Source organism: Shewanella algicola, assembly GCF_014648035.1.
GTDB classification, from domain to species: Bacteria; Pseudomonadota; Gammaproteobacteria; order Enterobacterales; family Shewanellaceae; genus Shewanella; species Shewanella algicola.
On sequence record NZ_BMQI01000012.1, the window covers coordinates 1 to 57,671 of the forward strand.

Below are 57,671 nucleotides of genomic sequence, written 5' to 3' on the forward strand. Positions count from 1 at the left end.
TGCGTGGAATTTAAGTGTTCACGATAAAACCGGAATCGGTGTTCACCATCACCGGAATACGCACTCTGCGCAGGGTAGCGCTTAAAAATAATAATAAATGCAATGCAAACAAAGCCCCAAAGCAAACTATGCTTTGGGGCTTTAACTTATACAATCCTTATTAGCATGAGATCTATTTTTGGCTGCTTCACTAGGACCCAGTAAAATGAAAATGATTGCTGGTGCAGTCATCTACATCAAAGGTATTTGAAGCTGTAATGGGGTTTATGATACCGCCAGGAAGGGGCAAACTTTTCAGTTTGGTCTTCTTTGTTAGTCTTTCTAAAAGTATGACTGAATGGATGTTGGAGGTAGACGTTGTCGAGCGCACATGTTTTTTTAATAGGTCATCAAAAGACTGTCTCGAATACCGCACCGATAATTTTCACCAAAAGAGCCGATTCTAATGCGGATTGATATTATACCCATTCAACCATTCACTCAGCTATGAAACATCAAGATCGGTTTGCTCTAACCAATACATAACTTTGTGTAAAAAAGCAGCTTTATCAATAGGTTTAGAAATAAAATCATCCATTCCCACTTTTAAGCACGCCTCGCGATCTCCTTCCATTGCATCGGCGGTCATCGCAATAATAGTCACTTCAGCCATCAGCTCACCAGCCTCACCACGCCGAATTAATTCAGTCGCCTTGTAACCGTCTAATATTGGCATTTGTCCATCCATTAACACCAATTGCAATTGGCTTTTATGCTCAATATTGTTTAGAAATAGACAAACCTAAACCGGTACCACCAAAGTCGCGAGTTATCGAACCATTCGCTTGAATAAAGGGCTTAAAAAGCTTTTTTTGCTGTACTTGAGAAATACCAATGCCATTATCGGTAATCGAAAACTCCACATTGATATTATCTGATTCATCAGCCCGTGTGCTGACCTTAACAATGACATAGCCTTCAGTTGAAAATTTAATCGCGTTACCAATCAAATTCACTAACACTTGTTTGATTCGATAAGGGTCACTGATTAACTTGCAGTGTGTTAATTCAACACTATCAAGTAATAAAATGAGGCCTTTTTCTTCGGCTTTAAGGGACATCATATTAATGACACCACACACATTGTCGAGCAAATCGAATGCGTCTAATTCGACTTGTAAATTGCCAGATTCAATTTTCGACAGATCTAACAGGTCATTAATTAATACCGTTAATGTCGCAATGCTATTTTTGGCCATCGCTAAATAGCCTAATTGCTTCTCTGATAAGTATTCACGTTTAAGTAATTCAACCATACCCCCGATCCCATTTAGCGGCGTGCGGATCTCATGGCTAATATTGGCAACAAATTCACTTTTTAGCTGGTTTGCCGAAATGGCTTCAGTCGTTGCTGTTTCTAATTCTTGCGTACGTTGAATCACCTGTTGCTCTAGAGACTCATTCATTTGCAGGATTTTTGTCTCACTTCTTCGCGAGTCAGTTACATCTCTAATAATGGCTGAAATGCTACTCATGTTTTTATTGTTCACCGCGATTACAGGCGACAAATTCACCGACAATACTTTGTTTTGAGCGCCATGGGACCGCGATTCCAATGTCACAACCATATGTTCTTTAGCATCAAATACTCTAGTAATTAAGGCTCTATCTAAAACCTTGTGCCCACCGGCCTCACCAACAGCATCCAGTAGGCTAGTATTCAGAGCCTCCTCTTCAGATAAACCAAATAAAAAGGTTGCAGATTCATTCCAGCTCAAAATCATGCCTTGGCGGTCAATACTGACTATGGCATCAGACGAGCCAGCAACGATCGCTTGATACAATGACTGATTATCATAGAGCACCATTATTTTATTAAGGTATTTTTGATACGTCTGTACCACGGCCACCAGCACTAACAAAATCACCAACAAAAGTAACATCATCATGTTACGTTGTTGAGCCCAAAGCGCATCAACTGCTTGTGCGGGGAGTAAACCTATAACGGTTAATTGTCGCTCTTCGTGTGTGGATAAAGAAAAAGATTTACCGATAGCCCAAAATGGTTGGTCGTCCAAGCTCACTTGTTGAATTTCACCCTCAAGAGGTAAAGGTGCTTGACCCGTTTGTGCCTGCCATGTTGAGTCTGGAATGTGTAAATCAAAACCAAAACTGAGTGCGGGATTGGGTGCAGTAATAAAATAGCCACTCGAATTTAAAATGGCTAATTCAAATAATGAATGTTTAAAGTCGCGTTGTAATTGCTCTAATAAAAAGCTGGCATCGATGTTTATAATCACAAAACCGAAATGCTCGCCTTGTGGGTCATAAAAAGGTTTGGCCACTCTAAACGTTGGCCAAATAGGGGTTTCAATCACCCCATATTCTCGATTTAAACTAATGTCTGAAATGTAGTTTTCATCTGATTTTAAGCTAGAGATAGCTGAAAAATACTCGCTAGAGCCTTTCTCTTGTAACAAGCTATCTGGTACTACAACAATTTTGTCGTTACGGCGCTCTACCCTGACAATCTCTCGGCCGTTATTTAACCGACTAATAAAGCGAACTTGGCGCACTTCAGGGTTAGTTTGAACAAATGCACTGAACATGTGTTGCAGTCGCCCCTGCCATTGCTGCCGAGTTGTTCCATCAATAGGATCAATGCCATTATTTTGCAGCGCCTGACTTAGGCCATTAACAGAAGGGCTCGCGCGTAAAAACAAGACTTTATTAGCGTAATCAGTAAACACCTTGTCCATTTCTTGCGCCGCGGTGTGGCTCAATTGTACTAAGGTTTTTTTATTACTCTCAATAATGGTTTGCTTTGCAATACTTGAATACACCAGAAAAAAAAGTAAGCAGCTACATCCAATGGCAAAATAACCTAAATAAGACAAGGTTTTATATCTGGCCTTATTATCACTATTCAACCATTGTTTGATCATAGTTACCCTTAAACTCAATTAACCCTTATGCTGTAAAATAAAGGCATTAAAGTCGCTAGCACTGAGCGGTCGACTAAACAAATACCCTTGTCCCATTAAGCAATCGAGTTCAAGCAACGCTTGCCGCTGTTCGTTAGTTTCCACACCTTCAGCAATCAGCGCTAACCCCATAGACTGCCCAAGGGAAATAATGGTTTTTACAATTTCATAATCATGCTTGTTGTTTAGCATATCCTTAACAAAAGACATGTCGATTTTCATGACATCAACATTAAACTTTTTCAAATAAGCCAAACTAGAATAGCCTGTACCAAAGTCATCAATAGAAATCTTTATTCCTAAAGACTTAAGTTGATACAACTTAGTTTGCATGTCAGCCGCATCAATCATCAACGCTGTCTCAGTGATTTCTAACTCAAGTAACTCAGCAGGTAATTGGTAATCATGGAGCGCTTTTTCAATAATATTGGCAAAATGAGGGTCAGCAAATTGTGCCACGGCCACATTGACCGAAATAGGAATATTTAAGCCCATATTTAACCAGGACTTAGCCTCTTGGCAAGCTTTGTATAACACCTGTTTACCCAGTTTGATGATTAAGCCGGTTTCTTCCGCTAAAGGAATAAACTCATTCGGGGAGATAAAGAGCCCTTCGCTATCGGTCAGTCTAACAAGGGCTTCTGCACCAACAATTTCATTGGTGGCTAAATTTATTTTGGGCTGGTAATGCACAAATAACTCATCATGAATAATGGCATTACGCAAACAAGTTTCCAGTTGATGGCGCTCACGTATTGAACTCTCTAAATCATGAGAGAAAAAGCTAAAGCGATTACGCCCTTCTTGCTTCGCACGATACATCGCCACATCAGCATGGCGCATCAATTCTTCAGCATCTTTAGCGTCATTAGGAAAAACACTGATCCCGATACTGACCGACACACTGAACTTTTGTTCTGCCAAAACAAAAGGTTCATGCATTGCTTCTACTAATTTTGTCGCAAGTACCGACGACGCTTCAACAGAATGTGCATCGCTCATTAAAATAACAAACTCATCGCCCCCCAGCCTTGCTAACGTGTAAGACGGTGGAATTAACGAACGCAGTCGCTGCGCCATTAAACAAATCATTTCATCACCCAGCTGATGCCCAAGCGAATCATTTAAATATTTAAAATGGTCAATATCCACCAATAGCGCCGCAGCTTTATTGCCAAATGACTCAGCCGCTGAACAGGCCACACTTAATCGGTCTTGCAATAAAATACGGTTAGGTAAATCCGTTAATTGGTCATGGTTTGCAAGGTGGCTCATTTTCATCGCCATTGCCATTGCTTCACTGACATCATGAAACACCATAATGGCACCAATGACTTCGCCATTTTCATTACGAATAGGTGCTGCCGAATCTTCAACAGCAAAAACTTGTCCACCTCGGGCGGTTAACTGGCTATTTAACGCCATAGCAACAATACGCTGCTCTCTCAATGCAATGTACAAAGGGTTAAGCAGTGTGTGGCGTGTATTAGAGTCACGCAATTGCATAACGGTTTCAATTTTTTGATGCAATGCATCCTTAATCCGCCAGCCCGTCATACGCTCAGCAATCGGATTCATAAAAGTGATTAACCCTCTGGTATCGGTGGCAATGACCGCATCGCCAATTGAGTTAAGCGTGACGCGTAAGCGCTCTTTCTCTGAATACAAAGCCTGTTTGGCATGCTTTACCTCAGACACATCTACCAGCGTGACTAAGTAACCATCAATACCCACCGCCGATTTCATTTTTGACTGAAAGACTTCGTAAAAACTCATACCAAGTTGATTTTTGACTGTGACAATATACTTCAACGGCTCAGAGGTGGTTTGTTTTTGGTGTCTCAGTACTGCGGCGCTTAATTCAGGAGGAAAAATAGTAGAGATATGTTGACCATCGATATGCCCGATTAACGTTTCAAACCAGTTACCAGAGTAATCATTGCTGAATAAGTTGTTGCCCGAAGAATCCCAATAAGTGATCAACATAGGGACTTGATTCACGAGTTGTTGTAATTCTTCTTTCGCTTTAACAATAAGGTGGTTTTGCTGCCTAAATTGAAGTTGCGTATGCACACGTAAACAGCAAATAGAGGCATTAAACGGTTTGGTAATAAAATCTACACCGCCACTTTCGAGTGCCAAACGTTCAAACTCAGGCTCGGTATGACCTGTAATAAAAATAATGGGGATATCACTGTAACGAGGATCCGCTTTAAGAGCACGACAAACTTGCCAGCCATCCATATCGGGCATTTCGATATCAAGTAGAATGACGTCGGGTTTAATTTTATCGATTAACGCAAATGCATTACTGCCCGATTCTGAAAAATATATATTGCCAAGAGGAGATAAAATATCTTCTAAAACAAATATATTTTGAATATCATCGTCAATAATCAAAATACGATAAACGGTATTGGTGTAACCCGATAACAACATGATGCGGTAACTCCTTTTTTCTTAAAACAACATCCATTTACACAAAACATATGGTGTAAGCTTTTTCACTTTACTGATTTTTACATTGAATTAACCACTAAAAAACAGTTAGGTTAACTTAGTTTAGCTGTGTAACCACTTTTATACATCGAAAGTTCATTACAGGTAGCAGAATGCTTAATCGTTTAACAAAACAAACGCAAACCAAAAGCTATAAATGGGCAAACTTTACGTCAATAATACTCTTATTAACAGGATTATTCATCGCAATAATGCTCAAGAATAATATTGAAATACAGAACGACGCACTGATTAAATCCAAGTTAACCCAACACAGTAATCAAGTCAGCCAGGAGGTTAAAGACCGTATTCAAAAATTTGAATACGGCTTACAAGGATTGAGAGGCGCCATCAATACAACAGGATTTGAGCATTTTAATTATCAGCAAAATTTAGCTTACTTTCAAAGCCGAGATTATCCAAGAGAGTTTCCTGGTGCACGTGGGTTTGGAGTGATTAGTGTTACACCAAAAGCGCAATTAAATGCATTCTTGCAAAAGGCGAGTCAAGATCGTCAGCAAGCCTTTACCTTAAAACAGCTTAATACCTCTCAAGACCCGCTTTTTATTGTTAAATACATCGAACCTGAGCAACCTAACATTGAGTCTCTAGGGTTAGATATTGGTTCAGAGCCTAATCGTCGTAGAGCGGCATTGTCTTCCGCAGTGGCCAATTCGGCCTTACTGACAGCGCCAATCACCTTAGTGCAAGCAGACAACAAAATAAATCATGGATTTCTGCTATTACTGCCTATATACGATGCGCCCAACAAGTCGAATGTCATGCCTGCTGAGCTACTTGGCTGGGTTTATGCTCCGTTGCTTATTAATGATATTTTAAAAACAATAACCGAACAGCAAAATAATCTAAACCTGACCATTAGTGATATCAGCCCAACCGAAAATGTGCCATTTTTCACCTCAACCACCTACAACAGTAAAAATGATCAGCTCGTACTTGAAAAAAGCCATACCGTTGAAAACATCATTGAAGTATATGGTCGTCAATGGGCAGTTCAATTAACCCCTGAAAAACAATGGCTTGCAACAATGAACTTACCCAACCCACAACAAGTATTTGGTATTACCCTCAGCAGTACTGTATTTCTGATTATTGTTTTGCACATGTTTTTGCGCTACATCACTCGGAGAATGGATAGTGTTAGACAAAAAATATCGTTATCTTCTTTTATCGAAAACTCATCGGAATGCTTAATCGGTGTCGACAGTGCTTTTACTATCCTCAACTGGAATCAATCTGCAGAAACTATTTTTAACTTGCAAAAATTTGTTTCAGAAAAAAAACCTATTATTAATTACTTAAGTGATGGTATTAGCACCGATGTCCTGATTGCCTATTTTAAAAAGGTCGCTCGAGGCAAGCGAATCAATAAAATTGAATTTTCTCATCAGGTACATGGCCACGCAGATACGCGTTCATTAGTATTAACGATTACGCCATTGCTCAAAAACAATCTTTTTTTAGGTGCCAGCTTTACCATCAACGACGTATCTGAATTCAAAGCGTTACAAACCCAATTACAACAACACAATACTGAGCTTAAAACCAAAGTTGATGAAAACACCATTGAAATAGAGCAGGCAAACTTATTTCAGCAAAATATCCTCAATAGCAGTCAAGTCGTTATTATTGCAACAGACGCAACAGGGGTGATTACCTTTTTCAGTAGCGGCGCGGAGCAACAACTCCGTTATAATGCAGATGAAATTCTGGGTAAAAACTTAACAAGTTTCATGAGTGGAGTCGCCCAGGCAAATAGCGACTTACCATCAAATACCGAAATAACCAACCACACACCGCCAATTGACGGTAAAGATAACAATCTATTCAACTATGTAGAACAGCAATTACAACAGCAGCAACACCTCTCTTTTACGTGTCGATTAAAGCAAAAATACGGCGACTACAAACAGGTTAACTTGCATGTTTCAGCGATGAAACGGCGGCGCTTAGGCACTACAGGATTTGTTTTTTTTGCAGAAGATTTAACCGAAAAAAATGCATTACGAAAACAACTTAACTTAATCAGTGCAGCAGTTGAACACTCTCACAGTATTCTGCTTTGGTTAACTTTAGATGGAATCATTGTCCGCAGTAATCCATATGCCAACAAAGAACTTGGATACAGTACTAACGAGATGCTCTGTCAGCATATCGACAACTTACTCACGCCTAATACTGAACAAACATGGGAAGACACTAAACTCAAACTGTTGAACAGTCAGCACCAAGGTATGGCATATCAATTCATTACAGCGCAAAAGGACATTCTAAGGGTACAATTATCAGCAGAATTATTAAGCAGTGATAATACTGAATACATTTTTATCGAAGCCAAACAAGTTAACGGGCAATCACAGATAAGTGACAAGCAAATGAACAGTTTCACAGCAATAGCTAACAGCCCTAAATTGGCCAATCCCACTAATGTGTCTGCCTCAACAAAGGCACAAAGTGAATCGAGCATAACACCAATACATCAGTTAGCGCCTTCAGAACCTGTTATACCTGAAATACCGGTTACATCCAAAAGCGCTCTTACACCACAAACCTCAGCAGCACCTGATGATGCAACCACAATAAAGGACAATGCGCTTGACTCATTTTGTCATCAACATCACATCGACTTTACTAAAGCGCTAACTCGTCTCAGTGGCAATAAAACTGTCTATGCTAAAGCGCTGGAGTTATTTATCAACGACCTCACTGAGTACTCAGCAATAGAGACATTAAAAGCTGATGATAACTCAGGGCTAAAAATGATGTTCCATACTTTAAAAAGTTCTGCGGCAACCTTAGGCTTTAATGCGCTAGCCCTGTTTGCAGGCCAACAAGAAAACATGATTAAAACGGGCGATCAATTTAATAAAAAAGAGATGATTAACGAGTTCGCTCTACAGGCTAATATGGCGCTTCCTACTGCCAAAGATTTGTTACAACTGCTGCAAAGCAAGTTGCCGCAAAAAGCCCCCATACAACCGATTGACTCTGCCCCCCAAGTAACCGATGAATATTTGGCGACATTTGAAATATTAAGAGAAGAACTCCAGCTCTTTAATATGAATGCTTCAACGACCTTGCTCAAAGTGGCACCCACACTAAATGCCATCGCACCAGATAAATATTTGGCACTCGAGTCAGAAATGAAAGTGTTAAATTATCAGCAAGCTGAAGTTATCCTTAATGAGCTTTACCCAATATTAATTGAGCGCATGGATAACTGAATTGAATCAACCATAGTGATCAATAAATAATTTGCTGTTAAAAAAATAGCCATCGAATACTTGGGTTAATACTTTTGAATTACGGTAATCATTCAGAGTTTAAAAAAATTGAAATATTAGCAATATTTTCCTCCAATTTTATATACACTCACTACACTTAGGCTTACCGAACTCCAACAGACAATATTTAATGACGATACCGCTTACAAGGTTTATATACAGAGTGTTTATGCTGGGCATCATAGCCTGCTTAACCAGTTGTGAGCCTTCAAACAATGCATTGACTTCTGAAGCATTACAAAAACCGATTAAAATAGCCGTATCTAACACTCCATTATCGGCACCATTATTTATTGCACAGCAACAAGGTTATTTTAAACAAAATAATTTAAACGTTGAATTAGTCAGATTTAACGGTGGAGTAAAATGTTTTAACGCCATGGTTAATCATGAAGTTGACTTTGCCACCTCGTCAGAAACCGTTGTGATGTTTAATAGCTTTAAACGCACCGACTTTTCTGTATTGGCCAGCTTTGTTGAATCAGATAATGACATCAAGTTACTCAGTCTTAACCCGCAAAAATATAAGCACCTCGACAATCTAGCTAATGCTCGAATTGGTATAATAAAAGGCAGTGCCAGTGAGTTTTTCTTAGACAGTTTATTAATTATGTACAATAAGACTCAACAGCCAATACAACGCATCTATTTAAGCTCAGAACAACTGTTACCCGCCCTATTAAATGACAAAGTGGATATTATTTCGGCCTGGGAGCCACTAAGTTATTTACTCTCTAAAAAAATGTCACGCTCGCCCGAAATTATTAACAGTCGTGGTTTGTACCATTTATCATTTAATCTTATTGGCCTAAAAGATTCTCATATTGAAAAAGATCAAAAATTGTCATTACTCAAAGCCATTAATCAAGCCACTGAATTTCTCAATAAATCTCCCAAACAAGCGCAACAGAATATTAGTCAAGTGCTCGAAGTAGACGCTCAACAATTGCAATATTCGTGGAGCGACTATACTTTTAGACTGTCGCTGAGTAATGCTCTGTTTTCTAATATTCAAACTCAAAGCCAGTGGGCAATAGACAATCAATTAGTTCCACGAGAAAACCGTGTCGATTTTAGACTCATATTTGATAGACAACTTCTTGAAACCTATACAAACCAAGAGGCGGGTTGGTAAATCATGATGTTATCTAAGCGCCTTAAACTCACTGCGATGCTTTGCTCAATACTGACCTTTGTTGTTGGATTGTCGTTGGTGCAGGTACATAATTATCAACAACAAATTTATCGTCAGCTTAACTACTCGATGAAGCTGCAACTGAAAATTGACAGTTTGCGCAGCCAACTTTGGCTGTATCAAGAATACACAGATGAACAAGGATTGACAGAACTGAACAATCGACAAGCTGAATTAGCCTCTGAGTTGTCGCAAAACATTGATTGGGATCCACAGCAAAAGCTCATTATTCAAAATATTAATCGGCTTAATACCAATGTGAGAACCTTAATTAATACTCAAAATAACTACCATAATCCGCAAGCCGCTCAACCCATCACACTGGCAGCAGAACGTTTATTTAAAGCCAAGTACAGTATGGTCATTGAAGAGATGACCGAAGAAATGTTTCGTTTACATCAATTTTCAGTCACCCAGGCCAAAACCAAGCAACAAACCCTATTATGGTTAGTCGGAGCCATATTACTGATGCTCGCATTATTAGTCACAGCATGGTCATTTATGACCTTAACCCGCTTTAAAAAAGGTTTAGCATCGTTAAATAGCGGTATGGAGGCTCTCGCCTCAGGTGATTTAACCAGTCGAATTGTGTTTAGCGATGCAGACGAGCTGTCTGCACTGGCCCATAACTTTAACTTAATGAAACAATCACTCACTCAAATTACCGTTAAAAAAGATAGCCTTAAACAGGAGGTTGACCGGCAAACCCATAAGCTCATTGAACAACAAGAACGGCTTATTTTTTTGGCGGAGCATGATGAATTAACCGGCATATATAATCGCCGTGCTTTTATTAAAAAAATCGACAACGCCATTCCCAGAGACTTACGCTCAGATAATCAAGCGGCTTTATTGTTTATCGACCTCAATAAATTTAAGCAAATTAATGATTCACTCGGTCATAGCATTGGTGATGAAGTCATAGTCACTATTGCACAGCGCTTAATAAAAAACCTCAGGTCAACGGATATTGCAGGCAGGCTCGGGGGAGATGAATTTGTTGTCTGGCTCGATTTAATCAGTGAGCCAATTAATATCGATCAAAAAATTGAGCAACTATTAAACACCATCAAAAAACCGATCAAAATTGCAGACAACACCTTTGAAGTAGGGGCAAGCATTGGTATTAGCATATTACCCAAAAATGGACTCAGTAGCCGCGAGCTTATTAGCGCCGCAGATACAGCAATGTATCAAGCCAAAGCCAATCATAACCTCGACTATTGCTACTACACCGATGATCACGGAGTCACGATTTTAGCAACCTCGTAAGTTTGCGTATTCCAATCAAAATAATATTCAACGCCTTGCCACTCGTAAACCGTACCATTGTCGGTTTGAATCACTTTGGCGTTTTCAGGTAAGCGACTCAAGCCACTGCTCACTTCAGTGTATGTTGTAGTTTGCTGCGGCGCAGCATTAACCGTAACAGGCTGCTCAACCGTGCGATATTGAGTACTTGGTATCGGGTTTATTACACTGTATGGGTAAACACCCCGATAATGATTAATACCCCATCCATAATTAAAGTGGCTATTAATGCCATTGCGCCAACTAATACCAATACTTGGGCCCCAACCGTAATTGTTCCAACCCAGTCCCCAGCGCCAAGGGTTGTATCGAGTATGAGATTGACGATGCTTAGGCCGATGATGCTGTCCTCTCACAGAGTGAGACTCACGGTTAAGTCGTTCATCATTCAGTGGTGCTTTAGCCTGTACAGGTAAAATGGCACAGACACACAAACAGGCACTGACAACAGCTGTGCTCAGTAATACTCGGGAATTGTTTATGTTCATCACTCACCTCTCACAAGCGCATCGATATAAGTTATTTTACGCTAAGTCCGGATAAAGTCGATATCCACCATTTTGCTTAACCCTATATTAGAAAAATGCTATAGTGCGCGCCATATTGGATTTGATATTCAGGCGGTAACCATGAGTTTTAAGGATTTACGCAGCTTCATAGCGCATTTAGAAGCCAGTGGTGAACTCAAACGTATTAGTCACCCTGTTGACCCTTATTTAGAAATGACTGAGATTGCTGATCGTGTTTTACGATCGGGCGGTCCCGCGCTGTTATTCGAAAACCCAACCAATCACACCATGCCGGTATTGGCCAATCTATTTGGCACCCCAAAACGTGTTGCTATGGCATTAGGTAAAGACGACCCCATTGCACTGCGTGAAGTGGGTGAATTATTAGCATTTTTAAAAGAGCCTGAACCACCAAGCGGCTTTAAAGATGCGATTGCTAAAATCCCGATGTTTAAGCAGGCATTAAATATGCCGCCCAAAACGGTACGCAATCCCCCTTGTCAGCAAGTGGTTAAAACCGGAGATGAGGTTGATCTCACAACTTTACCGATCCAACATTGTTGGCCAGGAGATGTTGCGCCATTGGTCACCTGGGGCTTAACCATTACCAAAGGTCCGCGCCAAAAACGTCAAAATTTGGGGATTTATCGTCAGCAACTATTGGGTAAAAACAAACTCATTATGCGCTGGTTAGATCACCGTGGCGGCGCGTTAGACTTTAAAGACTTTAAGCAACAACATCCCGGCGAACGTTATCCAGTGGTAGTGGCATTAGGCAGTGACCCTGTCACGATTTTAGGTGCCGTAACCCCTGTACCAGATTCAATGAGCGAATACGCCTTTGCAGGTTTACTGCGCGGCGAGCGCACCGAAGTTTGTAAAGCCATTAGCTGCGATTTAGAAGTCCCTGCCACCAGCGAAATCATTTTAGAAGGCTATATCGACCCGGATGAAACCGCGGAAGAAGGCCCATATGGCGATCACACTGGTTATTATAACGAAACCGACTCATTCCCAGTATTTACGGTAACCCATATCACTCACCGTAAAGATGCGATTTATCACAGTACCTATACCGGCCGTCCACCTGATGAACCTGCCATGTTGGGTGTTGCATTAAACGAAGTGTTTGTGCCGATTTTGCGTAAGCAATACCCTGAGATTGTCGACTTTTACTTACCGCCAGAAGGCTGTTCGTATCGCATGGCAATCATATCCATTCGCAAACAATACCCAGGACATGCCAAACGGGTCATGATGGGCGCGTGGTCTTTCTTACGCCAATTTATGTACACTAAGTTTATTGTCATTGTTGACGAAGATGTCAATTGCCGTGATTGGCAGGATGTCATTTGGGCCATTACGACTCGTATGGACCCAACCCGCGATACCATGCTGGTTGACAATACCCCAATTGATTATCTCGACTTTGCCTCGCCAGTGGCAGGCTTGGGGTCAAAAATGGGCTTAGATGCTACAAACAAATGGCCAGGTGAAACCACCCGCGAATGGGGCACACCAATTGTGATGGACCCTGAAGTGAAACAAAAAGTGGATCAAATTTGGGATGATCTCGGCATAGACGACATACCTACATTATAGCCAAAGTGATCCCCCTTAGAGGCGATTAGCTATAATGAAGCGATTGAAGATATTTAAAAAGGGCATAAAGGACGTTAGATGAAAACCATTCGTTGTCAGATTGAAAAAGTCACCCCGTTTAATGACGCGGTTTACCAAGTATTGTTGAAACCAGAAACCGCCTTTGACTTTAAGGCTGGCCAATACTTGAGTGTGGTCATGGGTGAAAAAGACAAACGTCCTTTTTCTATTGCTTCTGCACCTAATGCTGAATTAATAGAATTACACATTGGCGCTGCAGTAAGCGAAAGCTACCCAATGCAAGTAGTAGAGCGTCTAAAAACCTCAACGCATATCGACATTGAAGCCCCAGCTGGTGACGCATATTTACGTAGCGACAGCCACAGACCACGCATTTTAATTGCCGGCGGCACAGGTTTCTCTTACATCAAAAGTATTGTTGAGCAACAAATAGCTAACGGTGAAACCGTCAACACTAAGTTTTATTGGGGTTGCCGCAATGAAGATGCCATGTACTATCAAGAAATTGCCCGTAAATGGCATACAGAAAACGAATGGCTAGAGTTTATCCCAACCATCGAAGAAGTCAGCGAGACCTGGCAAGGTAAACAAGCTAACCTGCTTGAACAGATTAAGCATGATTTTATCAGCTTAAATGGTTACGACATTTACATCGCTGGCCGTTTTGACATGGTAGGCGCTGCACGTGAGTTATTCCGCGAACTTGGTGTTGAAGAAGCACACTTATATGGCGATGCTTTCGCATTTATTAAATAAGTATTGAGCGTCTGTTATGGCTCACTACGCCCATAAAAAACCGGCAATCTTGTCGGTTTTTTTATCGCATTCAATTTATTATTTTTAAACATTTTTACGATTAAGGTAGCCCGATGAAACTCAGCCAATTAACTCAACCTATTTTTGACCACCTATACCGCGATATCTTTGAGTTTCGCAGCACCTTTGATTTACCCGTTAACGATTCAACAAGCCTTGATGATCAGGCCGACACCCTACACACCTCATTAATTATTGAGGAAATGACCGAGTTGACAGAAGCAGATTCGCGTATTGAACAAGCAGATGCAATTGTAGACTCTGTCTATGTATTAATGGGTCGTCTAGTGCACCTAGGTGCCGCTCAGGTGAGCGATCGTATCGAGATAAGCTATCTTATCGATTTACTATTGAACGTGGCTAAAAACCGCGAAATCGATTTCATTAAATGTTGGGATGAAGTCCACTCTAGCAACATGAGTAAAGTGTGCCGCAATGAGCAAGAACTTAATGAAACCATAGCCCATTACGCCCAACAAGGTGTTGAGATTGTTGGCAGCAAAAAAGGCGAGTTTATCATCGCTAAGTGCGCTAAAGATGTCGATATGGGGGGGAAAGTTGTTCGCCAGGGCAAAGTGCTAAAGTCAATTTATTACCGCCCAGCAGACTTAACGAGCCTAGTGCAAAATTAATAGAACTCATTTACCCCATAAAAATGCGCTTATAATGCGCATTTTTTATGGGGTTTATGCCGCTTACGATAATTTAGCGCTATTGAGCGTATTCATTAACTGCTGCGGCTCATCGACACTCAAATGTATCACTGTCATCGGTTCGGGTAACTGCCCCATACCGCCATGGTAAATAACCGGGCGATTTAGCTTAATAGTGACGTTACTTTGCCCCCCACCAATACTTATCGTCTCAGCATCCTCCTGATTTATTTCGGCTAACGGCTGATTTGTGACATCGGCAATATCAGTAAGGTTAATCACCATAAAGCCCCACAAAGAATTGTTAATCACTAAGTTATCTCTCATTAAATACAACGAGTAATAACGCGACAATCTGTGGTTAGCCACCATAGACATTAATGTGTAGCCAATAATGCTCGAGACAATAATCGCCACCCACTCGCTCCACGACACCAGTAAAAAATAACTGCTACATGATGCAATAATGCAACCGGTTAACATCAACCACACATGCCAGCGTGCGGCACTCTTAAGGTTAATGTTGGCAATGGCAGGCGGATGATTGCGTGAAAACCACGGAATAGCATAAAACCAGTTTGTAGCTTCGCTCGCCATAATCAGCGCAATCGTTAAACTTTTATCATCGCCTTCACGATAGGTTTCAACCGCGCCCACTCTAGGGTCGCCCTTAAGCTTGCGTACCTTTAATAATCCACGCACTACACTCACAATCAAATACAATTCAATAATGAGTAACACGGCAATAATCGGGTAGCGTAACCAGGCTATAAATTCAAAGTAGTGCGCTATTTCAGCAGGAAAGCTTAACCGTGCAACCAGGCTGCTTAAACTGAAAATAACAATTATCTTCCACTGTTTTTGAGCACCCTTTTTAATAATGCAATACCAATAACCCAATGGCAGTAATATAAAATACAGTGCAGAAATAAGGTACAAAGCTCGTTTGTCTGCATCGTTAGCTAACGTCTCTGGCGTCCAGTTAACACCTATCACGAAACTGAATATCATTAAGGCTAAAAAAACTAACCGGTACTTTATTGTTGCTCTCATTCAATACTCATCCTTGGGCTATTTTAATCACATTAATACCGTGTTCTAAGTAACCTAAACTCAGGTTAAGTATTGATATTGGGGTAATATGAATTTAAACAAGTTGTTAACATAACAATAAACCCGCCCTGCCACGAGGTAGGTTGCATACTAAGTTGTTACAAGAAATGACCGATACCTATGAGCTCGCTTTATCTAGCTTAAGTTAATCAGTACGTTTAAATAGCCACGACAAACCGTGAATCGCTGTCGTTGGAAACGCCATTGCATGATCTGCTTCTGGGATAACCAAGAGTTTTAATTGCAATGTACCCGCGTGAGTGGAGGGGTGAGAGTGAAGGGTTTGATAAAACGCCTGCGCGTCGGCCACCATTTGATGATTATCGTGGGTATAAGGCGGTCTTTCTAATTCGCCAATACCAATAAAGACCTTAGCGGATATGGCGCGAATTTGGCTAACGCCTTGAATAAATTGCTTTAACAAGTGCTTATTATCAAACCACAATGAAGGGCTGCCCAGCACATAGTTGGTAAATAATGTAGGTTGCTCCAGTAACACATATGCACCAAATAACCCTCCGAGCGAATTCCCCATAAAGGTATTTTGCTGGGTATCTACTCGATATTGATGTTCAACAAAAGGCATTACAGTTTCGCGTATAAAACGGAGGTGTCGCTTTGCCTCACCCGTGTTGAGCTTCCAGCTAGAGTCATGGCTTGGGGTATAATCTCGAATACGACTCGAGGCCCCTTTACTGCCCTTTTGATAGCCAATAGCGACCAAAATCGCCTGATGCATCACATTGCTATTCATGGGGAATCGCGTTGCGCCAGAGACCACTTGCATACTGTACATGCCATCTGTCATGTAGATAACAGGGTAATAGTGCGTGCTATTTTGCTGATAATTTTTAGGTAATTTGATCATCAACTGATAGTCACGACTGTCATCTTTAAGGGTAAATTGCTGGGTGCGGGGAATATTAACTACAGCAGCTGACGCATATGCTTCGGCCCACTGACTCGCAAGTTGTGATGGTACATTGTGGCTGTTTTCAGCACTAACAACCAAACTATACAGTGATAAATAACCACAGCACAACAAGCCAACAAAATGGTATAGCGTATTCATCATATTCAAGCATCCATGCCCATATTAGTAACGAACTAAACGAGATAATCTAGCGACAGTGCGATAAACAGTACCATCCCAGCCCAGTTATTATTTAAAAATGCCTTAAAACAAGGGGCACGTTCTCGGCGGTAAATTAACCCTTGCTGATATACTGCAAAACCAATAAAGCTCACAATGCCTAAAGCGTAAATCATGCCACGCTCGGCCATCAACCCAGCCATCACAAAACAACCTAAAGCCGCTAATTGAAACAAGCCGATAATATGTCGATCAAAGCGGCCAAATAAAATCGCGGTAGACTTAATCCCCACCTTTAAATCATCATCACGATCGACCATGGCATACATGGTGTCGTACGCGACAGTCCAGCACCAATTAGCCATAAACAGCCACCATGCTTCGACTGGGACCTCGCCTAATTGCGCGGCGTACGCCATCGGTATAGACCAACTCCACACTATGCCTAAAAACATCTGTGGCATATTGGTTACCCGCTTCATAAACGGGTACATTATGGTCAAAATAATCCCCACAACCGATAGTTGTACCACCAACATATTAAGCCAAAGCACTAAACTAAATGCCGCTAAACCAAGCACAACAAATAAGCTTAATGCCTCTTTGGTGCTGACCTCACCTGACACCAATGGTCGCATATTAGTACGCTCAACATGGGCATCTAAATTGCGGTCTGCATAGTCATTAATAATGCAGCCATTAGCGCGCATGATCACCACACCAATAATAAATATAATCAGCACTTTAGTATCTGGCATACCTTGGGCAGCCAACACCAGTGCCATTAAACATGGCCAAAATAAAAGTAGTGTGCCAATGGGCCTATCAATGCGCATTAAGCGGGCGTAGGCCCGTAATTTGTCAGATAATGACATTGATGTTGTCTCTCCGTGATATTGCACACTCACTCCTTAACAGCGTTCTAACTTAGCCAGTGACACTAACAACCATTTACTGCCAAAATCACTAAAATTAACTTGTACGCGGGCTTTTTCACCAGCCCCTTCAAAGTTAGTCACAACCCCTTCGCCAAACTTAAAGTGTTTCACTTTTGAACCTACTTTGTAACCCGTTGAGTTTATGCCGCTTGGCGCTTTAGAAGCAGTGCTTGAACGCGCAGGAAAGCGTTGACTTATCGAAGGAGCAACCTGAGCTCGTAAGCGAATTTGCTCAACAAACTTTTCAGGAATTTCATTAATAAAACGTGACGGACTGGCATAATCTTCACGGCCATAAATTCGCCGAGACTCGGCATAACTAATGTAAAGTTTCTGCATTGCGCGGGTCATACCGACATAACAAAGACGGCGTTCTTCATCTAAACGGTCGCCTTCATCAAGGGCCATTTTGCTCGGAAAAATGCCTTCTTCCACACCGGCCATAAACACCATAGGAAACTCAAGACCTTTGGCCGAGTGCAATGTCATTAGCTGCACGGCATCGGTAAAGGCATCAGCTTGCCCTTCGCCTGCCTCTAACGCCGCGTGCGACAAAAAGGCATTTAGCTCGCCCATGTCTTCAAGCTCTTCTGGCATTTCAAAACTACGTGCAGCGGTGACTAATTCATTTAAGTTTTCAATCCGCGCCTGGGCTTTTTCGCCTTTTTCTGCTTCATACATCGCCCGCAAGCCAGAGCGTTCAATCACACTATCGGCCATGCGATACAGCAACATATCGGCAGTGTCGGTGCGCATTGAGACAATGAGCTCTAAGAAACCATTCACGGCATTGGCAGCGCGCCCAGCAAGGACTTTTTCTTCTAACAAGCGCACACTGGCTTGCCATAAGGTTAACTGATGCAGCCTTGCGGTTGAGCGCACAATATCGAGAGTACGGCCGCCAATGCCACGAGCTGGCGTATTAACGACACGCTCGAATGCGGCATCATCATCTTTGTTATTAATAAGACGCATGTAACCCATAGCATCTTTGATTTCCTGGCGTTCGAAAAAGCGTAAACCACCGTAAATACGGTAAGCTAAGCCTTTATGTAAAAAGGCTTCTTCTAACACACGAGACTGCGCATTTGAGCGGTACAAAATCGCACATTCGCTTAAGCTGCCGCCTTTTTCTTGCCAGTCGCTAATGCGGCCAACAATAAATTTCGCTTCGTCCATTTCATTAAAAGCACAATAAACTGAAATAGGTTCGCCATCTTTATCTTCGGTCCATAACTCTTTACCTAAACGGTCAGGGTTATTGGCAATCACCGCGTTAGAGGCATTCAAAATATTCGCAGATGATCGATAATTTTGCTCTAATCGAATTGTTGATGCGCCGGGAAAATCTTTTAAAAAACGGTGCAAGTTTTCAATTTGTGCACCACGCCAGCCGTAAATAGATTGGTCATCATCACCCACAATCATCACATTGGCAGTATTACCGGCTAATACACGGATCCATGCATATTGAATGGCGTTAGTGTCTTGAAATTCGTCCACCAAAATATGACGAAAGCGTTCTTGATAATGGGCTAACAAATGCGGTTTATTAAGCCACAACTCATGAGCACGTAATAAAATTTCGGCAAAATCGACTAAACCCGCACGGTCGCAAGACTCTTGATAAATCTTATAAATATTGAGTAAGTTTTGTTCAATCGGAAAGCCACCCGCATCAATATGCTTAGGGCGTAAACCTTGGTCTTTTTTACCGTTAATATAGCCTTGAGCCTGACGCGGAGGATATTGCTTTTCGTCTAAATTAAGGCTTTTTAAGATGCGTTTAAGTAAACGCAACTGGTCGTCAGAATCAATAATCTGGAAGCTTTGCGGTAAATTGGCATCTTGATAATGAGTGCGTAATAACCGGTGAGCGAGACCATGGAAAGTGCCTATCCACATCCGCCCCATATTAGTGCCGACCACTTTTTCCACACGTTCACGCATTTCTGCTGCGGCTTTGTTGGTAAAAGTCACCGCCAAAATAGAATACGGACTTTGTTGCTCCACTTGCATTAACCACGCAATACGGTGGGTTAACACACGGGTCTTGCCACTGCCTGCACCCGCTAACACCAACATATTTGAAAGTGGCGCGCCGACTGCCTCACGCTGCTTATCGTTTAGGCCGTCTAATAATGATGATACGTCCATTCTTCCTCCCAGAAATCTGCGTGGCATTATATATCAATTAGCCCATAAATAGCGTGCAATAGTTTGCCTATTTGCACAATGATTGCGCAGATACATCAATAACAAAACCGTCACTCGCAACCACCAGCATTGCACTAAATTGACAATGGCAGACACCAAAATTACTATACAAATGAATATACTGACTTAGGCTGACACATTGAACATCAAAGATTTAGAGCTGTTTATTGCCGTGGCAAAATTAGGCAGCTTTTCTAAAGCGGCACAATCGCTCAACACTCGCCGTGCACTGGTCAGCCGCCGCATTGCCGAGCTAGAAAAGCAACTCGGCGCCCCCCTGTTTACCCGCACCACCCGAGTGATGACATTGACCGCATCGGGTAAACGCTATTTAGCCCAAATAACCCCATTGGTTCACCAACTTAACCATGCTGGAGATGTATTTAAGCACCGTCATGATGACGTTCAAGGTAGATTGACCGTTGGTTTACAGCCGTTTGTTGACAAGTTAATCGACCGACACATTGCTCATTTCATCCATACTTATCCGCAAGTACAGTTAGAAATAATGATTGTGCCAGGGCACCATCAAGACATTAAACGCTTAAACTTAGACTGCATGATTAATACCGGAAATGTCAGTAAAGACAATATCAGTAAGCAAAAACTCATGACTTTTGAGCGAAAAATGTATGCCAGCAGAGTGTATTTAGAAAAGTCATCTGTGATTGAAACGATTGATGATTTGCACTATCACTCTTTAATGGGCTATCGCTCTGCCGAAGGTATTTTAGAGCACCAATGGCAGTTTCAGCATGCTCAAATCAGCGCAAATTACAAAGTCATCTGCAGTGATTACAACTCCCTTTACCATTTTTGTTTAGGTGGCGCAGGCATTACTCTACTGCCGAAAATCATTGCGGTTGATGCCGTGGAGAACCAGCAATTAGTCAATGTATTACCTGAACTCAGCGCCGGTTTTACTGACATTAATATTCTGTACCCAAAAGACAATCGCTTGTCTGCCGTCGCAAAAGTGTTTACTGAGCACCTCACTGAAACCGTTAAATTAGCTTAAAGCCATATATCCTAGACCAACCAACAGCCAAAAAAAATGGGTCAGCAATGCTGACCCATTTGGTGTTTTATTCATTTATTTATTTTTTAGCAGTTTGTTTTTTATCGTCTTTTAGCCCAATACTGTCCATCCAGTATTCAAAGTTAACCAGATTACCTGGTAATACAATACGGCTGTCTTTTTTACTTAAGCCATCAAGCTGACGCATATATTGCTCGCCAAGCTGCATGCGCAATGCACTTTGGCCACCTTCAGCTGAAATAACCACGGCTAAACGCTCAATCGACTCAGAGGTGGCTTTTGCCAAGGTTAAAATCTCTTGCGCTTTACCTTCTGCTTCATTAATACGACGCTGCATTTCACCTTCTGAGCGGTTAATGGTTTCAGCCATTATACCTTCAGAGCGATTGATTTTACTTTGCTTGTCACCTTCACTCTTGGCCAATAATGCTCGGCGCTCACGTTCTGCATTCACCTGCATTTCCATGGCATTTTTTACCGTTTCTGGCGGGGTAATATTTTTAATTTCATAACGGTGCACTCTCATGCCCCACATAGAACCAGCTTCATCGAGTACTTCAACGACTTTGGCTGAAATTAAATCACGCTCTTCAAAAGTACGGTCTAAATCTAAGGTACCGATAACCGATCGCGTAGTGGTTTGAGCCAACTGAATCGCGGCATAACGGTAGTCGGTAATACCATAACTGGCTTTAACCGGATCGGTAACCGAAATATAAATTACTCCATCAACTTCAACGTTAACCTCATCACTTGAAAAACATTCTTGTGGTGGTACGTCGATGGTTTCCTCTTTTAAATCGTGAATATAGGCCACTTTATCAATAAATGGGATAAGTGCATGAAAGCCCGCGTCTAAGGTGCTGTGGTACTTACCTAAACGTTCAACAATATAAGCTGACTTAGTCGGTACAAGACGGATTGATTGAAACAACTTAAGCACAAAAATAGCAAAAATTGCGCCCCAAATAATCATGACAGCAAAGTCAGTATCTACTCCATTAATTGACATTAGCGTGCTCCTTTTGCTGATGGACTGCTTACCGCGTGGGTCACTTGTTCCATGCCTTCAAAAAAACCTTCAAGCTTGGCCATTTCAGCCGGAACCACCGAGACTTGAGCCTCAGTTAAAATCTTGCCCACTTGGCCAATAAATTGTTCTTTAAGCAACATATTCATTGCATCATTGCCACCGTTGATGGCTAATGCCTTACAAATCATTTCCATGCCTTCTGCTTTTGCATTGGCCACAATTGAAATTTCTTGTCCGGTACCAATGGCTTCATTAATACGTCGTTGTTTTTGTCCCTCTGATAAATTAATGGCTTCTTGACGCTCACCTTGCGACATATTAATCATCGCGGCTTTTTCAGCGTTGGCCAAAGTGATTTCAGCGCGCTTGCTACGCTCTGCTTCCATTTGTTTTTCAAGAGTATGAATAACATGACGAGAGGGGGTAATATTTTTAATCTCGTAGCGTAAGACTTTAATTCCCCACGGGTCGGAGGCCTTATCGATTTCGCGCACAATCGACTCATTCAAACTGTCACGCTCTGAAAAAGTTTGCGATAAGGTTAACTTACCGATTTCTGAACGCATCGTGGTTTGCGCCAAGTTAACAGCTGCGCGGCGATAGTTTTCAATCCCATAACTGGCAAGCTTACCATCCATCACTTTGAGGTAAACCAGGCCATCAACTTCAAGCTGTGTATTGTCTTTTGATATACAACTTTGTGGTGGTACATCTAATACTTCTTCACGGGTATCATGACGATAAGCCACCCGATCCACAAACGGCACTAAAAAGTGAAACCCGGGCGCTAATACAGTACGAAACTTCCCCAAACGTTCAATCACATGCACTTCGCGCATAGGCACGATGAGCATCAACTTGTATAAAATGAATAAAATAAATAAAAATGCGATGGTTAACACAAACATACTCACTCCTTTATTAAAATGTGGTTTACGCTTCCCTAACCCCTGTAAACCTATATTGAGTCGATAATGGGTTCAACCACAAAACCGATGTTATCGCGGCATATAATTCTCACTTTAGTACCGACTTTAATTTCTGTTCCATCACCCAACGCAACCCAATCTGAACCAAAACAATGGATTCTGCCTGTTTGTTGCCCTGGGCCAATGGCTTCTTTTACGGTGGCGACTTGATTGTATAAATCGACTTCTTCATCGGTATTAGCGACATGGGAATCACCCCCGACCAAACGTTGCGTTACGTGCCTAAAGCTCAGTAACAACACCATTGAAGCCATAAACCAAAGCGTCATGCTTTGCACAAAACCTTCAATGATCCCCAGCGCTAACGCTGAAGCAACAATCACACAGGCTGCGCCAAGTAAAATGACGATGCCTCCCGGAACAATAATTTCCGACAGCATTAATAACAGCCCTAGCACGAGCCAAACCGCAATCGGATTAGAAAGCTCCATAAATCCTCCTCATAAAATGAGCATGCCTTGTATTCACTATATCAGCTGGTTTTTATTAATGCGACATATTATGTCAAATATTCATTACGCATAGTGTAAACGGCTCATCAACATTCAGTAACATAACAGTATCAACCAGTTATCCCAAGGTTTGATGTCACATCATGATAAGCAGAATTTCAAAAAGAGACTTTTCGGCAAACAAAACACTGAAACCTCACGATTTATCATTGTTTTTATTGTGCTCATTATCAATTTTGAATATATTGCGCCCCATTGTGCACAATCTAGAATAATACCCGCTAAATTTAGTTCTCGATTGATGTAAAATTTGCCATACAGATGCATTACAACTGACTTTATAACCGGACTTAAAATGAAAAAAATCTGCTTTTTAGCTGCATTAATTGCCTCACCGACTGTTTTAGCCAATGATGTAATCCAATGGTGGGATGCCAGTGCAACCGTATTACACGGTGATGACTATGACTTGGCACCATCAGACAGACAAACCACCATCACATTAGAAGTTGCCGGCGGTTGGACTTACGGTGATGGGTTTATTTTTCACGATTTTATCAACTTTAATGGCAACAATGGTGGTGACGATAACAGCCATTATGGTGAAATTTCACCGCGTTTTAGTGCCAGTAAAATACTTGGTGAGCCAGTTGAGTTTGGTGCGATTAAGGATATGTCTATTGCCTTAACTTACGAGCACGGTGATGGCCCTGTTGAAAGCATGCTGTACGGTGTCGGTGTCGATTTTGACATGCCATTTTTCAGCTACTTACAACTGAACACTTATCGTCGTGATGCAATCAGCAACGGCAACATCAGCGATGGTTGGCAGTTTACTCCTGTCTTTAGAATCGACATGCCTATCGGCAATGCCAATATTATTATTGACGGCTATATTGATTGGGTATTTATTGCTGACAACAACGGCTACGATGAAAACCTGCACTTTAATCCACAGATTAAATACGATTTAGGCAAAAGCTTATTTGGCGAGCACAAACAAAATAAATTGCTCGTGGGTTTTGAGTACGATTACTGGCAGAGCAAGTACGGTGTTAATGGTGTTGACCAAAATACTTACTCAATTATCGCCCAATATCATTTCTAATTAGCAAAAATGAATCAACAAAAAAGGTGCCGATGCACCTTTTTTTATTGATTTACGATAACACCTGCAAAGGAAATTAAAGTAGTTTTTTCGCTGCTGCAACAACAATAGATACCGCACTAACTTCGGTTTTCTTCATTGTAGCTTCATCAGGAATTTCTTGCTGTGTACGGTTTACAATTACACCCGCAACGCATGCTGCGCGCCAACCTTGAGTTGCACACATAGTGAATAACGTTGCTGATTCCATTTCATAGTTCAGCACGCCCATTGACTGCCACTCTTTCATAGAGCCAACATAACGCTGAGTGATTCGACCTGAAACAGTATCGTAACGCTCCTGACCCGGATAGAAAGTATCAGAAGATGCGGTAATACCAATATGTGGTTCTAAACCTGCGTCACGACATGCTGCAACCATAGCCGTTGTACAAGTAAAATCTGCTGCTGCAGGAAACTCAAGTGGAGCAAAATGTAAGCTAGCACCATCTAAACGGACTGAAGCTTGAGTCACAATCACATCACCAACATTAACATGCGGTTGAATTGCGCCTGTAGTACCAACGCGTAAGAAAGTTGTCACACCCAGCTGTGCTAACTCTTCTACTGCGATAGAGGTTGAAGGACCACCAATACCAGTTGAACACACAACCACTGGCTTACCATCGATGTAAGCTAAGTAACTAGTGTATTCACGATGGCTAGCAAGGAATGTTGCGTTGTCCATTAGCTCCGCAATACGCTTAACACGTTCTGGATCACCAGGAACGATTGCCAAGGTTGCACCATCTAACATTTTTTTGGTTAATCCTAAGTGAAATACATCGGACATTTTGAAAACCCCTTTCATTTTTGAATATTAAATTCTTATATCCCAGACTTTAACCTAGTCTTTAGGAGGATAAGGTTAACTTGATCACATATAAATTCATAATAGTTAATATTGTTTCGTTAAAATATTACCAATATATGACCTATTCCCACCAAATACATGTACTTGAGCATAGTTGAAAGCCGTTAAAAACAACAAATGATTTATCTATTTTAAAAAGCATTAACGTGATTTACATCAAGTTAACGTCAACTTGCTAAAACCGAGAAACAAAAAAGGACGCTAAGCGTCCTTTTTGACTCAAGGTAATCTGATTACAGATAATAGTCTTTTAACGGTGGGAAGCCATTAAAACACACTGCGGAATAAGTGGTGGTATAAGCTCCAGCAGTTAACCAATACATACGATCGCCAATGGCTAAATCGGTTGGTAAACCATAACTGTAATGCTCATACATAATGTCAGCACTATCACAGGTTGGGCCGGCAATAACACACTTATCTAGCTCACCCTTACGTTCAGTATAGATAGGGAACTTAATCGCTTCGTCCATGGTTTCAATTAACCCTGAAAACTTACCGACATCGGTAAATACCCAACGCTCGAGTGCGGTATGTGATTTACGAGAAATCAACACCACCTCAGACACCAATACCCCTGCATTCGAAATTAATGAACGTCCAGGTTCTAAAATGATTTCAGGTAACTCATCACCAAAATCTTCTTCTAAAAAGTGCTTAATCTGCTGTGCGTAAACACCTAGTTCATTGGTTTTATCCATATAGTTGGCAGGGAAACCACCACCTAAGTTGATCATCTTCAGTACAATGCCGTGTTCTTCTTTTAAACGGTCATAAATACTTTTGACTTTACCAATGGCTGAGTCCCACGCACCAATATCACGCTGCTGTGAACCCACATGGAACGAAATACCGTGTGGCTGTAGGCCAAGCTCTTTTGCCAATACCAATAAATCGTAAGCCATTTCATTTTGGCAACCAAACTTACGTGATAAAGGCCAATCTGCCGTATGTGTGCCTTCAGTTAAAATACGCACATACACTTTGGCGCCCGGAGCTTCTTCAGCAATCATACGTAAATCGGCTTCTGAGTCAGAGGCAAACATGCGTACTCCTTGCTCATAAAAAGAGCGTACATCAACGCGCTTTTTAATGGTGTTACCGTAACTGACTCGATCGGTTGATACGCCAATAGAAGTCACCATTTCAAGTTCATAGATTGAGGCGATATCAAAGTTCGAGCCTTTGTCACGCAGCAAAGTCAAAATCTCTTTGGCCGGATTTGCCTTAACCGCATAATAAACGTTTGCGAAAGGAAAATTCTTAACCATGTCATCGTATTGTTTCGCAATGATTTGGGTGTCAATAACTACAAATGGCGTTGGCTTATCTTTAGCAAATGCCTCAATGCGGTCAAACGTGTCCTTGTCATAATAATCTGCAACATCAATCGATTGAAATTGGCTCATTAGGCCAGTGCCTCCTGTTAGTTGGGCAATATATAGTGCGTTTTGGGGTTTGTAAAAACATGCGCAGTAAACGATATTTTCACCCAATACGCAACGAATTTTTATGCACAAATTATAATTTTTTATTCCCAGAAAATATCATTAAAACTCAATGACCTATTTAACCCTTGTGCCAACAGCATGCCGAGTTTAATCACGTGTAAAGTATAGATGCTATTTAATAAAAAGAGCCTAAAACTCGCAATGTGTTGCCATATCACTTTTAGCCGTTTACCCATCACCCACTTTAACGCAGGTGGATCAATGGATTTTGTTTCATTGAAGTTTGATGAGGTAAGAACTTCGTTTGCAGCGATAAAACGGCAACGATCAAGCTCAGTGGTAGGTTATATACTCAATGGAAAAATACTTAAAATAGAATATTTAACCGTTCAAAAAACCGATCGGCTAAATGCATTTGCAACCTCAATCGTTGAAATTAGCATTTAGCAGAACCTGAAGCTTAAATGCTTAAATGCTTAAAATCTCTAAAAATATCATTACTTATGGGATATTAAGCATATTTTTGGCAAAAAGTGCGATTTTTTATGCAAAACAAGCTTAAAGAACTATCATTCTAAAGTTTTATTGCTATAGTAACCTTTGTGAATTTACAAATTAACGTTTGTAAATATTCAACCTTGGGCTCGTTAAGCTAAAACCTAATGAGGTAAATAACTTAGCTACGTTTTTCTGCAATCCAGATAACTTAGGTGAAAAGGATTATGACTCAGGTCGCATATCAAATTAACGATCGTCGTAACACGGAAGTACTAAAACATGATGAACACTGGGATTTAACGACAGCAGATCAAAAACTCGCATTGTATGATTTGCATCGATTTGGATATCGCCTACTGTTTGTTCGCAACATGCTCACCGGGCCTGTGGCCGTGATTAGTCAACAAGACGATATCGCTGCGATTTATGCCGATGGTGAAGTAGACCTTCGCCCAAAAATTACCCTGCGCGAATACCACTAAGCAGTTGCAACAAATAAAAAAACCTACGATTACTTTATCGTAGGTTTTTTTGTGTCTTGCTGTTTGTCATCGTTACGCTTTACGCGTCAGCTTATATACCGCTTCATTTAACCAAGGCACCTGCTTATTAACAAAGCGAGGGTTATCGGCAAGCACATCGGTACACTCGAGTAATTCAACGGTAAAATAGGGGGCTAAATGAGTTTCAACCCAATCTGGGCTGACAGCAAACGGTGGGCCCTTTAAGGTATCTTGTGGGTAGTCTAGAGTAATCAGCAAACCGCTCACATTCGCGGGGATAAGTCTTGCTAAGGCAACCGCATATTGTTGACGCATCGCTTCTGGCCAGGCAATCAATGCGGCGCGATCATAAAAACCACCAATATCAGCGGTTAACGATTCTGGTAATGTAAAAATATCGCCCTGATAAATTCTAACTTCGTCTGCACAAAAAACATTATGCTCTGCGATTTGCTCGACCAGGCAAGGTAAGTCGTTTTCGTTAAAAAACTGTTCAACCGCTAATGGATTTAATTCACAGCCCAATACGCCATGGCGAAGTTCAGCCAAATAACACATGTCTAGCGATTTACCGCACAATGGTACAAACACATTGCTGGTTTCTGTTATTGCCAAACCTGGCCAGTATTTAACAAGAAACGGGTTAACCTGTTGTTGATGAAAACCAATTTGTTGTAATTGCCATTTTTGATGCCAAAAGCTCGGTTCCATGATGCTCTCTTTAGTCTATTAACCAATATTGCAGGCTACTTTAAAGACTAAAAAAAACAGATGCAACTTATGCCTTGCCATCCAAGGTCGATTGCACTTGTCTTAACCAGCGGCAATTTTCACACTGACATTTACGGCGCGACATATGATGAGGGCTCAAATTAGAATCAATAAAATCTACGGCTATCAACAATTGCTGTTTAAGCTCTTCAACAGATTTCATTTCTAATGCGACCATTTCATCATTATGATTAATCCATAGGCACTCTTCACCTTGATGGCAGGTAATGCATTCTTCATCACTGTGGTTAAAAAACACAGCATGAGGGCAATGAGTCACTTCCATCGATTGTAAAATTCGAGAGCGAGGAAAATGAAATAGCGGAATAAGTTGTGCTTTATCAATATTAGGCATAGCAACCTCTGCTAAAAGCGTTAAGTGATCTTATTGTTAATACTACCGAGTGTTGATTGATTTTGATTTGACGTAGGTCAAGGTTTACATATCGTATTTTTTTAGATAGGAAGCACTTGCCGCACGAGGGTTAATCAAGGTTTAATGGAGAGATAATTAAAAAGGGGTTACCTTGCAAACACCAGAGCTACAGCACTTTTACATTAACGAAGAGCAGTCTATTTACTTACTGAGTGCCAATGATGCGCGTAAACATAAAGCGTGGGTTCGCTTGTGTAAGCAACAGCTCAGTAAGCTGGGATATCAGCAAATCGAATTTATTGGTAAAGGGGCTTACGGTTTTGTATTTGCCGGCATTAACGAATACGGTCAGTCTCATGTGTTTAAGTTTTCACGAGTTAACTTACCGCAAAGTGTTCAAGATAGGCTCGAAGAAGAAGCCTATATGCTCAGCCAGGTTAAACACCCAAATGTACCTAGTGCCATCAAGTTTGAGCGTGTCGGCAAGCAAGGTATTCTCGTTATGGAGCGAGCGCACGGTGAAGATTTAGATAAAATCTGCCTGCGTATAGGCGCATTACCGCCGGTGATGGTAGTGAGCATTGCAAGGCAATTAGCCAATATTTTGTATTATTTACGCAAAGGCAAACCGCTGGTACACGGCGATATTAAGCCATCAAATTTAGTGTATGACATCGAAACAGACAAACTGTCGTTAATCGATTGGGGCTCAGCAGTTTTTGCCCAGCGCGATGAACATAACCGTGCGGTAGATGATAATGTCATGTCGTTGTTATCTAGCGACCAACAACACACCAATGCACGCATGGGCGATGTGTATTTTATTGGTGAAGAACAACTCAGTGGCGCATTATCAACCCCAAGGTTTGACGAACAAGGTGCAGCTGCAACCTTATACGCATTGGCGTCTGGACAAATTAGTCGCTTTGGCACAAAGGTTATTCCAGCCACCAGCATTGGTTTACCCATCGAACTAGCCAAAACCTTAGATGCAATGCTGGGCGATGACGAAGCGCGACGCAGACAGGCTGGTGATTACTTTTTAACAAGCCTGCGCCATAGCCATCACATGCATCTACCCATTTTACCAGAACCACCACTAGTTCCCGACATTCCACTGTGGGCACAGCCTCGCTCAAAAACAGTTGAAACGGTCAGTTACAGCTCGCGTAAATCATTTTTAAAGGAACACAATAACCAAGACCCCGTAGCAAAAATGGACGACGTACAATTAGAAAAATATTATCGCAACTTTATGGTGGGCATGGCAGATACCGAAAAAGGCTTTATTGCCGCACTCAGTCGGCTAGCACAATACCCTATCGTGGGCGGGCTGGTGATCCACTGGCAAGAAACCGGGGTGTTTATCGACTCAAACTTGGCCTTTTATGACCCTGATTGCAAAGCCCCATTGACCCTAGCGGTGAATAACATGGTGACTATGGCTCGAGGAATTAAACGCATTGGGGTGTTTAAAGCTTGTTTTTTTAACGCCAAAGACACCTTGCATTTAGAGCGAAAAAGTACCGAACATGAATACATCATCACTGGTGAATTACAGTTACCTTTTGAAGTCGGCGATGTGCCAACCTTAGAGGATAAATCTAGGCTTCATTCATACTTTGAAGACGGCAAAGATCCTGAAGAAAACCTCGAATTACCGCCTGAAATTATGACCGAACTTGGCTGGTTAAACCAAATACATCACACCGGGTGTATCATTTTTGAAGCACTGCCTAACCATTTAAAAATCCACAGCTATTTACGCTTACTTAACCCTCGTAAACAAGCAGCATTTAGGGCGTGTCTTGACCGTATTATTTCCCATGCCAATAAAATCCAGGGTCATGGTATTTCTGGCTTTATGAAGCTACCATACCGAAACACCCGCCAATTTAGCCATTTAGATCGTAAAGCCGATCGCTTTTATCCTAAAAACCCCAAAGCCTTTGATCGACACGAGCCATCGCAATCATAAAAAACGCGATCATAACGATCGCGTTTTATCTCTATCTTTAAGTTAAGACTATCGCTACAGACTAAATCGGCGACCCCGGAGGCATGGCCACAGGCTTGCTAATCAAGGTAAACTCTGGCTGCTCTAAACCTTTCATAATGCCTTTATATAACCAGTCATAATGGGCCGATTGATAATCACTACCACGGTTACTGCGGCGTTTTAACTGTTTAACAATATAGTCAAAGCGTGCGGCTAACTGAGCCTTTACTTCAGGGGTCGTTTTTACATCACGATAGGCTGCTAACATGGCATCGACCACCACAGTATTGACGCGCATTTGGACGACAAGCTCAGAGCCGTTAGGTAAATCTTGATATAAACTGGCCGCGGCAAGCTTATCAATCAGTTTAACTACCGACAGTTGAGAACTGTCTTCCATGTAAGCCTGATTAACACGATTTAAACGTTCAGGCGTTAATATCACCCTGACAATATGGCGGCTTAACATTTCAGCCATGGTGGCCGGATCGCTAATCACACCAAGGTTTGAGCCAAAGCTTTCGCGCGTTTTGCGGTAGTTACCCGCTTTAGGCACTAGAGCTTGCACCACATTGGTGGGGATAACGAGGCTTCGGCTTTGCAAACTGCTAAGCAGTGTATCTAAAGCGGCAAGTTGCATTTTGGGAGGAAGATAACTCCAGCGTACACCAGAGCCCACTTGTTGATAGCTATAATCAGCACCGCCAATCCATTTTGCGGCGGCTTCTATCTGATAACGGGTCAGTAAATAAATAGGTACAAATACATCTGCCAGTTCGCCTTTAGGATCGGTGGCCAATAACGCATCTGAATTAAACTCAGCAATGGCTTTAAGACGCACGGTTTCTAGGCGCTGTAACTCAGCAACGGCATCGTTACCTCTATCCCATAAGCTCGCATATGCGTGGCTTGCACTCGCTTGACGAGAGTCCGCCTCGCCAATATACCGAAAACCACCCTCTAATGTGGACGCTAATAAACTGTCCGTTTGAGTAGGCGAGCCATAACCATAGGCAATGGTGTATTTGTCCCATTCGCCAATACCTTCACGGTAAGGCTGGCTAATATCAATCTGGTCACGTTCAATGCTGGCGTATGGATGAGGGTAATCCATTACAGAAGCATCGTTATTAGTTGATGCGGCAAAGTTATGAGCTAACCCAAGCGTGTGACCAATCTCATGCGCTGCTAGCTGTCTAATGCGTGCCAGCGATAATGCCATTGCGGCCTCACTGGCGGCTTGACGGTCGGGCCAACCTGCGGTTAATCCGCGGGCGATGAGATGATCTTGGCGTACTCGTAAACTGCCTAGCGTCACATTGCCTTTAATGATTTCTCCGGTGCGCGGATCGGTCACCGCTGCACCATATGACCAACCGCGCGTTGCACGGTGCACCCATTGGATCATGTTATAACGCACATCTTGTGGATCTGCGCCTTCAGGCAATAGTTCCACTTTAAAACCATCAATAAAACCTGCTGCAGTGAATGCATCTTGCCACCAACGCGCTCCCGCTAATAGAGCACCACGGATAGGCTCTGGTGCGCCTGGGTCAACATAGTACACAATCGGTTCAACAACCTGACTTGGAGTATCACCTGGGGTGACTTTTTGTAAACGGTGTTTAAGTAAGTGGCGTTTTACGTGTGGCTGGTCAACGGCGGCAGAATAATCGATATATTGATCCGACAGATAACCACTCATTGGGTGATAGCTTCGCGGTTCAAAACCTTCATCAGGAAGTTGCACAAATGAATAACGCAAACGTACAGATAAAAACTTTGCATCGGGAGTCACTTCGGTAACCTGTTTGCCTGCCTTGCTGGTGTTGAAAGTTAAATTAACGTCAACATCGGCATTGCGCTCAAACGATTTAATCCCTTCAGGCAAAATAACTGAACGCTCTGGGTCTAAGCGATATTGGCCTTGTTTTCGTGCTTCAAGTACGTCGGCAACACCGTGTAAATCATTAATCACTAGGTCATTAATAGCCACGATGGCTTTTTTGCCTTCAACTAATTTACCTCGCCACAAAATGGACTCAGCAAAGGCTTGAGTAACGGCTTGTTGTTCAGCAACATTATCGCTTGAGGCACGATAATCGGTATTAAGCTGCTTGAGGATTAAATAAGGCCCATGTTGCTCAAACTGCACCATGCGTGTCAGCCCTAATTGGCCTCGGTCTAACCCAATATCATTAGAACCCACACCATGGGGTAAGCTGGTAAGCATTAAAAAAGGCTGATTGAGTTTGTTGGCCTCAAGATACAACTGACCCGCTTTGGCATCATAAAACAGGTTAATAAAACCTTCGGAAGTTTGTGCCTGTTTGATAATTTTTTGCGCTGGATCGCTAGCGGCAACCGCAGCGTCTGAAAGGAATGTTGCTGGCGCGATGGCCAGCAAAAGTGCCAATGGAATACTGCGGCGGATCATAAATTTTCTCCCTGTCGTGTTTATCCTGCTTTTATTAATTGAGTTTCTGCTAATCGTTTTTATGATTATTTTTATAGGTTATCCAATGCGATAACGTTTCAAATAGCTCAGTTAATACTATGGGTTTAGTAATGTGTGCATTCATACCTGCACCAAGGCTTTTTTCGCGGTCACCCGACATGGCATGGGCAGTCATCGCGATAATAGGCATTTGCTCTTTGGTATATCGCTTGCGCAGCTCTATTGAGGCGGTTAACCCATCCATCACGGGCATTTGAATATCCATCAATACCGCATCAAACGGCTGAGAATCTATCACATCAAGCGCAACCTGGCCGTTATCGGCAATGACCACTTCATAACCTGCGCTTTTAAGCAGTTCAGAGGCCACTTGCTGGTTAATAAAGTTATCTTCGACTAATAAAATTAATCCAGAGTCTTTACTAGGCTCGTCTGCTTTAGCCACTGGCATAGCATTGAGCTTCGGCTCTTTAGCAAAAGCACTGATAATTTCGTCAAATAAATCAGAGGCTTTAAATGGCTTTTGTAACACAGCATACACAGTATCTTTAGCCAGTTCAGCATCCAAAGGCTCAGCAGCATACGCCGTCATCAAAATAATAACCGGGCGCTTGGCTATCTCGCCTTTACTCACCATATCATCTAATGCGCTAATCACATCGCTGCCATTCATTTCTGGCATTATCCAGTCAAGCAGTAGCAAATCAATAGGCTTTTTACGCAAAATATCTAAGGCTTTTTGGCCGTTATCTGCAGTATCAACGCCAAAGCTGAAGTCTTTCATTAAGGTAGAATACATTTGCAATGCACTTGGATTGTCATCCACCACCAAGGTCATGAGATTATTTAACTGCTCTGGCACCACTAACGGCTCAATAACCTGCTCTTCTGCGATTTCAAAACTGATGGTAAAACTAAACGTACTGCCGACATTATTTTCAGACTCAACTTGCATGGTGCCGCCCATTATTGACACCAAATGCTTACTGATTGATAACCCTAATCCTGTGCCGCCATATTTGCGAGTGGTGGAACCGTCGGCTTGTGAGAATGCATCAAATAACACGGCTTGCTGATCTTTATTGATCCCAATACCAGTATCACGCACCCAAAACTTCATGGTGATCCGATCATCACGCTCACCCACATCTTCACAACCGAGTTCAACCTCACCGGCTTGGGTAAACTTAACAGCATTGGACAATAAGTTAACTAATACCTGACCTAAACGCAGTGGGTCGCCATTTAAAATAAGCCCTGCGGTAACAGGGGCATAAAGTAATAATTCGACCCCCTTCTCTTGAGCTTTTATCGCATTGATATCAATAACATGGTCTAGTACTTCATCTAATGGGAACGCGACACGTTCTAATTCTAATTTACCGGCTTCAATCTTAGAGAAGTCTAAAATGTCGTTAATAATCCGCAGTAATGATTGCGCCGAGAATCCGGCTTTATTGAGATAATCTTGTTGTTGGGGGGTCAAATTTGTACGCTGCGCTAATTGCACCATACCAATAATGGCATTCATTGGCGTGCGAATTTCATGACTCATATTTGCCAAGAACTCACTCTTATACATATTGGCTAATTCAGCATCTTGCTTGGCTTCTAACAGGGCAACTTCATTACTCTTTTGTTTGGTAATATCTTTGTGAGTACCCAACATACGCTTACTGCGGCCACTATCGGTAAACTCAACCGCGCGTCCACGTGACAACACCCAATAATATTGCTTATTTTTACCCAGCATTCTGAATTCAATTTCATATGTGCCTTTTGGGTTTTCCACATAGTTATTACGGTATTGTTGTACTCGCTCACGATCGTCGGGATGACAAAGCTGATCAATCGAAGCTAATAATGGCGGAAACTCATGTGCTTGGTAGCCAAGCATCGAGTAAAACGCTGGGTTACAAATAATTTGTTCTGAATCGATATACCAATCCCACAATCCATCTTCTACCGCGTCCATCGCCAAATGATAGCGTTGCTCTGACATACGCAGTTGCTCTGCGGCATCATATTCTTTGGTAATGTCACGCCATACCGAAATTAACCCGAGCAAATCGCCGCGGCGGTTGTAAAACGGTAATTTAAAGGTGTCAAGTAATACTGGTTTTCCTTCAATATTAACTCGCTCTTGATAGCGCAATGAGTGTTGCTGCGCGAGCACTTTTTTGTCTTCTTCACGAATACGCTCACCCTGTTCTGGGCTCACGACTTCAGATGAGGTTAAGCCAATAATTTCGTTTTCGCTGTAACCTAGCATACGCTCTGCTGATTTATTACAGCCTAAGTATTTGCCTTCTTTGTCTTTAAACACAATGGCTTCTGGGATCGAGTCAATGAGCGATCGCAGTAAAGCATATTCACGTTCACGCCGCTCGGTGGTTTCGCGTAAACGTTGAGTACGCCTGGCTACTAAGTTATCTAAGCGTTTATTCTGCTCAGCTAAGTGATGCGTATATTGACGGTTTTCTTCAAAAATACGACTTACCAGTGCAAACCAAGGCTCCCAACCTTGAGTGATTTTTTCTGGCGGGCGAATGGGCTCTTGCGAACAGGCTTCAAGGTGAGTTAATAAGCGCGATGCTGGGCTCACAAACGCACGGCGAGTTTGCCAATGCACAATGGTTACTAGCAACGACAATGCTAATACCACCAGTAAAAAGCTCAGTTGTAACTTGTCCCATGAGTCTTTAAACAAGTCGTCTTCATCTTGTAAATACAGCAAGCGCCATGGCGCATTATGTAAGGCGACAGAGTGAATGTAGTAACCATTACGAATGATCCCTTCATGGGCATCAAACAGTTCAGATTCTGATAAGGAGTGCAGCGCCGCCGGAATACGTTGGCTGATGTGGAACACCTTGTTCATTTCATTAGAATCAAAATCACTGTGCGACAAAATATTGTTCTGTTGATCAAGCAAAATAACCGTACCAGGCATTTTAAAATAGGTGCGAATTTGCTTGTCTAATGACGACAAGGTCATGTCGAGGTTAATTGAACCTAAAAAATCATCCTGTAAATATACCGGTAAGCCTAAGGTGGTAATTAACCCTTGATGGGCCGAGTCGATATAGGCTTCGCTCCAAAACACGCTGCGTTGTGGGTTCATCGAAGGTGTAGAAAGCTGGAATTGTTTTTTGTTAAGAAGTTCCTCCCTAAAGCGCAGATCGTTATTTTCCCAAGGGTAAAATGACATCATTCGCCGTTTTGAAATATAGTAAATTGACGAGGCTTTTGGGGCGGCTTCTTTCGCTACAGGGAACGATAAAGACAATTCAAACAACATTTCAAGTTCTTGATAAAAGCTTTCAGAGCGCTCATTAAGCGACCCTGCACCGGTAATTCGGCCCATATTGGTAAAAGGCACATCACTTTTGCCGTAATTGGGCTCTAGGGTAAAATATTGACCATCCTCGTTAAATTTCTCATATTCTGGCAGCCTGTCTTTTCGTACAAACTCACCTAGGCGAAGGTGGTCAACCGCGACATCTCGCAAACTCTTAACCGCCCGAATACTCGACTCAAGTAATAAATCAATTTGCAACACATGCCGAGCAACTTGTTCTTCTCGTTGATAAATTTGTTGTTCTTTTTGGCGTTCAAACATCATGCCGGCCGACAACAAGGCCATAACAATCACCCCAATATAAGTGTAAAACACCGCTTGGTTATAATTGCGTTGAATAGGGGATTTTAGCTGTAAATCTGGCTCAGTCGGTTTCATTAACAACCCTTGATACAGCGGAAAATAACGCGCTGTCGAACGAATAGCACCAAAAAATAGGCAATAAAAAAACGAATGATTATGATATCAGGAAGACAAGCTCAAGCACATGTAATAATGATCTATTAATGACTTGTCCAACCTCAAAAACAACACTGTAATCATAGAATAAAATACAGATATTAAAAAATAAGGTTACCTAGACAACCTTATTTGTTTGTCGCTAAATGAATACACCACGACACAGCAGACTACAAATGCTCTTCCGCAAACTCCGCTAAGCGCGAACGAACCACGCCATTTAAGTAAATATTAGCACTGCCCTCAAAGTCTTTAAACCGCTCTACCATATAAGTTAATCCCGAGGTCACAGCGGTTAAATAGGTTGAGTCAATTTGCGCTAAGTTGCCGCTACAAATCAGCTTAGTTCCCTCACCCATTCGGGTAATCATGGTTTTAATTTGTGAGGCAGTCAGATTTTGACACTCATCTAAAATCACCACAGAATTTTGAATTGAACGCCCGCGCATAAAGTTTATCGACTTAAACTGAATATTGGCTTTTTCCATAATATAATTAACGCTGCCAGTGGGATTAACATCATTTTTATGCAGCACCTCAAGCGTGTCAGTAATCGCCGCTAACCAAGGTGCCATTTTTTCCTCTTCGGTACCCGGCAAAAAACCAATGGACTCGGCAATTTCTGGGGTATTGCGTGTCACAATCACCTTGTCATACATTTTGCGCTCAACCACTAATTCTAATGCGGCCGCCATGGCAAGTAAGGTTTTACCGCATCCCGCAGGCCCTGTAAGAATAATCAACTCAATGTCAGGATCAAGCAGTGCATCAAGCGCCATACCTTGATAAACGTTTTTAGGCTTTACCCCCCATGCTTCATGATGCAATAAACGATCGCGTCCGCGGTCAATAATCTCCAGATGTTTATCGGTTTTATTCGCAACTCGACCACAAAAATCTGAACTTTCATCAATAAGATATTGATTAAGGTAATAATGTTCATTAACTAAATGCTCAAGCGGCACCTGATGCACAGTGTGCCTCCCTTTACGATCTGTCGACACGTTGTCGACATTTTGCCAAAAGTCATCCGCAAACTGATAAAAGCCTTTGGCTAAAAAGCGAATATCGTCAATAAGTTGGTCAGTGCGATAATCTTCAACACGCTCAATACCGGCTCCTTTAGCCTTTAAGCGCATATTGATGTCTTTAGTGACAAGGACGACAGTTCGAGGTGAATGAATTTTTTGTAAATGCAGTGCGGTATTGATGATGCGGTTATCGTTATTGTCACCGGGAAGTGAGCCGATAATAAATTCAATTTGATGGTCAGGAAATATGGATAAATGGCCAGAGACTTCAGTGTGTTCTTCGCGGGTGGGGAGTGCAACGCCTTTTAAAATTTGCTCCGGTGTTGTCGGGCCGCCAAGAATATCCTCTAATGCTCGTATGGCGACTCGAGCATCGCGACTCACATCGCGCTTTCGGTCCTTAATACTGTCAAGTTCCTCTAACACAGTCATCGGGATAATTACGTCATGTTCTTTAAACGAATATATCGCTAAAGGTTCATGCAGTAACACGTTGGTATCCAGTACAAACAACTTTTTGTCGTTTAGTTCCATGGCGCCTCCAGTGTGCTCTCAATCAATTGATTTCAATGTATCGACTTAAACGCTTAACATAAAAGGATAATTTACTTCATTATTGAAAACAGGCAGCCATCTTTAGCATCCGACTCGCCTAAATCACTATGACATTGGCCACCCAATAACTCAATAAAATATTCACGCCCTTTACTCGTAAAAGGTCAGCAGCCCCTCCACACTATGACGTCAATATGACACTGAAATGTCAACTTGCACTAAAAACAACCAACTGGTAGATAAATCAATGCTAAAATTTCAATCTGGATGGGATTGGTTTAACATACGCCCCCTTTTTGTTTCCCCCGCTTCAAATAGAGAATTAAAGATGCCTTTTGCTTTAGGTCAACGCTGGATTAGTGATACCGAGTCGGAGCTCGGATTAGGAACCGTCGTTCAAATTGAAGGCCGCATGGTTACGCTGCTGTTCCCTGCCACTGGAGAAAACCGGATGTTTTCTCGTAGTGAAGCTCCCTTAACTCGGGTTATTTTTAACCCCGGTGACACCGTAGAAAGCGGTGAAGGCTGGAGTATCACCATCAATGAGGTTGAAGAAAAAAGCCAATTGGTGATTTATCACGGGATTCACAGTGAAACCCAAGAAATCGTCAGCCTACGCGAAACAATGCTGAGCCATAATATTCGTTTTAATAAGCCACAAGATCGTTTATTTGCAGGGCAAATCGATCGCTTAGAGCGTTTTGGTGTGCGTTACCAATGTCAGTTATTGCGTCATAAACTTGCCACTTCAGATTTACTGGGCCAGCAAGGACCACGTGTTGGCCTTATTGCCCACCAGCAGTGGATTGCCCACGAAGTCGGTCGTCGTTATGCGCCGCGTGTATTACTGGCCGATGAAGTCGGTTTAGGTAAAACCATTGAAGCTGGCCTGATTATTCATCAGCAGTTACTCACCGGTCGCGCTGAACGTATTTTAGTTATCGTGCCAGACACTCTGCGCCATCAGTGGTTAGTTGAAATGCTGCGCCGCTTTAACCTGCGCTTTTCAGTATTTGACGAAGACCGCTGTGTTGAAGCCTATGCCGACAATGACAACCCATTTTATACCGAACAGTTAATCATTTGCTCACTTGACCTACTGCGTAAGAAAAAGCGCCTAGAGCAAGCTTTAGACGCTGACTGGGACTTAATGGTTGTCGACGAAGCACATCATTTAGAATGGTCTGAAGACGCGCCAAGCCGTGCCTATCAAATCGTAGAAGCATTAAGTGAAGTGGTGCCAGGCGTATTGTTATTAACCGCAACGCCAGATCAGCTCGGCCATCAAAGCCACTTTGCGCGTTTGCGCCTGCTCGATCCGGATCGTTTTTATGATTACGACGCATTTTTAGCAGAAGAATCGAGCTATAAAGACGTGGCCGAAGCAGCTGAAGCATTAAGTAAAGACGCTAAGTTGCCCGACAGTGCGATTAACAGCTTAACCGAATTACTCAGCGAAAAAGACATTGAACCAAGCATTCGCTTAATTCAGGCAAAAGACGTTGATAGCGAGCTACAACAAGCCGCGCGCCAAGACTTATTACAAGAATTATTAGACCGTCACGGTACAGGCCGCGTGCTTTACCGTAACAGCCGCGCTTCGGTAAAGGGTTTCCCTACGCGTTTCTTTAATGCTTATCCGCAAAAGATGCCCGAGCAATATGTTACCGCAGAGCGGGTCAATGCCATGATGGGCAGCGCCAAAACTGCCCAGGCTAAAGCAGTACAGGCATTAAGCCCAGAAAAGCTTTATCAAGCCTTTGAAAACGACAGCGCCAGTTGGTGGAAATTTGATCCTCGCGTGGATTGGCTAATCGATTTCTTAAAAAATCATCGCAGCAAAAAAGTGCTGATTATTGCCAGCCAAGCTGAAACGGCATTAAGCCTTGAAGAAGCCTTACGCACCCGCGAAGGGATCCAGGCCACCGTATTCCACGAAGGTATGTCAATCATAGAGCGCGACAAAGCCGGTGCTTACTTTGCCCAAGAAGAAGGCGGTGCCCAGGCATTAATTTGTTCTGAAATCGGCTCTGAAGGACGTAACTTCCAGTTTGCGAGCCACCTTGTGTTGTTCGACTTGCCACTCAACCCTGACTTGCTTGAGCAACGTATTGGCCGTTTAGACCGTATCGGCCAGATTAATGACATTCAAATACATTTGCCGTACTTGAGTGACACAGCACAAGAGCGTTTAATGCGTTGGTATCACGAAGGTCTTAATGCATTTGAGTTAACTTGCCCAAGTGGTCATGTGCTATTTGGTGAGTTTGCCGACGAACTCATTGACGTACTTAGCAACGATGACGAAGATGCCATGGTGCAATTACTTAACCATACTCAGCATCGCTATAAAGAACTCAAGCATGCCATGGAGCAAGGCCGCGATAAGCTGCTAGAAATCAACTCACATGGTGGCGAGCGTGCTAATGCGTTAATTCAACGTTTGTCAGACAGCGACAACGACACCCACTTAATTGGTTCGGTTATTCGCTTATGGGATATTATTGGTGTTGATCAAGAAGATCGCGGTGAAAACTCGATTATTTTACGCCCAAGCGAGCACATGATGTTCCCGACATATCCTGGTTTATATGAAGACGGTGTAACAGTGACGTTTGACCGTAACACCGCCTTGTCGCGTGATGATATTGCGTTTATTTCGCAAGAACATCCGTTAGTGCAAACCGGCTTAGATTTAATCACAGGTTCAGAAACTGGTACCACTAGCGTCGCCATTCTTAAAAACAAAGCGCTACCAGCAGGCACATTGTTTTTAGAATTGATTTACATGGCAGATGCATCAGCCCCTAAATCTACTCAGCTTTACCGTTATTTACCGCCTACGCCTATCCGTATATTGCTAGACAAAAATGGCTTAAACATGTCCGATAAAGTCGACTATGCTAGCTTTGATAAGCAACTTAGCGCGGTTAACCGACACATTGCCAGTAAGTTGGTTAATGCATCACAGCCTATTTTGCACCCGTTATTTGCTAAAGGTGAAGAACACGCCAAGCAAGCGCTTAACGATTTAGTCTCGGATGCAAGGGCTAAAATGATCCAGCAATTGACCGGTGAGCTTGAACGACTTGAAGCCCTAAAAGCCGTTAACCCGAACATTCGCGAGGATGAGCTAGACTATATTCGCAATCAAATGGTCGAGTTAACTGACTACATGGACAATAGCCAGTTACAGCTTGATGCCATCCGTATGGTGTTAGTGAGCCATGTGTAACCCCTATTGCAATAGGGAATACATTTAGTACTTTGATAATGCCCTGTTTTCAGGGCATTATTGTTTTTATTTCACAGTGAGGTTTTAGTGCGCACAATACAATTTTGCCAATTAATGCTTATCGCAATCGGGTTGTGGGTTGTTGCCCCTGCGGTAACGGCGCAGCAAAAGTATGCCCACTTAAACGCCAATGAAATTAAATTTGTCACTATCGACGGTAAAAAAACCGAAATATTAGTCCGTTCGTGGGAGAGCAAAAAGCAATTTGGCTCAATGGTTATTATTGGTCCGTCAGATACCGATGCCGATGCCAACGGCTTGGTCAATTACTTGCGCACCCACATCAACACTCGCGGCTGGGCAAGTATTACTCTGACCCCAGCAAAAGGACTTTATCGCCCTAATTATGCCACCAAACCTGAAGATATAAGTAAAGCCGGAGAGGAGCAAATGACTCTAGGCACCAACAAAAGCACCCCAAAATACACGTCAGAACAATTACTCGAGCTGCGTAATTTTCAACAAGCGGCTCTCAGCGAGACCATTAATCAGCTTGGCTCAACATTAGGTTTATTTCCCGGTGCCAATATTTTAATTGCCATTGATGACAGTGCTGGCATGGTGACTAATTTGCTGTATGACAAAAAGATCCCTAATCCAGATGTGTTTGTGGTGGTTAATCCATATCGTGAATTCGAATATTTGATTGACCCCCAGAGTCAGCGAAAATCAATTGCAGAACAATTAGTGACCATGTCATTACCTATTCTAGATATTCAATCAGACGACGCACATCCGATTTCAATTATGGAAGCGCCCACTCGGCTCAACTATAATCAAGTCAAACCGCCACGTTATTACCGTCAATATCAAATGAGCTTAGATTTTAGCAACCAAAGCGGCTGGGAAGAGGCCCTTAATCAAATTGAAGGCTTTTCAAGAAGCGCTATCGGCCGCTAACTCGGGCTTAAAAAACCTATGCCATCACGGCCAAAGCGTTACCACCAAGACTGTCTTGATTGATAGTTTTTGTCTGGCTTTTTAGTTTGCCTTATCGCAGCAATAACGCGATTTTTACCCATTAATAAGCGAATTTGGCTCAAAGACTCTCGCGCTAATAAGCTCCTCACAGTGCCAGTCCAACTTTGGTTTATACTGCGCTTAATGGCAGCATTAGCATCTGGAGATGTCTGCATTATTTTTTGCGCTAAAACGAGTGCGGTTTCATATGGCGCATCGTTGATTTCACTAATAAGTCCAAGCTCAAGCGCTTGTGGCGCGGTCAAAATATCTGCGCTGTAAGTGAGCATTAAGGCTTTGTCTTTGGCTATGATTTGGCGCAATGCAACTAGCCCAGCCATGTCTGGCACCAGGCCCCACTTTGCCTCCATAATCGACAACTTACATTCAGGGCTGGCAATACGAATATCTGCACCTAAGGCTATTTGGGTACCACCGCCATAACAACAGCCCTGTAAAACGGCAATCACGGGGATGGGTAAACGCTGCCAACCAACAGACACTCGCTGGGCTAAATTGGCATTACCAGGTAACCATTTAAATAACAATTTAGCGGCTTTACTTGGCGAACTCGCCACACTCTTAACATCGAGTCCAGAACAGAAATTACCTTCAGCACCCGACAAAATAACGGCATTGACGCGTTTATCTTTTGCCAATTGTTTAATGACCTTATCTATCGCTTTAAACATCTCGTAACTGAGTGCATTAATTTTACTGGGGCGGTTTAAGAAGACATGGGCAATGCCTTGCTCAATATTAAGTGTGACTAAATCCGTTTCCATAAATAGTTTCCGTTTATCTGGTCTGTCCAGTTTTTAGGTTACCATATAAGACATTGCGCCTAGTAGGAATAATATTTATTGTCAAAATAGTTACATTGGTCAAATTATTGCCACAGTTTTACAGTGAAATGATATTGTTTGGGCAGAAATGATTTAGAATGAATTTCGGTGCAAGCTGTTGTTGCGGTTGTTAATCAGCTTTTTGATAAACCAAAATGAGAGCAAAAACACATTTTATGTTACAGAATTGTTTTTAATTATCCTTGGTCGCTATTTTTGTTAACAATTGCGTATAATAAACAATTAAACACAAAGTACTGTAAAACAGTCTTATAATAAAGATACGTCTCGTGTCGCTCACCGTTGATTTAATGAGTGTTTCCAAAAGACGAATTAAGGAACCCTTGGCACAATGACCATACCGATATTGATATGTGATGATTCAGCATTAGCCAGAAAACAAATGGCACGTACCCTTCCCAAAGATTGGGATGTAGAAATTAGCTACGCTGCAAATGGTGCCGAAGGCCTCGACGTTATCCGTGCGGGCAAAGGTGAAATCGTCTTTCTCGACCTTAACATGCCCGTCATGGACGGTTATGAAGTGCTCCAAGCGGTTCAACAACAAGATTTACCCGCATTAATTATTGTGGTCTCGGGCGACATTCAGATTAAAGCCCATGAACGAGTCAAAGCCTTAGGTGCACTCGACTTTATTCAAAAGCCCGTCAGTGCTGATGCCATCAGTAATATTTTACAAGAGTACGGCATCCTCACCCTGACTCAAGGCCAGCAAACCGAAGACACCCCAATGGTAAAAGTCGATATGCGCGATGCATGTCAAGAAATTGCCAACGTTGCCATGGGGCGTGCAGCAGACTTACTCGCCAAACTTCTTGATGTGTTTGTGTTACTCCCCATTCCTAATGTCAACGTGTTAGAAGTCAGTGAACTCACCATGGCATTAAAAGCCACCGAGCGCAGCTCTACAGTCTCAGGCTTATGCCAGGGCTTTATTGGCGCGGGCATTGCTGGGGAAGCATTATTACTGTTCCATGATTCGAGTTTCGAAGACATGGCCAAGCTAATGGGGTTAGAAAACCCAGATGACATTAATACCGAAATTGAAGTCATGATGGACACGGGTAACGTGCTGATTGGCGCCTTTTTAAATGGCATCTCAGAACAGCTTGATATGAAGTTCAGTCAGGCGCATCCCGTGGTACTTGGTAGGCATTGCAGTGTCAATGAACTGATCCACGACAATTCAGAAAAATGGCAGCGCACACTGGCAATGGAAATTAACTACCGCATTGAAGATTACAACATTCAATGCGACTTGTTACTGCTGTTTACTGAAGACTCAATCCCTACGCTTAACTACAAGCTTGGCTACCTACTCGACTAACGCCGGATAATAATTATGTCTAATGACCAAAGTGCGATGAATGAACTTCACTGGCTAATTGATATGGTACAAACCATTGAAGTGGGCCTAGTAGTGCTTGATCGCGATTATAATATTCAGCTGTGGAACGGGTTTATGGAAAACCACAGTGGCGTGTCGCCTAACTCTATTAAAGGTGGCAACCTGTTCGAAAAGTTTCCTGATTTACCTGGCGACTGGCTTAAACAAAAAATGGAATCGGTATTTTTATTAAAAAACCGTACATTTATCAGCTGGGAACAACGGCCATACGTGTTTAAGTTTAAAAACTATCGTCCGGTGACGGGTCGTGCTGATTTTATGTTTCAAAACGTCACGCTATTGCCGTTGGCATCGTTAACCGGTGAAATTACCCATATCAGTATTATTGTTTATGACGTAACAGACATTGCAGTCAATAAGCTGCAATTAAAGTCTGCCAATGAGCAATTAGAAGAGCTGAGCCAAACAGACGGTTTAACCCAACTGCACAACCGCCGTTACTGGCAAATTTGCATGGAAAAAGAGTTTGAACGTCATTCGCGCTATGGCGACACTTCAACCTTGGTAATGATTGATATTGATCACTTTAAGCAGGTCAACGACAAATATGGCCACCCTGCTGGCGACAAAGTCATTCAGCACATTGCTTATTTGTTAAAACAGTCGCTACGTGAAACCGATTGCGCCGGGCGCTATGGTGGTGAAGAGTTTGCCGTAGTGCTCTCTAAAACCACAGCAGAAGAAGCCTTGCACTTTACTGAACGGTTAAGAAAACGCATTGAAGAGTCAGAAATTGCTTTTGAAAACCGCCTAATCAAAGTCACGGTGAGCTTAGGCATTAACGATTTAAGTGAACAGCTCGACAACAGTTCAAACTGGTTATCGGGAGCCGATAAAGCACTCTATATCGCCAAACAACAAGGGCGTAATAAGAGCATCGTATTCAAATAGCTTTAAATTGTAGCGGCACAAAAAACGCTCATCAATGATGAGCGTTTTTTATATCAGTACGTTAACGGTATCGATTAATGAAACGAATCTGCGTTCTCTTCATCATCTTCTTCGTCATCCATATCAACATCGTCACCAACAAAGTAAGTGCCCCATCCGTCATAATCCACTTTTTGCTTCACGGCGAGCTGTATCAACTGTTCGCAGGCTTTATCAAGCAATGGCGCTTCCAGTTTATGATAAGCAATCGCATCAAAACAGAAAATAACTGAACCATCTTCAAGTTCCATTTCTTCAGCATCGTTAACTTCAAAGCCAAGCTTAAATGCATCAACAGCGGCTTTTTCTAAACGATCAAAATTGGTCGCAGAAAAATGATGTTCAATTGTATATTCCGCATCAGGCTCTGAACCATCAGCAAGTAAGGCATCAACAATTTCGCGGTTTTCAGCAAATTGCTCTTTTAACTGACGCTCGACAGACATGGATTACTCCGTTAATAAACACAAAAATTTTAGCCAATTATACTCAAACTCAAATAAGTTGCGAACTTATCACTCAGGTTTAGTCGTTACTTTTTGATTTAACGCTAATGCTTCCTGGTTTATCTCAGCCAACTTGGTCGACATGGCTTGATGCACTTTCGCACTAAACGCTTTTACATCACTTTTAGTCAAACCTTCTGTCGGTATTGGCTCCATCATTTCAACAATCACCACGCCGTTATTCCAGCGATTTAAATTAATGTGATTTTGACAAGACGCCAAGACGGGTACTACAGGCACCTGTGCACTAATGGCTGTGTGAAACGCTCCCACTTTAAAAGGTAATAAACCACGCCCACGCGAGCGAGTTCCCTCAGGGAAAATCCATACAGACAACAGCTTGGTTTTCATTTTTTCAACGGTTTTGGCCATAGTATCAAACGCACTATGACGGTTTTTGCGGTCAATCAGAATATTACCCGACAACCAATAAATTTGGCCAAACAATGGCATCCACGCCAAACTTTTTTTACCTAAACTCACCGTACCCTTTGGTACGGCAGAAGTATGGGTAAATAAATCAAAGTTATTTTGGTGGTTAGCTAAATAAATACACGGCTGTTGTTTGTCACTCACTGGATTGGTTCGGGTGATCACTTTAATACCAAGCACAGGGGCAACAGATGAAAAAATCTTGGCTATGACATGTACGTTGTCGCGATGCATTGGTCTAATAAGACAAAAAACAATTGCAAATACAAAGGCTAAAAACAATAACACGGCGAGGATAATTGAACGAACGATAAGCAGCACAGCATACTCCTGCAAAATAATTGGCGACAGTATAACCATGCAGGTCTAGGGACTCAATTATTTTGTTTACATATGTACGCTGAAATACTCTGCCCTGCAATACAGGGCAGAATAACGCGTTTTATGTGACAGCCATACAACAGTCCCTAAACGCAACACTGTTAGGGCCCATGGTTGATGTCATAGCAAAGCGGATAGCTAAGCAGCGGTCGAACGAAGTTTCATTAACTGTCTGAACACGAGCGCGCTGATCGCTAACGTCGCGACAATCGCAGCGCCACTGGGCAAATCGTAAGTTGCAGACAATAACAGCCCTGCAATATAACCGACGATTCCTACAACATATGCCCAGGCTAGCTTAGATTTACCGGTATATTTATTTAACGCCAATGCCGGTAATATCAAAGAGCTAAACACTAAGTACACTCCAACTAACTCTACCGATAAGGTAATCACTATCGCAAATAAAAAGTAAAAACCAGCACCATCAAGTAGCTGAGGCCTAAGCGTAATTAACGCTAAAATAGCAGCAGACACCACTGCAGGTAACACAAGTTGCGACCAACTTACCCACAAAATCTGCCCAGACATTAATTGCTTTAACAGCTCAGCACCATGGGGATCATTCGCCAGCAATAGCATGGCAGCCACAGCACTTAACACATAAAAGCAGCCAATCATTGCTTCAAGCTCACCGGTTAGCTTTTTAGCCATCCATGCAATCACGCCAGCACCTGCAAGCGCAAATAATGCTGGCATCCACACATGCACAAAAGGCATATCTTCTACACTATGATCCATGTGCGAGACTATTGCCCCTAGTGCTGCAACTTGAGCAATGGCTAAGTCGATAAAAATAATACCGCGCTTAAGCACTTGCTGTCCTAACAACACATGAGTCGATAACACCAGCAAACCAGCCACTAACGCTGGCAGCAATATCGATAATAGCTCAGCATCCAACATAAGCTTATTTCACCCCGTTAAGTAGAGCGAATAAGCTGTCATATAGGCTGAATAAGTCTTTGCTTTGCTCATTCCCACCCACAGACATAGGTAGCATCAATACCGGTAAGTTAGCACGTTCACCTAACCATTTTGCACCACGTTCATCTTGATATGACGCCACAATCACCGCCATAACATCACCTTGCTCAGCGCGAGTCAATAAGCTTGCTAGGTGACTACTTGTGGGGGCTAAACCCGGCTTTGGCTCAAGATCGGCCACTTGCTCGATCCCCGCCCAATGAAATAAATAACGGAAGCTAGAATGATAAGCGATGACCTTTTTACCAGCTAATCCTTTAGCCTGCTCTCGCCACTGAGGGATTTTGGCCTGCCAGCGTTGGCTAAAATCAGCTAATGATTGCTGATATTCGCCGCTGTTTTGCGGATCGAGTTTAATCATCTTTGCACTAAGAGCCTGAGCAATGCTCAGCATACGCTCTGGATCTAAGTGTAAGTGAGGGTTACCTTTGGCATGTACGTCACCCATTGAACGATCAACACTCGCCAGCTTATCTAAGGTATCGACTTGTTCTGCTGCAAAAAACAACCCTTTATCAGTAGATTTGACCTTGGGGTTAGATGCTTTCATCTGCAGCATAGGCAGCCAGCCGATCTCTAAATCGGCACCCGCACACACCACTAAATCTGCCTGGCGCATTTTAGCAATTAAGCTCGGGCGCGCCTGCACTTGATGGGGATCTTGCATGGCTGTCGTTGCCGAATAGATGTCGGCTGAAGGGGCTAAAGCTTTGGCTAAAGCCGCATATTCAACCTCACAAGCAAATACATTTAGTTCCGCTTTTGCTGTCGCGGTAAACAACAGTGGCATTGCAGCCACTGCTAAAAGCAATTTAGAATTGATGCGCACCGTGAGCTCCTAGTGTCATAACGTATTGTAAAGTGAAGATATTATCATCCTCGACCCCATCAAAGTTAGTTCCATCTTGATGAGTAAACTGAAAACGAACTGCTGTGAAATGGCTGCTATGCCAAGCAAGACTAACTTCGGTTTCTTTCAGCTTTTGTGGATCGAGGTGATCTTCGTGGATTTCATAAGTATCCACTTCACCATAACGCACACCAGCGGACCAGCTTGGAGAGAACTGATAAACACTGCTTAAATACCAACCTTCATGATAATCGTCATCACTGATTTCATGCTCATCCATGTCATCGATATCTTCAACGTGTCCTGGTTCTTCACCAAAAATATCCGTCACCCTGAAGTATTCACCACTAACGGTTAAGTTCTGATATTTGTAGTTACCATTAGGAGCCCACTTATAGACAAAGTCTGCAATGTAAGTATTCTCACCAGTGTAAGACGCGCTGTGGCTATGTTCATGCTCTTCTTCGCCTTCATGCTCTTCTTCGCCTTCATGCTCTTCTTCGCCTTCATGCTCTTCAGCATACGCTAAGCCATTTTCATTGCGTAAATAACTTAATCCAAGCTGCCAAGAGCTTTCGATACCAATATCACCACCAATTTTGGTTAGTGCAGTAAATACACCTACATCGTCAAAATCACGATCGCCATGTTCATCTGCAGCGCGCAAGCTATCCCCAGAGAAGGCTTCAACACCCATGGTCCAGTACAGATCAGTTGGCGCTACGTAACTTAAGCGAATACCATCATCAAAATAATGGTTACCTAAAAATGCACGGTATGCGGCTGGTCGCTCAGTAAACGAATCGGTATGTTTATGTTGGTTATTTAAATAACCAATATCAGATAAAAAACGACCTGCTCGAGCAGAAAGGCCACTTGGTAGTGCCAGCGTTTGGATAAAGGCTTCTTCCAAATTTAATTCAGTTTCGCCATCAGCCGACTCAATCACGGCTGTGACTTTACCGTAAAAGTTGTCATCAATATTGGCACTTAACGCTAACTCCGTTTCGCCGAGGCCAAAGCCTTCTTCACGCTCAGCTAAAGGACGATCACCCGTTTGGTAATAACCATCTAAAACGGCACTAATATTAGGGTTAGTTAAGCTTGAATCCTCAGCCATTGCTGAATAAGAACTAAACGCACATGCTAGTGCTAATAAAGAAACGCGAGTGTTTAACGCAGACATATTATCTCCAAAATACAACAAATAGCCGTTATCCGATTTTCATAAACCGATAAATAACGGAAAAATAATTAATTACAGTGTTGGACTAACGAGATACAGGCGGGGCACGACTTTGGTAGTAAGCTTGAAATGCGCTAACAAGACAAGGCAATATAAATTGTTGGCGTTCAAAAGATTGCTTCGTTGCTATAAAAACAAGTTCACTGGTGTGGATTGTTTTATTTAGCTGATGTTGATGAAAACATAAGGTGCAGTGATTTTGCACCCCATCATCAAGATGGCGAACCGAGTGCGCAGAGGCAGCAATAGACAATAGGATCAAAATGGCGCTAAGCCAGATCGCAATAGTTTGTCTAATGTGAATGCGTGAACTCAAAGACACTTTAATCCATCAAGTTAATAAAATTAGGTATAAGTGTAAAATAGCCGTGCTTAAAAGCAACAGATAGATTGTGACAATTCATGACGAAGATTATCATTTCACTCATAAACGATTATAAAGTAGTTGATATAGTGATTAATAAAAGCCATTTTAAGATAAGCTTAAGCTGTGACTCATAACATAACGACTGATATTCACATAGACAGGCATAAAGGGCTCATTCCATGGCACAATTTATTCGCGAAAACATTGGCATTATCTTAATCATGCTTGTTGTTGGTATCGTCGTACTGGGCGGAATTTACTATGTTGAGTCGTCTTTAGAAAGCCAAGTTATTGTGGTTGATTAACCATTCACTCATTACAATTTGCTGTCAACGCCGCTGTCATCAGCTGGCGCTTCAACCATTTTTAAATGATCCATAACGTGCGACAAGCCGACAACAATCACAGCTAATATCACCAAGGGCGTGGTTATCGTCGCAGCGCCATCAACAAAATAGCCTACTGCGGCTGCAATAACCCCACCATAAAACCCTGCTATTTTGGCCATGGCCAATGATTTATTATGCCCAAGCCACGCACCACAATGTGGGCATTTTACTTCAACCGATAACCCTTTACCGCGGCTTTTAGTAACTTTAGCAATCGAAAAATGTTTGTAGCAATGAGCACACTGCAGAGCCATGTTGAGTATCCTAAATCAATAATGCGCGCAAGTTTACCAAAATAGCCTCCGAATAGCAGCGCCAACATAGCTACAGTAGTGGTTTTCTATTATCCTATTTGCAACTTAGCCACAAAGGACGATCTAAGATGTTACGGACTTTAACTGCTTTATTGATACTGATGACCTCATTTTTGATGGCTCAATCAGCATTAGCACAAGACACCGCCCCGCAAATACCCGCCAGCAACAGCACACAAATCGACACTAGCACTTTCAATAAAATATCGTTGTTACAGCAAACCATCAATAATGAAGCCAAATTACTGCCGAACGCTAAAGGTGAAATTCGTACCATTATTGAATATCGCATTAAGAACAAATCATCTGAACTACGCGATGAAATCGACCAGCTGATAGCTTCCGGCACAGCCGATCCGCAATATCTGGTATCACTGGTACAAAATCAAATCGATTTTTTAACTAAAGTGATTCACTCGCTTGATTTAGACGTTACTCAATTAAGGAGTCAATTGGGCAATGATGATGACAGCAAAATTATTGCTGCAATCTCGGATCGCGAGTTTGAACGCGACCATTACCTCAAAGCAACATTCGAAACCCTACAATGGGCAGAAAAGTTAAACCTTAATGTCAGCCAGCAAAAACAAACCTTCACAGAATTTATGCTGCTACGTGCTGACCAATTTGACAGTTTAGTTCGATACACCCAGGACGAATTACAAAAAGCCGTCGCAGAAGCTAGCGCCGCGGGAGCAGACATTAGCTCAGAGCAAAAAGCCAAGGTGGTGGTTTTCAAAGAACGCTTAGAACAAAGCAGCTCAAGCTTAGCCAGCTCTGCCTTTATTCTTGAAGGTTTAGGCAAAGATGTCTCGCAAATAAAGCAAACGTTATTTAGCATTTCAGGTGACATCACCCAAGATGTGCTTAATTTCAGCGTTGCCTCAAACTTACTGCAAGGCTGGGCTAAAGTGTTAAAAAATCAAACCATCAATAACGGTCCTAGCCTCACCTTCAAAATAGTGGTGTTTTTACTCATTCTGTTTATTACCAGTCTCGTCGCAAAAATCGTCACTAAAATTATATCAAAAACAGTTCGCGCATCTAAACTGCAATTTAGCCAATTACTGCAAGAGTTTTTTATCTCGCTATCGAGTAAAGTTGTTTACGCTCTAGGGGTATTAATTGCGTTGTCACAGCTTGGTTTTGAGCTTGGGCCATTACTGGCAGGCTTTGGTATTGCTGGGGTAATTATTGGTTTTGCATTACAAGACACACTGTCAAACTTTGCTTCAGGTATGATGATCTTAATTTATCGTCCCTTTGATGTCGGCGACTTAATTAACGCCGCTGGGGTGACAGGCCGAGTTAGCCACATGAGCTTAGTGTCGACCACCATCAAAACACTCGACAACCAACGCTTAATTGTGCCCAACAATAAAATTTGGGGCGACACCATTAATAACATCACCGCTGAACGGCAACGCCGCGTCGATTTAGTTTTTGGAATTGGTTATGGCGATGACATTCCACATGCTGAAAAGATTTTAAAAAGCATTGTTGAGCAGCACCCTAAAGTGCAAGCGACACCTGAACCTATTGTAAGATTACACACATTAGGCGAGTCATCAGTGGACTTTGTTGTAAGACCCTGGGTAAAACCTGATGACTACTGGGAAGTATACTGGGACATTACCCGCGAAGTTAAAATGCGCTTTGACGCTGAAGGCGTCAGCATCCCGTTCCCGCAGCGCGATGTGCATATTTACCAAAAGTAATCACGCCCAAACAAAAAAGCTCAAGCCATATGACTTGAGCTTTTTTATTGCATTATCAAAACTAAAGGTAAGTCACGCTACCGTGTAAATGCGGCCTACGACCTTTCGCATCACGCATTTCAAAGCTTTTGCCATTGTCGATACTTTCAAAGGCAAACGTCACTTCCGATGGCATAAATACCGGTAATTTAAATTCAACATCAACCTGAAAAGCGCGTTCACCAATGTGCGGCATCAATTGCGATAACGCCCGGGCTTTTGACCACATACCATGAGCGAGTACTCGTTCAAAACCAAAGCGTTTAGACAATAATGGGTGCAAATGTATCAAATTATAATCACCCGATGCTTTAGCATAACGGCGGCCTAAGTCTTCGGTTAAACGCCATTGCTGAACGTTTTCCCAAGCCATTGCCGATGCCTTAGGCGGGCGAGTACGACGACCAGTTGATTCAATACGATATAAATAGGTCGACAATGCCTGCCACACTAACTCATCTGCAACAAACACCTTAGACACTAGGTCAAACTCAAGCCCCGAGTCAGTATGACGACTGTCGGTGAGTTCACATTGTACAGTTAAATTTTCATCTGCATGCACTGGACGGAACGCACTAATACTGTTTTTTAAATGGATCATCCCCAACAATGGGAAAGTTACCGCTTTATGCGTAAAAATAGTCGCATGTAACCGAAAAGCCCACACATATAAATAGGTTGGTGGCAGTATTGAACCATCAAAGTCAAAACCACACACTTCAGCATATTGACGAATTTTCTCTGGCGACGCTATCACGTTCGACGCTTGCACATAAATGTTCGGCAATGGCTTTTGATCCCATCCGGGTTTACGTCCGAACAAGATTTTGCGATACAGAGACAAAAGCGAAGGCATCGCTTTTAATTCAATAGCATAGTCGTGGCTCACAATGATTTACCTTAAATAGGCAGCCCAAACTGATGCGCTGCAAAAAAGTGAATCGTTTATTATACCTTACAGAGTCTTAGTTACTAAACTGCTAATTGATTATTACGTTTAAATCTTAGTATGGTTAATCGTTATTTTGATGTTATCGACAAATCTTATTTACCTTATTAATACAATTACTGATTTTTCTTTACCTTTTTTAAGTCAAAATGAGACAATTGTTCTATTCAACCTGACCACAATTGTATTCCACAGTGCAAGATAAAAACTTCGATAAACTTAGCCTCAAATTTGCGAAAAACATTTACGGCACAACTAAAGGTGAAATTCGCGCAGCCGTATTATGGCGTGACTTAGCTCCTGCATTAACAAACCTTGAACCACCTCGTCTGCGCATATTAGATGCTGGCGGCGGCTTTGGTTTCTTAAGTCAAAAGCTCGCGGCTTTAGGCCATGATGTGGTGCTTTGTGATATTTCGGAGCAAATGCTTGCGTTAGCTAAACAGCAAATTGCCGAGTCTGACACCCCCTTATCAATTGAATTAGTCCATAGCCCTATTCAAGCATTAACCGTTGAACAGTTTGGGCAATTTGACGTTATTTTATGCCATGCCGTTGCCGAATGGCTTATCGATGCTAAAAGCACCTTGCAAGGCTTATTGAAACTGCTAAAACCTAGCGGCTTATTTTCATTGATGTTTTATAATAAAGAAGCACTGCGTTTTCACAGTTTAGTGTCGGGTAATTTTGATTATGTACAGCGTGATCTTGTGGTTAAAAAGAAGATTGGTTTAACCCCTACTCACCCTTTATACATCGAAGATGTGCGTCAATGGTTTAACGAATGGCAAATGCACATCCAGACTCAATCTGGAGTGAGGGTTATAAACGATTATTTAAAACAGCATTTGCCGCCTAATTTTGACACTCAGCAATTGATTGAAATGGAATTAGCCTATTCACAACGCGAGCCCTATTTATCGCTCGGTCGTTATGTACATTTTTTAGGGCAATCATCAACCACACCATCGTAATGATTGCCACGAATTGAGATTAGCATTGTAATAAGGTGCAGCGCGTTACGGTGGCACCTTGTTGTCTCAACAATTCAGGAATGGCCTGTTGACCAACAATATGTCCCGCACCGACCACAATAAATAAGTGCTCTTGCGCTTTACCTTGTAGCAATTGGATAATCTTTTGGCTCATGGTGTGATTGCGCTTCCAGAGTAACTTGTCTAAAAACTCATCCGACTCTCCGGCCTGCGACTCCATAATAGTGGCCAGTGCATCAGCATCGCCTTGACGCCAAGCATTGATCAAATCAAGCATTTCTGCATCACTGGCATTAATGGCTTCATCGAGCATTTCCAGTTGGGTTTTATGTGAAAACGATGAAATCAATTCAAATTGAAACTCAATACTTTCAAGCTCAATCAGTGCTTTACTGCTGCGATTTTCAGTAAAATAAGTATCAACCCCTTGCTCTGTACTGTAACCAAGCTCAGCAAAACGACTGACACTGATTTTAGTTGACTGAAGCCAAGGAGCATATGGCGTTAACGCCTGACACATCGCCTGATGACTTAAGCAATATTGTTGGCGTGTGGCATCAACATCTGCTGCAATATCGGCAGACAACGCACCATATTGTTGTAATAACGCACCCGCATTCCCCTGGGACACATCAGCCTCAATGACCAAGGCGTCAGACTGCTTAAAAGCTGACTCTATATGCTGCCCTAATGGGTAAAAATCTGCACGCCCAATATGGATAGAACCTAACAAATACGCCTGCTGATCTTGATAATTAATTTTATAAAATACTGGTGAGTCTAATGCCGCTACAGGCCATACTGCCGCACATAAAATCAGGGCGATAACACGACCGCAATGTTGCTGTAAACGACGATTAATCAAGCTGATATTCAAATTAAACCGACTTTTCCTTGTTGCCTGCATAGCAGCTCCTTATAATTAGTCATATTCTTTGCACAAGCACCATGGGGCAATTATGCCGTACACCAATGTTTTTCTACAGATAAAAGAAAACCTGCAAATAGCCTACCGACAAGCAATTGATTCTGACGCTCGTCTTGATGAATTACGTAAAGCAGGCCACGGTAAATTTGTTGCCATATTTACTGAAGATCAAGGTTTTACTGAAAACAGCAATCGCTTTTTACCTTATGTTCAAGAGCTGGTTGCCGAGTTTGATGCCATGCAAAATAGCGCTCATGTTGCCCCTGAAACACTCGAAGTCTTTGTTAAAAAGCTTGCCACGCTTCTGCAAACCCTACAAGTGTTTAAGCTTTCGAAGTAATCTAACTGGCAGATTAAAAAATAAAAGCTCCCATTGAGGAGCTTTTGCTTTTTTAGCGTAAAATGAAAACTATAACTGCGGTGCTACTGTCTTTTGCAACCACTCAACAAATAGCCGTGTTTCATATTGAAAAGGTCTGTCACGCATACGACTTGAGTGATGCATAAAGCTCATATCAGTGATTTTTTCATCACCCGCAATTACGACCTTATCGCCCTCTTTAACACTGTAGCTAAAGGTTGCTCTTGGCGGATAAAGGTCTTTAACGATACGCAAATCCCCCGGTGTTGCCCCAAATGTAGGACGCATATCACCGGCTAAATCGATATCGGTCACTTGCATATGCAAGGTTTGCCCCGGCTTTAGGGTCTTTTCAGCTTGTTTATTGATGTTTTTGGTTAAGGTTTCAAATAAACGATTCTCGAAACGAGACTGTAGCTCTGCCGAGGTTTTAATGTCACGAAACTCTTTTGGATTTTGCCATTCAATCTTAACTACACCCACTTCAGTTTGCGGGTTAGGTTCAGGCACATCTTCTGC

The 57,671-nt window shown here is 42.3% G+C and carries 48 protein-coding genes (1 of these 48 running past the window's edge); 19 read left to right on the forward strand and 29 right to left on the reverse strand.

The features are described from left to right. Positions 1–484: 484 nt before the first annotated feature. The 3 genes from IEY42_RS06805 to IEY42_RS06815 are packed head-to-tail and all read right to left on the reverse strand — an operon-like array spanning position 485 to position 5,402. On the reverse strand, positions 485–742 hold the full coding sequence (locus IEY42_RS06805) for a response regulator (RefSeq protein WP_268244262.1): 258 nt from the start codon (positions 740–742) through the stop codon (positions 485–487). A gap of 13 nt (positions 743–755) precedes the next feature. After that, complete coding sequence (locus IEY42_RS06810; protein WP_188924557.1) at positions 756–2,924, reverse strand: histidine kinase dimerization/phospho-acceptor domain-containing protein; 2,169 nt, start codon at positions 2,922–2,924, stop codon at positions 756–758. A gap of 18 nt (positions 2,925–2,942) precedes the next feature. After that, positions 2,943–5,402 (reverse strand): EAL domain-containing protein, encoded by a 2,460-nt coding sequence (locus IEY42_RS06815; protein WP_188924558.1) that lies wholly within the window; start codon positions 5,400–5,402, stop codon positions 2,943–2,945. 173 nt (positions 5,403–5,575) lie between these two features. Between IEY42_RS06815 and IEY42_RS06820 the strand changes: the two genes are divergently transcribed. The 3 genes from IEY42_RS06820 to IEY42_RS06830 all read left to right on the forward strand — a co-directional run bounded on the left by IEY42_RS06820 (position 5,576) and on the right by IEY42_RS06830 (position 11,234). Beyond that, positions 5,576–8,707, forward strand: a complete 3,132-nt coding sequence (locus IEY42_RS06820; RefSeq protein ID WP_188924559.1) for a CHASE domain-containing protein — start codon at positions 5,576–5,578, stop codon at positions 8,705–8,707. Positions 8,708–8,936: 229 nt separating this feature from the next. Then, positions 8,937–9,902: an ABC transporter substrate-binding protein gene (locus tag IEY42_RS06825; protein WP_188924560.1), complete on the forward strand. Its 966-nt coding sequence runs from the start codon at positions 8,937–8,939 to the stop codon at positions 9,900–9,902. Positions 9,903–9,905: 3 nt separating this feature from the next. Next, complete coding sequence (locus IEY42_RS06830; protein ID WP_188924561.1) at positions 9,906–11,234, forward strand: diguanylate cyclase domain-containing protein; 1,329 nt, start codon at positions 9,906–9,908, stop codon at positions 11,232–11,234. On the opposite strand, the gene IEY42_RS06835 is transcribed toward IEY42_RS06830, so the two are convergent. Further along, positions 11,204–11,761 (reverse strand): hypothetical protein, encoded by a 558-nt coding sequence (locus IEY42_RS06835; RefSeq protein ID WP_188924562.1) that lies wholly within the window; start codon positions 11,759–11,761, stop codon positions 11,204–11,206. The genes IEY42_RS06830 and IEY42_RS06835 overlap by 31 nt on opposite strands. A gap of 141 nt (positions 11,762–11,902) precedes the next feature. On the opposite strand from IEY42_RS06835, the gene ubiD reads away from it, so the two are divergent. From ubiD to IEY42_RS06850, 3 genes are all read left to right on the forward strand, one after another. After that, positions 11,903–13,384, forward strand: coding sequence for a 4-hydroxy-3-polyprenylbenzoate decarboxylase (gene ubiD / locus IEY42_RS06840; protein WP_188924563.1), 1,482 nt, complete (start codon positions 11,903–11,905; stop codon positions 13,382–13,384). 78 nt (positions 13,385–13,462) lie between these two features. Continuing rightward, a complete protein-coding gene (gene fre, locus IEY42_RS06845; protein ID WP_188924564.1) occupies positions 13,463–14,161 on the forward strand; it encodes an NAD(P)H-flavin reductase in 699 nt (232 codons plus the stop codon). A gap of 113 nt (positions 14,162–14,274) precedes the next feature. Then, positions 14,275–14,853: a nucleoside triphosphate pyrophosphohydrolase family protein gene (locus IEY42_RS06850; protein ID WP_188924565.1), complete on the forward strand. Its 579-nt coding sequence runs from the start codon at positions 14,275–14,277 to the stop codon at positions 14,851–14,853. A gap of 63 nt (positions 14,854–14,916) precedes the next feature. Here IEY42_RS06850 and IEY42_RS06855 read toward each other — a convergent pair whose 3' ends face one another. From IEY42_RS06855 to uvrD, 4 genes are all read right to left on the reverse strand, one after another. Next, a complete protein-coding gene (locus IEY42_RS06855; protein WP_188924566.1) occupies positions 14,917–15,927 on the reverse strand; it encodes a hypothetical protein in 1,011 nt (336 codons plus the stop codon). A 205-nt stretch (positions 15,928–16,132) separates the two neighbouring features. Further along, positions 16,133–17,062 carry an alpha/beta hydrolase gene (locus IEY42_RS06860; protein ID WP_229779953.1) on the reverse strand — a complete coding sequence of 310 codons (930 nt, stop codon included), beginning with the start codon at positions 17,060–17,062 and terminating at the stop codon, positions 16,133–16,135. 32 nt (positions 17,063–17,094) lie between these two features. Beyond that, complete coding sequence (ubiA, locus tag IEY42_RS06865; RefSeq protein WP_188924633.1) at positions 17,095–17,955, reverse strand: 4-hydroxybenzoate octaprenyltransferase; 861 nt, start codon at positions 17,953–17,955, stop codon at positions 17,095–17,097. A gap of 36 nt (positions 17,956–17,991) precedes the next feature. Then, positions 17,992–20,175 (reverse strand): DNA helicase II, encoded by a 2,184-nt coding sequence (uvrD, locus tag IEY42_RS06870; protein ID WP_188924567.1) that lies wholly within the window; start codon positions 20,173–20,175, stop codon positions 17,992–17,994. 199 nt (positions 20,176–20,374) lie between these two features. Here uvrD and IEY42_RS06875 point away from each other — a divergent pair, with 199 nt between their 5' ends. Continuing rightward, positions 20,375–21,253, forward strand: a complete 879-nt coding sequence (locus IEY42_RS06875) for a LysR family transcriptional regulator (RefSeq protein WP_188924568.1) — start codon at positions 20,375–20,377, stop codon at positions 21,251–21,253. Positions 21,254–21,332: 79 nt separating this feature from the next. Here IEY42_RS06875 and IEY42_RS06880 read toward each other — a convergent pair whose 3' ends face one another. Genes IEY42_RS06880 through IEY42_RS06890 form a run of 3 tightly spaced genes read right to left on the reverse strand, consistent with a single transcriptional unit; the run spans position 21,333 to position 23,727 of the window. Further along, complete coding sequence (locus IEY42_RS06880; protein WP_188924569.1) at positions 21,333–22,286, reverse strand: SPFH domain-containing protein; 954 nt, start codon at positions 22,284–22,286, stop codon at positions 21,333–21,335. Continuing rightward, complete coding sequence (locus IEY42_RS06885; protein WP_188924570.1) at positions 22,286–23,215, reverse strand: SPFH domain-containing protein; 930 nt, start codon at positions 23,213–23,215, stop codon at positions 22,286–22,288. The genes IEY42_RS06880 and IEY42_RS06885 overlap by 1 nt, the downstream gene beginning before the upstream one ends. Before the next feature lie 50 nt (positions 23,216–23,265). After that, the gene (locus IEY42_RS06890; protein WP_188924571.1) at positions 23,266–23,727 is read right to left on the reverse strand and encodes an NfeD family protein; all 462 of its coding nucleotides are present in this window, start codon (positions 23,725–23,727) and stop codon (positions 23,266–23,268) included. A 376-nt stretch (positions 23,728–24,103) separates the two neighbouring features. On the opposite strand from IEY42_RS06890, the gene IEY42_RS06895 reads away from it, so the two are divergent. Continuing rightward, complete coding sequence (locus tag IEY42_RS06895) at positions 24,104–24,856, forward strand: outer membrane protein OmpK (protein WP_188924572.1); 753 nt, start codon at positions 24,104–24,106, stop codon at positions 24,854–24,856. Between the two features lie 76 nt (positions 24,857–24,932). Here IEY42_RS06895 and udp read toward each other — a convergent pair whose 3' ends face one another. Both udp and IEY42_RS06905 read right to left on the reverse strand, forming a co-directional pair. Then, a complete protein-coding gene (gene udp, locus IEY42_RS06900; RefSeq protein ID WP_188924573.1) occupies positions 24,933–25,688 on the reverse strand; it encodes a uridine phosphorylase in 756 nt (251 codons plus the stop codon). Between the two features lie 314 nt (positions 25,689–26,002). Continuing rightward, entirely contained in the window at positions 26,003–27,178 is a 1,176-nt protein-coding gene (locus IEY42_RS06905; RefSeq protein ID WP_188924574.1) for a type III PLP-dependent enzyme, read from the reverse strand. 303 nt (positions 27,179–27,481) lie between these two features. On the opposite strand from IEY42_RS06905, the gene IEY42_RS06910 reads away from it, so the two are divergent. Both IEY42_RS06910 and IEY42_RS06915 read left to right on the forward strand, forming a co-directional pair. Next, positions 27,482–27,667: a hypothetical protein gene (locus IEY42_RS06910; RefSeq protein WP_188924575.1), complete on the forward strand. Its 186-nt coding sequence runs from the start codon at positions 27,482–27,484 to the stop codon at positions 27,665–27,667. A gap of 275 nt (positions 27,668–27,942) precedes the next feature. Next, on the forward strand, positions 27,943–28,200 hold the full coding sequence (locus IEY42_RS06915) for a hypothetical protein (RefSeq protein WP_188924576.1): 258 nt from the start codon (positions 27,943–27,945) through the stop codon (positions 28,198–28,200). Positions 28,201–28,272: 72 nt separating this feature from the next. On the opposite strand, the gene IEY42_RS06920 is transcribed toward IEY42_RS06915, so the two are convergent. Both IEY42_RS06920 and IEY42_RS06925 read right to left on the reverse strand, forming a co-directional pair. Next, entirely contained in the window at positions 28,273–28,932 is a 660-nt protein-coding gene (locus IEY42_RS06920; RefSeq protein WP_188924577.1) for a thiopurine S-methyltransferase, read from the reverse strand. 67 nt (positions 28,933–28,999) lie between these two features. After that, positions 29,000–29,347: a hypothetical protein gene (locus IEY42_RS06925; protein WP_188918240.1), complete on the reverse strand. Its 348-nt coding sequence runs from the start codon at positions 29,345–29,347 to the stop codon at positions 29,000–29,002. A 172-nt stretch (positions 29,348–29,519) separates the two neighbouring features. On the opposite strand from IEY42_RS06925, the gene IEY42_RS06930 reads away from it, so the two are divergent. Further along, positions 29,520–31,346, forward strand: coding sequence for a protein kinase domain-containing protein (locus IEY42_RS06930; protein WP_188924578.1), 1,827 nt, complete (start codon positions 29,520–29,522; stop codon positions 31,344–31,346). A 61-nt stretch (positions 31,347–31,407) separates the two neighbouring features. Here the strand turns inward: IEY42_RS06930 and IEY42_RS06935 are convergent, their stop codons facing one another. The 3 genes from IEY42_RS06935 to IEY42_RS06945 all read right to left on the reverse strand — a co-directional run bounded on the left by IEY42_RS06935 (position 31,408) and on the right by IEY42_RS06945 (position 39,210). Further along, positions 31,408–33,804, reverse strand: coding sequence for a zinc-dependent metalloprotease (locus tag IEY42_RS06935; RefSeq protein WP_188924579.1), 2,397 nt, complete (start codon positions 33,802–33,804; stop codon positions 31,408–31,410). Between the two features lie 49 nt (positions 33,805–33,853). Beyond that, the gene (locus IEY42_RS06940; protein WP_188924580.1) at positions 33,854–37,564 is read right to left on the reverse strand and encodes a response regulator; all 3,711 of its coding nucleotides are present in this window, start codon (positions 37,562–37,564) and stop codon (positions 33,854–33,856) included. A gap of 251 nt (positions 37,565–37,815) precedes the next feature. Continuing rightward, the gene (locus tag IEY42_RS06945) at positions 37,816–39,210 is read right to left on the reverse strand and encodes a PhoH family protein (RefSeq protein ID WP_188924581.1); all 1,395 of its coding nucleotides are present in this window, start codon (positions 39,208–39,210) and stop codon (positions 37,816–37,818) included. 349 nt (positions 39,211–39,559) lie between these two features. Between IEY42_RS06945 and rapA the strand changes: the two genes are divergently transcribed. Beyond that, positions 39,560–42,466, forward strand: a complete 2,907-nt coding sequence (rapA, locus tag IEY42_RS06950) for an RNA polymerase-associated protein RapA (protein WP_188924582.1) — start codon at positions 39,560–39,562, stop codon at positions 42,464–42,466. A gap of 87 nt (positions 42,467–42,553) precedes the next feature. Continuing rightward, positions 42,554–43,426: a DUF3530 family protein gene (locus tag IEY42_RS06955; RefSeq protein ID WP_229779954.1), complete on the forward strand. Its 873-nt coding sequence runs from the start codon at positions 42,554–42,556 to the stop codon at positions 43,424–43,426. A 38-nt stretch (positions 43,427–43,464) separates the two neighbouring features. On the opposite strand, the gene IEY42_RS06960 is transcribed toward IEY42_RS06955, so the two are convergent. Then, on the reverse strand, positions 43,465–44,271 hold the full coding sequence (locus IEY42_RS06960) for a crotonase/enoyl-CoA hydratase family protein (RefSeq protein ID WP_188924583.1): 807 nt from the start codon (positions 44,269–44,271) through the stop codon (positions 43,465–43,467). Between the two features lie 412 nt (positions 44,272–44,683). Between IEY42_RS06960 and IEY42_RS06965 the strand changes: the two genes are divergently transcribed. After that, on the forward strand, positions 44,684–45,679 hold the full coding sequence (locus IEY42_RS06965; RefSeq protein WP_188924584.1) for a response regulator: 996 nt from the start codon (positions 44,684–44,686) through the stop codon (positions 45,677–45,679). 15 nt (positions 45,680–45,694) lie between these two features. Continuing rightward, entirely contained in the window at positions 45,695–46,651 is a 957-nt protein-coding gene (locus IEY42_RS06970; protein ID WP_188924585.1) for a sensor domain-containing diguanylate cyclase, read from the forward strand. 74 nt (positions 46,652–46,725) lie between these two features. On the opposite strand, the gene rraB is transcribed toward IEY42_RS06970, so the two are convergent. The 6 genes from rraB to IEY42_RS22350 all read right to left on the reverse strand — a co-directional run bounded on the left by rraB (position 46,726) and on the right by IEY42_RS22350 (position 51,408). Next, positions 46,726–47,136: a ribonuclease E inhibitor RraB gene (gene rraB, locus IEY42_RS06975; protein ID WP_188924586.1), complete on the reverse strand. Its 411-nt coding sequence runs from the start codon at positions 47,134–47,136 to the stop codon at positions 46,726–46,728. Between the two features lie 69 nt (positions 47,137–47,205). Next, positions 47,206–47,949, reverse strand: a complete 744-nt coding sequence (locus IEY42_RS06980) for a 1-acylglycerol-3-phosphate O-acyltransferase (RefSeq protein WP_188924587.1) — start codon at positions 47,947–47,949, stop codon at positions 47,206–47,208. A 198-nt stretch (positions 47,950–48,147) separates the two neighbouring features. Beyond that, positions 48,148–48,915 carry a metal ABC transporter permease gene (locus IEY42_RS06985; RefSeq protein WP_188924588.1) on the reverse strand — a complete coding sequence of 256 codons (768 nt, stop codon included), beginning with the start codon at positions 48,913–48,915 and terminating at the stop codon, positions 48,148–48,150. A 4-nt stretch (positions 48,916–48,919) separates the two neighbouring features. Next, positions 48,920–49,825, reverse strand: coding sequence for a metal ABC transporter solute-binding protein, Zn/Mn family (locus tag IEY42_RS06990; protein WP_188924589.1), 906 nt, complete (start codon positions 49,823–49,825; stop codon positions 48,920–48,922). Further along, positions 49,809–51,032, reverse strand: coding sequence for a hypothetical protein (locus tag IEY42_RS06995; RefSeq protein WP_188924590.1), 1,224 nt, complete (start codon positions 51,030–51,032; stop codon positions 49,809–49,811). The genes IEY42_RS06990 and IEY42_RS06995 overlap by 17 nt, the downstream gene beginning before the upstream one ends. Before the next feature lie 85 nt (positions 51,033–51,117). Continuing rightward, positions 51,118–51,408, reverse strand: a complete 291-nt coding sequence (locus IEY42_RS22350) for an ABC-type zinc uptake system zinc chaperone (RefSeq protein ID WP_229779960.1) — start codon at positions 51,406–51,408, stop codon at positions 51,118–51,120. A 230-nt stretch (positions 51,409–51,638) separates the two neighbouring features. Between IEY42_RS22350 and IEY42_RS22580 the strand changes: the two genes are divergently transcribed. Then, a complete protein-coding gene (locus IEY42_RS22580) occupies positions 51,639–51,764 on the forward strand; it encodes a hypothetical protein (protein ID WP_268244263.1) in 126 nt (41 codons plus the stop codon). Positions 51,765–51,775: 11 nt separating this feature from the next. On the opposite strand, the gene IEY42_RS07000 is transcribed toward IEY42_RS22580, so the two are convergent. Next, entirely contained in the window at positions 51,776–52,102 is a 327-nt protein-coding gene (locus IEY42_RS07000) for a hypothetical protein (RefSeq protein ID WP_188924591.1), read from the reverse strand. A 128-nt stretch (positions 52,103–52,230) separates the two neighbouring features. Between IEY42_RS07000 and IEY42_RS07005 the strand changes: the two genes are divergently transcribed. Beyond that, a complete protein-coding gene (locus IEY42_RS07005; RefSeq protein ID WP_188924592.1) occupies positions 52,231–53,880 on the forward strand; it encodes a mechanosensitive ion channel family protein in 1,650 nt (549 codons plus the stop codon). Positions 53,881–53,941: 61 nt separating this feature from the next. Here the strand turns inward: IEY42_RS07005 and IEY42_RS07010 are convergent, their stop codons facing one another. After that, on the reverse strand, positions 53,942–54,775 hold the full coding sequence (locus IEY42_RS07010) for a MaoC family dehydratase (RefSeq protein WP_188924635.1): 834 nt from the start codon (positions 54,773–54,775) through the stop codon (positions 53,942–53,944). 287 nt (positions 54,776–55,062) lie between these two features. On the opposite strand from IEY42_RS07010, the gene IEY42_RS07015 reads away from it, so the two are divergent. Continuing rightward, positions 55,063–55,842, forward strand: coding sequence for a methyltransferase domain-containing protein (locus IEY42_RS07015; RefSeq protein WP_188924593.1), 780 nt, complete (start codon positions 55,063–55,065; stop codon positions 55,840–55,842). 19 nt (positions 55,843–55,861) lie between these two features. Here the strand turns inward: IEY42_RS07015 and IEY42_RS07020 are convergent, their stop codons facing one another. Continuing rightward, positions 55,862–56,770, reverse strand: coding sequence for a TraB/GumN family protein (locus tag IEY42_RS07020; protein ID WP_188924594.1), 909 nt, complete (start codon positions 56,768–56,770; stop codon positions 55,862–55,864). Between the two features lie 52 nt (positions 56,771–56,822). Here IEY42_RS07020 and IEY42_RS07025 point away from each other — a divergent pair, with 52 nt between their 5' ends. Next, positions 56,823–57,131 carry a prephenate dehydrogenase gene (locus IEY42_RS07025; protein ID WP_188924595.1) on the forward strand — a complete coding sequence of 103 codons (309 nt, stop codon included), beginning with the start codon at positions 56,823–56,825 and terminating at the stop codon, positions 57,129–57,131. Positions 57,132–57,200: 69 nt separating this feature from the next. On the opposite strand, the gene IEY42_RS07030 is transcribed toward IEY42_RS07025, so the two are convergent. Next, positions 57,201–57,671 carry the 3' portion of a DUF3016 domain-containing protein gene (locus IEY42_RS07030; RefSeq protein ID WP_188924596.1) on the reverse strand. Its footprint extends 54 nt past the window's final position, so the window shows 471 of its 525 coding nt (coding positions 55–525); its start codon lies off the right edge, out of view; the stop codon is at positions 57,201–57,203.

Coding starts and splice junctions, on each gene's coding strand:
- IEY42_RS06810 (WP_188924557.1), bottom strand. CDS start 2,924: ATGATCAAACAATGGTTGAATAGTGATAATAAGGCCAGATATAAAACC.
- IEY42_RS07025 (WP_188924595.1), top strand. CDS start 56,823: ATGCCGTACACCAATGTTTTTCTACAGATAAAAGAAAACCTGCAAATA.
- ubiD (WP_188924563.1), top strand. CDS start 11,903: ATGAGTTTTAAGGATTTACGCAGCTTCATAGCGCATTTAGAAGCCAGT.
- IEY42_RS06855 (WP_188924566.1), bottom strand. CDS start 15,927: ATGAGAGCAACAATAAAGTACCGGTTAGTTTTTTTAGCCTTAATGATA.
- IEY42_RS07000 (WP_188924591.1), bottom strand. CDS start 52,102: ATGGCTCTGCAGTGTGCTCATTGCTACAAACATTTTTCGATTGCTAAA.
- IEY42_RS06915 (WP_188924576.1), top strand. CDS start 27,943: ATGACTCAGGTCGCATATCAAATTAACGATCGTCGTAACACGGAAGTA.
- IEY42_RS06825 (WP_188924560.1), top strand. CDS start 8,937: ATGCTGGGCATCATAGCCTGCTTAACCAGTTGTGAGCCTTCAAACAAT.
- IEY42_RS06925 (WP_188918240.1), bottom strand. CDS start 29,347: ATGCCTAATATTGATAAAGCACAACTTATTCCGCTATTTCATTTTCCT.
- rapA (WP_188924582.1), top strand. CDS start 39,560: ATGCCTTTTGCTTTAGGTCAACGCTGGATTAGTGATACCGAGTCGGAG.
- IEY42_RS06965 (WP_188924584.1), top strand. CDS start 44,684: ATGACCATACCGATATTGATATGTGATGATTCAGCATTAGCCAGAAAA.
- IEY42_RS06885 (WP_188924570.1), bottom strand. CDS start 23,215: ATGTTTGTGTTAACCATCGCATTTTTATTTATTTTATTCATTTTATAC.
- IEY42_RS06815 (WP_188924558.1), bottom strand. CDS start 5,402: ATGTTGTTATCGGGTTACACCAATACCGTTTATCGTATTTTGATTATT.
- IEY42_RS06860 (WP_229779953.1), bottom strand. CDS start 17,062: ATGATGAATACGCTATACCATTTTGTTGGCTTGTTGTGCTGTGGTTAT.
- IEY42_RS06830 (WP_188924561.1), top strand. CDS start 9,906: ATGATGTTATCTAAGCGCCTTAAACTCACTGCGATGCTTTGCTCAATA.
- IEY42_RS07005 (WP_188924592.1), top strand. CDS start 52,231: ATGTTACGGACTTTAACTGCTTTATTGATACTGATGACCTCATTTTTG.
- IEY42_RS06940 (WP_188924580.1), bottom strand. CDS start 37,564: ATGAAACCGACTGAGCCAGATTTACAGCTAAAATCCCCTATTCAACGC.
- IEY42_RS22580 (WP_268244263.1), top strand. CDS start 51,639: ATGGCACAATTTATTCGCGAAAACATTGGCATTATCTTAATCATGCTT.
- IEY42_RS06880 (WP_188924569.1), bottom strand. CDS start 22,286: ATGTCAATTAATGGAGTAGATACTGACTTTGCTGTCATGATTATTTGG.
- IEY42_RS06985 (WP_188924588.1), bottom strand. CDS start 48,915: ATGTTGGATGCTGAGCTATTATCGATATTGCTGCCAGCGTTAGTGGCT.
- IEY42_RS06945 (WP_188924581.1), bottom strand. CDS start 39,210: ATGGAACTAAACGACAAAAAGTTGTTTGTACTGGATACCAACGTGTTA.
- IEY42_RS06850 (WP_188924565.1), top strand. CDS start 14,275: ATGAAACTCAGCCAATTAACTCAACCTATTTTTGACCACCTATACCGC.
- IEY42_RS06820 (WP_188924559.1), top strand. CDS start 5,576: ATGCTTAATCGTTTAACAAAACAAACGCAAACCAAAAGCTATAAATGG.
- IEY42_RS07020 (WP_188924594.1), bottom strand. CDS start 56,770: ATGCAGGCAACAAGGAAAAGTCGGTTTAATTTGAATATCAGCTTGATT.
- IEY42_RS06960 (WP_188924583.1), bottom strand. CDS start 44,271: ATGGAAACGGATTTAGTCACACTTAATATTGAGCAAGGCATTGCCCAT.
- IEY42_RS06890 (WP_188924571.1), bottom strand. CDS start 23,727: ATGGAGCTTTCTAATCCGATTGCGGTTTGGCTCGTGCTAGGGCTGTTA.
- uvrD (WP_188924567.1), bottom strand. CDS start 20,175: ATGGACGTATCATCATTATTAGACGGCCTAAACGATAAGCAGCGTGAG.
- IEY42_RS06910 (WP_188924575.1), top strand. CDS start 27,482: ATGGATTTTGTTTCATTGAAGTTTGATGAGGTAAGAACTTCGTTTGCA.
- IEY42_RS06835 (WP_188924562.1), bottom strand. CDS start 11,761: ATGAACATAAACAATTCCCGAGTATTACTGAGCACAGCTGTTGTCAGT.
- IEY42_RS06935 (WP_188924579.1), bottom strand. CDS start 33,804: ATGATCCGCCGCAGTATTCCATTGGCACTTTTGCTGGCCATCGCGCCA.
- IEY42_RS06970 (WP_188924585.1), top strand. CDS start 45,695: ATGTCTAATGACCAAAGTGCGATGAATGAACTTCACTGGCTAATTGAT.
- ubiA (WP_188924633.1), bottom strand. CDS start 17,955: ATGTCATTATCTGACAAATTACGGGCCTACGCCCGCTTAATGCGCATT.
- fre (WP_188924564.1), top strand. CDS start 13,463: ATGAAAACCATTCGTTGTCAGATTGAAAAAGTCACCCCGTTTAATGAC.
- IEY42_RS07010 (WP_188924635.1), bottom strand. CDS start 54,775: ATGCCTTCGCTTTTGTCTCTGTATCGCAAAATCTTGTTCGGACGTAAA.
- IEY42_RS06905 (WP_188924574.1), bottom strand. CDS start 27,178: ATGAGCCAATTTCAATCGATTGATGTTGCAGATTATTATGACAAGGAC.
- IEY42_RS06895 (WP_188924572.1), top strand. CDS start 24,104: ATGAAAAAAATCTGCTTTTTAGCTGCATTAATTGCCTCACCGACTGTT.
- IEY42_RS06995 (WP_188924590.1), bottom strand. CDS start 51,032: ATGTCTGCGTTAAACACTCGCGTTTCTTTATTAGCACTAGCATGTGCG.
- IEY42_RS06920 (WP_188924577.1), bottom strand. CDS start 28,932: ATGGAACCGAGCTTTTGGCATCAAAAATGGCAATTACAACAAATTGGT.
- udp (WP_188924573.1), bottom strand. CDS start 25,688: ATGTCCGATGTATTTCACTTAGGATTAACCAAAAAAATGTTAGATGGT.
- rraB (WP_188924586.1), bottom strand. CDS start 47,136: ATGTCTGTCGAGCGTCAGTTAAAAGAGCAATTTGCTGAAAACCGCGAA.